Below are 45,495 nucleotides of genomic sequence, written 5' to 3' on the forward strand. Positions count from 1 at the left end.
GAGCCCGATAAAATATCGAGCTCATTATTATCAAAATTAATTATAAATTTGTCTAAACTTTTGGGTGCAGTCTATTTAGCGGCTTTTATTATTCGTCATCAAGATTTTCGTTAAAAGCGGAGGGTAGTAGTTGAGGTATAAATTTAATTAAAATAGGCAGCAATAAGCTACCGCCAGGAAGAAGGAATATAGTCAACGACGGAATGGTTTTGCAAATTTCCAGTAATTGTTTCTTGACTTTTTTCTTCTCTTTCTCGTCTAAATCCCTGCGAGTAGAGTAGGCTAATAGTACCATTAACTCCTTACTTTGTGCGATTTCCTTAGACAATCTGTTCTTATTACGACTAATCAGTGTGACCACACTTTGAGTCGTTTGGGCATAAAAATGTTTTACTGGATTTGAATAATTAAAATAAGGAATTTCCTTTTTATGTTTCGTAATAAAGGCATTCGTATTGCGGATACTTTCATCCGAAAAACCATCCAGGATCGAAACCGTTTTAGCCAGTGAATGCAAAAAATAAGCTTCATTATCTTCAATTTCTCCATCACTCCATAAAGCCATTCCTGCAAGATCTATCAAATAGTATTTTTCTAAGTCATTTGAAAAATAATCTAGTTCAAGTGTCTCTAAGCTTTGTACTGACACCTTAGAGAATTTACTGTAGCGAATAGAAGCTTCAAAAAGCTTGATTAATAAATCATCGTATTGAGATTTTTTTGTTTTAATTTTTAAAGCAAGTGTGACCACATTTACAATAGTTTCCTCGATCTTTTTTAAATACTTTTCCGGAATTTCACCATGAATTAAGTATTGGCGAAAGGCCAAGACATCAATAAACAGTAAGGCATTAGTTACTAGGTGAGAAAAATTTTTACTGATGATGCTATCATTTGTTTGAACACGCTCATCAATTATTTTTTCTAAAGTTAAAGCAGGAGAATTCTTTGGCAGTATTTTTTTAAATAGGTTAAAGCCTTGAGGATTCATTTGATTGTAAAAAGTAACGGCTTGTTTAATGAAATTATCAGGGCTGATATTTTCATTTGTTAAACAAAAAACTGCATGCAAAGTATTTAAAAGTGCGACTTTTGAAATCTCTTCTTTGAACCAACCCTTAGTTTCAATAGGTGCTACAGTTTCAAATGCAATGATATGGCCATATATAAAACCTGTTTCTCTAACTTTTTGATAAAATATATCGGTAGTTTTTGAAACCGTTTCTTTTGAAAACTTTTGTTCAATAAAAAATTTATCTATCCAACCTGATGCTGAAGGGTTAATCATTGCTTTAATTTGAAGGTACAAAGCTATACTTTTTTTCGTAATTTTAACTTCTGTTTTTTAGTTTAACACAGATATTACTTTTAATTAGTATTGGTTTTTTTAATTTTGAACAGTACGGATTTCTAACGAATAATTATTAAAAAATGAAGTCTCAGAGGCCCCTTTTTTTTAAATAAAAAACCCGGAATCCTACTTTTTAATTCAGGGTTTTTATTGTTTTTTAAGAATTAAATAAGTTTTCGGCGGCATCCCAATCAACTACATTCCAAAAAGAGTTTATATAATCAGCTCTTCGGTTTTGATTTTTAAGATAATACGCATGTTCCCAGACATCTAAAGCTAAAACGGGTTTTCCTTTAAGTCCCTTCCCTCGTAATCGCATCAAAGGATTGTCTTGGTTTGCCGTAGAACCTATTACTAATTTTCCGTCTTGCACCACTAACCAGGCCCAACCGGAACCAAATCTTTTCATAGATGCATCACTAAATTGTTTCTTGAATTCATCAAAAGAACCAAAAGTTGTGGTTATGGCTGCTGCCAATTTGCCTTTTGGAATACCACCACCATTAGGTTTCATTAAACTCCAAAACAAGCTGTGATTGTAATGTCCGCCTCCGTTATTCCGAATGGCTTCTGGGAATTTAGACATTTTTTCAAAGATACTTTCTAAAGATTTTGAATAATCAATTAAGTTTTTATCCAAAGTATCAATGGCTTTATTCAAATTTGTCACATAAGCTTGATGGTGTTTGCTGTAGTGAATTTCCATTGTAGCTTTATCAATATGAGGCTCTAATTCATTATAGCTATAACCTAATTTAGGAAGACTGTAGGTTCCAGGAGTATCTGTGAAAGCTGCTTCATAGGGTTGATTGTCAATTTGCAGTACTGGCTGGGCAGCAAATGCAGCATTGAATAATCCAGAGCCAATAATTGTACCTGTAGACAATAGGGCCGTTTTTTTTAAAAAATTTCTTCGTGTATTATTATTTTCCATAATTTATTTGTTAGTCTTAAATAGGGATTAAATATTTGTATAAAAATAATCATTAATAGACCGACTTGGGTTAATAAAGACTTAAAATTTGATTTGTTTTACCTACAATGATATTTTGAATATCTATTTTTTTTACGGAAATTATATAAATTTCATTTTGAATTGGCATATCCTGAAATTAACAAGTATTTAAAAATGAAGTAATTAGTTGCTTTTTTAACAAGTTGAATTTAAACAAAAAAACCATTCGTTTTGCGAATGGTTTTTTTAGTTTAAAATTAATTCTTAGTTGTGGCTAAAGCCAGAACTACAACATTGTTGATGCATAAAGCTATTGGACTCCTCATGCCATGGGAAATTAGCATTGTATGCGTTGTTTTCCCAATAAAAATTTTCTCTTTTTTTAGGTTCGTTACCTATTTCATTCATTGTTTCGGATTCGTACATTCGGCCATTTGCGATGGTATACAATAACGTATTGGAGTTTTGGATATTTTCTAATGGGTTTTTATCCAAAACTAAAATGTCAGCCAATTTTCCGGTTTCTAATGAACCAATGTCTTTTCCGGCTCCGATATAATTGGCTGCATTAATGGTGGCTGTTTTCAAACTTTCTAAATTGCTCATTCCACCTTGCTGTATACTCCATAATTCCCAGTGTGCTCCCATTCCTTGCAACTGTCCGTGTGCTCCCATATTGACTTTTACGCCATTGTCAGCAAGCGTTTTTACGGTTTTAGATGTCAAAATATGATCGTTTTCATACTCTTCATCAGGAGCCATCATGCGGTATCTTGAGCGGGAATCAATTACGGCCCTTGGGGTGAATTGGAGTAGTTTTTTGTTTTCCCAAACATTCGTTTTTTGATACCAATAATATTCGGCATTCAATCCGCCATAATTTACGATTAGGGTAGGAGTATATCCTACTTTACTTGTACCCCAAAGTTCGAGTACATCTTTATAAACTGGTGCCACCGGTATATTGTGTTCCACTCCGGTATGACCGTCAATCACCATGGTCATGTTAGTAAAGAAGGTCGAGCCGCCTTCTGGTACCACATTAATTTCTTCTTCTCTGGCCGCTTGCAATACCTGTTGACGTTGGTCACGTCTTGGTTGATTATAGCTTTTTACAGAAAGTGCTCCAAAAACTTTGGTCCGTTTTACTGCAAAACGAGCGTCATCAATAGTATTGACAATTGCTTTAAAGTCTCCTTCAGCACCGTACAAAATAAATCCGGTTGAATATATTCGGGGTCCTACAATGGCACCACTTTTTACCATTTCCGAAAGGGTAAAAATAGATTCCGTGTTAGAAGACGGATCATGCGATGTCGTTACTCCAAAGGCTAAATTTGCATAGAAAGGCCAATTTTGTTGGGTGGTTAATCCATAACGAAAAGCACCTACATGGGCATGAGCATCTACCATTCCGGGCATAATAGTTTTACCAGTCAGGTCATAAACCATAGCCGTTTCAGGAATACGAATGTCACTTGCATTACCAATGGCCTCAATCCGATTTTCATTGATTATTATACTACCGTTTTCAATCACTTTGTCGCCGTCCATAGTGATGATACGAGCATTCGTCAGGGCAATTCTGCCTTTTGGTTTATCAACTTTTGATTTTAAATCTATTTTAATACCTATATCAGATGGTTTTTCAACTTTTTCAGGTGAATCCGGTAAAAAAGTAAATCTGTTTTTTACGGCATTCGAAAAATAAGTATTGCCTAACATCCACATCACGTTTTTGCTATTGGGTGACCAATGTAAATTAATTCCAGCCTCTTTTGACAATTCTGACACAGGTACATTCGTAGTTTTTTCGTCCAAATCTACTTCTTGGCCGTTGATGTTTAATGGAGCCACATAAGCTTTGTGTAAATGGGTGAAAGCGATCCACTGATTGTCTGGACTTGGCACCAATCGGTTAGCATATTTGGATTTAATATGGGTGCGTTCTTCTTTTCCGTTAAGGTCAACACTTTTGAGTTCTTTGGTTAAATCCCCAAAAAAGACTCCCCCAGTTTGGAAGAAAATACGATTTCCTTCTTTAGTAAACACAGGATATTCTCCTTTTGAGGTAATAAATTTTGATTTGCCACCTGTAACATTCATGGTGTAAATCCCTGGTTTTTTTGAAAAAGCAAAACCTTGATCCATATTTCCGCCTTCCTTGACGTAGACAATTGTTTTTTGGTCAGGAGAGAGACTTGGTGTTCTGTAAATTCCTTTTTCAGAGGTTAATTTAACAGATTTTTTACTTTCTAAATTAATTTTTCTGATAGCGCCTAAATTTGTGTCGTTCCAACTAACATAAATTATCTCTTTACCATTAGCGGTAAAAGTAGGTTCTGCTTCAAAATCAGTATCTGTAGTCAATCGTTTTGGACTTCCATTAGGCAAGCTTTTAGTCCATAAATATCCTAAAGCTCTAAAGACTACTGTTTTTCCATCGGGAGCGGTTACAGCATCACGGATCATTTTTACTGTAAAGTCATTGTCAGTTATTGGAGTATCAGAATGTACCCGATCTGCAATGTCAATAGCGACATCGGCTGTGAAAGGAATCAGTGTTACCTGATTTGTTTTTGTATTTATTTTTTGAATTTTACCTCCGGTCCAAATTATAATATCCTCATTGTTGGGCATCCAATTGAAATTAGGATACACACCAAACAAAGCCCAAGCGGCTTGTTGATCTTTGTTAAGTTTATCATAAACGGGACCTTCTTCACCTGTTTCTAAATTATGAACATACAAAACCGTTGCGGTACGCACTCGTTTTACATACGCTAACAGTTTACCATCTCTTGAAATTTGTGGTCGAGCGGCGCCTCCCGGACCACCCGTAATTTTTTCTGTTTCTCCCGTTTCAAAATCATAGCGATTGATAGCATAGATTTCACTGTTAGGATCTTTATTGTATTTGAAATAACCACCGGGAGAAACGTCTTCACTGTAATACATGTATTTGCCATCAGGAGAAATTACAGGTTCGTTAACATCTTGCTGGTCGTTTTTTCGTTTGGTCAATTGTACGCCACTACCACCGCTAATGTGGTATTGCCACATTTCACCAGCGCCAAGAGAACGGCTTGATGTAAAGTGTTTTCTTGCTACCAGATAATTGCCGTTGGGCATCCAAGTCGCATTGTTCAGTAGTTGAAAATTTTCCTTAGTGATTTGTTTCACTTCACTTCCATCGGCTTTCATGAACCAAATATTATCGCCACCACCAGCATCGCTAGTGAACGAAATGTGTTTTCCGTCAGGGCTGAATCTGGGTTGTACTTCAAAAGGAATACCGGAACGAAGTATTTTTGCTGTTCCGCCTGTTATAGCCATCTGGTAAATATCTCCCAAGAGATCAAAAACGATAGTTTTCCCGTCTGGACTCACATCGAGGTTCATCCAAGTTCCTTCGGATGTGGTAAATTTATGGGCCTTGTAATTGAATTCTTTTCCAGGTTTTGCGACATCCCATTTCGGCTTTTCCTGTCCATAAATGGTGGAAATAAAAGAAAATGCGAGTAGAAATAAGCTTGTTTTTTTATTCATTAAAAAGAAATTAAATAGTGATAGAGGATAAATATAGGTAATAAAATGAAGTAGTTTGTATTTCTATTTATATCTTATTGCTATAAAAGCAAAAAACCACCCGCAGTTGCGAGTGGTTTTTGTATCAATTAAAGCAGTATTTTTTTTTGTAATTAAAAACAATATTCATTTTCAGCTACTAATTTAACCGTTATTGTTTCTCTTAATCCTACAACATTTGGCATATTTGTATATTTAGTAAAACGACGTAGTCCCATCAACATCATACGTTGTTCATCGCCTTCAGCAAAGGAAATAACACTTTCTTTTCCTTTTTGAGTAACAATATCTACGGCTTTATACAAGTATAATTTGGCCATTGCAATTTGCTCTTGTACTTTAGTTTCTCCTTCTTTTTTGGCTAACTTCTCCGTTCTAAGGATTGTGCTTTCAGCCATATAGATTTCGATTAAAATATCTGAAGCGGCCATCAATAACTGTTGGTGTGCATCTAAATCCGGACCGTATTTTTGAACAGCTCCACCGGCTACCATTAAGAATGCTTTTTTTAATTTGCCAATCATTTCTTTTTCTTCTGCAAACAATTCAGAATAATCAGGGGTTTCAAAAGAAGGAATTCCCATTAATTCTTCTTGTACTTTTGATGCAGGTCCAAGTAAATCAACGTGACCTTTCATCGCTTTTTTAATCAGCATCCCTACTGAAAGCATTCTGTTGATTTCGTTAGTTCCTTCGTAAATACGGGCAATTCTGGCATCTCTCCAAGCACTTTCCATCGGAGTGTCCTCAGAGAATCCCATTCCGCCAAAAATTTGAATTCCTTCATCAGCACAATTTTGTACATCTTCAGAAACGGCTACTTTAAGGATTGAACATTCAATAGCATATTCTTCAACGCCTTTCAATTCTGCTTCCTGATGTGAAACTCCTTCGGCTTCACGAGCTATAATTCTGTCTTCAATATCTTTTGCAGCGCGGTAGGAAGCGCTTTCTCCAGCGTAACAACTTGTAGCCATTTCTGCTAGTTTTGCACGGATAGCACCAAACTGAGAAATTGCAGTATTGAACTGGATTCTTTCATTAGCATATTTCACTGAACCTGAAATAACTCTGCGCTGTGCATCCAAACAAGCAGCTGCTAATTTGATGCGACCTACATTCAAAGCGTTCATGGCAATTTTGAAACCGTTTCCTCTTTCGGACAACATGTTTTCTACAGGAACTTTTGTTTCATTAAAGAAAACCTGACGCGTAGAGGAAGCACGTATTCCTAATTTATGCTCTTCTTCGCCCATTGATATTCCGTTATCAGCTGTGTTTTCTAGGATAAAACCAGTGATATTTTTATCATCACCAATACGGGCAAAAACGATAAACAATGAACAAAATCCAGCGTTTGAAATCCACATTTTTTGTCCTGTGATTTTGTAATGTGTACCATCTTCTGATAAAACAGCTTTTGTTTTTCCAGAATTAGCATCAGATCCTGCGCCTGGTTCTGTCAAACAATAGGCTCCAAACCATTCGCCAGAAGCTAATTTTGGAACGTATTTTTGTTTTTGTTCTTCTGTTCCGTACAAAGTTATTGGCATAGTCCCAATTCCGGTATGTGCTCCAAAAGCAGTTGAGAATGAACCTGTTGCTCCCGAAATATAATCACAAACCAACATTGTTGATACAAATCCCATTCCTAATCCACCATAAGCTTCAGGTACAGCAACTCCTAAAAGTCCTAAGTCCCCAGCTTTTTTCATGGTTTCTTGTGTATACGCATAATCCTTTTTCTCAAAACGATCTTTGTGTGCCCACAATTCTTTATCTACAAATTCTTTTACAGAGTCACGCATCATTAATTGCTCTTCTGAAAAATCTTCTGGTGTAAAGATATCTTCGCACTTTGTTTGTTTAACTAAAAACTGACCGCCACGGGTTACGTTTTTTTCAATTGTATCTGCCATTTCTTGTTATTTTAAATGATGAATTTTATTTATAAATTGAATTGTCAATATTGTCATTCCAAACAAGGAGGAATCTCAGTAGCTAATTCTGCATTAATAGTAAAGATTCCTTCTTTGTCGGAATGACAAACGGATGGAAATCTTTGACTACAAAAGTTCGTAAACCCCAGCAGTTCCTTGTCCAGTTCCCACACACATACTCACAATTCCGTATTTGTTGCCTCTTTTTTTCATTTCGTCGAAGAGTTGAACAGACAGTTTTGCTCCGGTACAGCCCAGTGGATGTCCCATTGCAATTGCTCCACCGTTGACGTTTACGATATCAGGATTCAATCCTAATTCACGAATTACGGCTAACGATTGTGATGCAAAAGCTTCGTTTAATTCAATTAAATCAACATCATTTAATGTTAATCCTGCTTGTTTCAATGCTTTTGGAATCGCTTTTACCGGGCCAATTCCCATTAATCTTGGTTCTACTCCTGCCGAAGCGAAGTTCACCAAACGAGCAATAGGAGTAAGGTTCAATTCCTTAACCATTTCTTCGCTCATGATTAGAACAAAAGCGGCTCCGTCACTCATTTGAGAAGAATTCCCGGCAGTTACACTTCCGCCTTCTTCAAAAACAGGACGTAAACCAGCCAAAGCTTCTACTGAAGTTCCAGCTCTCGGGCCTTCATCTTTATTTACGATATAGGATTTGGTTTCTTTTTTACCATTTTCATTGATAAATGTTTGTTCTACCGTAATAGGAACAATTTGTTTGTCAAATTTGCCTTCGGCTTGTGCTTTAAGAGCTTTCAAGTGTGAGTTGTAAGCAAACTCATCTTGGTCTGCACGAGACACATTGAATTGTTTGGCAACAGCTTCTGCAGTTAGCCCCATTCCCCAATAGTAATCTTCGTTCCCCGCTTTTGCAACAGCATAATCCGGAGTTGGTTTGTACCCTCCCATTGGAATAAAACTCATGCTCTCGGCACCACCGGCAATAATACAATCTGCCATTCCCGATTGAATTTTGGCTGTAGCCATACCAATTGTTTCTAATCCTGACGCGCAATAACGGTTTACGGTTACACCTGGTACATCTTCAATTTTCAATCCCATTAAGGAAATTAATCGTCCCACGTTTAGTCCTTGTTCTGCTTCTGGCATGGCATTTCCTACCATCACGTCATCGATACGTTTTTTGTCAAAATCAGGCAACTCATTCATCATAAACTGAATGGTTTCTGCTGCCAATTCATCAGGACGTTTAAATCTAAACACGCCTTTTGGGGCTTTCCCCACGGCTGTTCTGTATGCTTTTACTATATAGGCTGTTTTCATTTTTTTTTTTTAAGAGTTGAGAATATAGAGAATAAATAATAGACTTTAAATTTTGTTTTTAATCTATATTCTATTCTCCTTGTTCTATTTTCTAATTGCGTAACGGTTTTCCTTTGGTTAACATAAACTGGATTCTTTCTAATGTTTTTCTTTCTGTACAAAGAGATAAGAATGCTTCACGTTCCAGATCCAATAAATATTGTTCGGTTACTAAAGTTGGTTCTGATAAATCTCCACCAGCCATAACATAAGCTAGTTTGTTAGCGATTTTCTTGTCGTGTTCCGAGATGTATTTTCCGGCTTCCATTTGGTCTGTTCCTACTAAGAACATTCCCAAAGCTTGTTTTCCAAGAACTTTTACGTCGCTTCTGCGAATTGGTTGTGTGTAACCTGCTTCTGCCATTAATAAAGCGTGTTTCTTTGCTTCAGCAATCTGACGGTCTTTATTCACAACGATGATATCTTTTCCGTGTTGTAAAAGTCCGGTATCAAAAGCTTCGTAACCTGAAGTAGATACTTTTGCCATAGCGATCGTCAAGAAATATTCTTGCAATACGTTCAACTCCACATCATTTTTATGGAATAAATCTGCAGCACGCAATGCCATCTCTTTAGATCCGCCACCGCCAGGAATAACTCCAACGCCAAATTCTACTAATCCCATATACGTTTCGGCTGTAGCAACAACTTTATCAGCGTGTAAGCTCATTTCGCAACCACCGCCAAAAGTCATTCCGTGTGGCGCAACCACAACTGGAATTCCGGAGTAGCGCACGCGCATCATTGTGTCTTGGAACATTTTGATGGCCATATTCAGCTCGTCGTATTCTTGCTCGACGGCCATCATGAAAATCATTCCTATGTTAGCACCCACAGAGAAATTCGCTGCCTGATTTCCAATAACCAATCCTTGATATTCTTTTTCAGATAAGTCAATCGCTTTGTTGATCGCCTGTAAAACATCGCCACCAATCGTATTCATTTTAGACTGGAATTCTAAGTTCAAAATTCCATCTCCTAAATCTTGAATAATGGCGCCGCTATTGCTCCACACTTTTTTGCTTTCGCGTATGTTGTTCAGGATAATAAAGGCATCCTGACCAGGAACCTTAGTTGCAGATTTTGTTGGAATATCATAAAAATAAGTAGCACCTTCTTTTATTGAATAGAAACTTTTAGTTCCATTAGCAAGCATATCAGTTACCCAAGCAGCTGGTTCAAGGCCTTCCGCTTTCATCATTTCGATTCCTTTGGCAACACCAATGGCGTCCCAAATTTCGAAAGGACCATTTTCCCATCCAAAACCGGCTTTCATGGCATCGTCAATCTTGTATAATTCATCTGAAATTTCAGGAATTCTGTTGGAAACGTAAGCAAACATTCCCGCAAAACTTTTACGGTAAAATTCGCCTGCTTTATCTTTTCCTTTTACCAAAACTTTAAAACGGTCAATAGGTTTATCAATCGTTTTTGTCAGTTCTAAAGTGGCGAAAGACGCTCTTTTAGCCGGACGATATTCTAAAGTATCTAAATCCAATGATAAAATATCCTTGTCTACTTTTTTATAAAAACCTTGACCAGTTTTGCTTCCCAACCATTTGTTCTCCATCATTTTGTTGACAAAATCCGGCAATTTAAACAAATCGTGTTGCTCGTCATTCGGACAATTTTCGTAGATTCCGTTGGCAACGTGCACCAAAGTATCCAATCCAACTACGTCAACAGTTCTGAAAGTAGCTGATTTTGGTCTTCCAATAACTGGACCGGTCAATTTATCCACTTCTTCAATCGTCAATCCCATTTCTTTAACTAAATGAAACAAACTTTGAATCCCATAAATCCCGATTCGGTTTCCAATAAACGCTGGAGTATCTTTGGCCACGACCGAAGTTTTACCCAAGAATTTGGATCCATAATCCGTAAGAAAATCCAAAACTTCCGATGCTGTGTGCGGGCCAGGAATAATTTCGAATAATTTCAAATAACGCGCAGGGTTAAAAAAGTGTGTCCCGCAGAAATGCTTTTGGAAATCGTCGCTTCGTCCTTTACTCATAAAGTGAATTGGAATTCCAGATGTGTTTGAAGTTACTAGAGTTCCCGGTTTTCTGAATTTTTCAATTTGTTCAAAAACCATTTTCTTGATGTCTAACCGTTCTACAACAACTTCAATAATCCAATCCACAGTAGCGATTTTCGCCATGTCATCTGTGGTATTTCCAGTAGTAATTCTGCTGGCAAATTTTGGATTGTAAATAGGAGAGGGTTTCGATTTCAGGGAATTGGCCAAATGCTCATTTACCAATCGGTTTCTAACGATTTTGCTTTCTAAAGTCAGTCCTTTTTTAGCTTCCGCTTCGGTAAGTTCTCTTGGAACAATATCTAATAACAGAACTTCAACTCCAATGTTAGCAAAATGACAAGCAATTCCTGAACCCATAATTCCGGATCCAACCACTGCAACTTTTTTAATTGTGCGTTTCATATAAATAATATTTGATTTTCATTAGAAAATGACAGCGCTATTTTTATTGAAGGATTTCAATTTTGGCGGTGTCATTCGCTGTTTTTTCAGTTTGTTCCGCCAGTTCGCTGGCGCTCGTGTGCGTAAATATATTTTTCTCTTGAATTAATTCATTGATGGCTTCTGCAACTTCAATAAAGTGCTGCAGCTTCTCTTCCGAGATCGTTTTTTTTACCGTTTCATTAAATTTCAACACCGTATTTTTTGACAATTCTCTTTTTTCTTTACCAAAATCCGTGAGGTAAATCAATACTCCACGGCCATCCACTGGATTTTTCTTGCGAATAATCAAGCCTTTTTCCTCCATAGATTTAAGGGTTCTGGTCAGGCTGGTAGCTTCCATTCCCATTTTTGGACCTAATGAGGTCGATGGCGTCCCACCATCCTTATCAATACTCAATAAAGCGAACCCAGTAGCCATGCTCGCATCGTATTTCGAAGCTTCTTCATTATACATTCTGGCCACTGCTTGCCAGGTGGCACGTAAAATATAATCTATCGTTTTATCTTTCATAAGTAACTATATCGTTTTCAAATATAATAAAAAATACTATGCACGCATAATATATTAAAACATTTTTTTGTTAAAAAGCATTAAATATAAAAAATCTCCACTGAAATAGAGGAGATTATACTCTTTTTTTAAGAGTAATTAATTTTTTGGTCGTATCCCTGCGTAAAAACTCCGGGTCGGGCTGTACGTTGTATCCACGCTAAAAAGCGTGGGATGCCACTTCCATCCCTTACGCAAATCCTGCTGAGGAGAATGATTGGGGATTTTAATTTAATTGTTGGGATTATGGGTTTACGTAATAAGTAGTTTACTATCGTTAAATTTGATTTTTGAGTTTATTGTTCTCGACTAAAAACCAAAAAAACCACGAAAATTAATTCGTGGTTTTTTGTATACTAAATATTTTTTCTAACCCTTCCTAAACTCCCCATTATCCACATCTTTCAGGAACTTAATCACGCCCGGAAAATAGGTTTTTGGGTCATCGTATTGTGAAAGGTGACTTCCGTTAGGACAAAACAAGAAACGTCCGTTTTGGACTTCGTTAGCAATCCATTTCATGTGTTCGGGATCCATAGTATCGTATTTAGAACCAATACTCAAGGTTGGAACAGTAAGGGTTTTTAGTCTGGCTTTGACATCCCAATTTTTAAGGGAGGCATTTCCAGTGATGCCAAATTCACTGTGGCCTTGCATAAAAACATATACATTAGGATTAATGTGCTTGAAACATCTGTTGATGGATTCTGGCCATTTTTCGAGTGGCATTCTCAAAATATGTTCCGTGTAGTAATGTTTGAACAGTAATTCGCTGTATTTTGGATTATCAAAATCATTGTTTTTTTCGATATCCTGTAATTGCTTTAGGATTTTAGAATCCATTTGCGGTGCCAGAACGTCTTTTGCGTAAGCGTTATATTCCTGAGCACTCGCCATCATATTTGAGATAATTAATCCTTTCAGGTTTTTTTGGTATTTCAAAGCGTATTCCATTGCTAGGATTCCGCCCCAAGATTGTCCCATCAGGTAAAAATTAGAACTGTCCAAGCCTAATGCGATGCGCACTTGCTCGACTTCCTCCACAAAACGTTCATTGGTCCACAAACTGTTGTCGTTGGGTTGGTCGCTGTAATACGAGCCTAACTGATCGTAATAAATGTATTCAATGCTTTCGTTGGGAAAATAACCGTCAAAGGCCTCGTATAATTCATGGGTCAAACCTGGACCGCCGTGTAGCAACAACACCTTTATTTTAGGATTATTGCCCACTCGTTTGGTCCAGACTTTAAACGTGCCTTTTGGCGTATGAATCGGAATCATTTTGATGCCGCCTGTGAGTTGGTCGTCCCGTTTGGAGAAATCTAAATAATTTGCTTTTATGGAATCTTCCTTTGGTTTTTCCTGACAATTAGAAAAAAAGAACACACTGACAACGGAGTAAATCAAGACTTTTAGTTTCATAACGGCTAGTTGTAGATTTTATGGAATAAATCAATGTATTTTTCCATTACTATTTTTCGTTTTAGTTTCAGGGTTGGCGTAAGCTGTCCACCTTCCACAGACCATAAATCCGGCGTTAGCTCAAAACGTTTTATCTTCTCCCAATTTCCAAATTTTTCGTTCAGATTGTCAATTTCCAATTGGATTCTTTCGATTACTTTTTCGTTGGCAATTATTTCTTCATTGCTTTTTCCTATGTTGATTCCGTGGATAACGGCCCATTCTTTGATGAAATCAAAACTCGGCTGAATAAAGGCAGCCGGCATTTTTTGACCGTCACCAATAACCATAATTTGTTCAATGAAACGCGATTGTTTCATCGTATTTTCGATTAATTGTGGGGCAATATATTTACCACCTGAGGTTTTGAACATTTCTTTCTTACGATCCGTGATTTTTAAGAATCCGTCTTCGTCAAAAATTCCAATATCACCAGTGTGAAAATAGCCGTCAGTTATTACTTCATTGGTCAATTTCTCATCTTTGTAATAGCCCATCATTACGTTTGGTCCTTTACAAAGGATTTCTCCGTCTTCAGCAATTAACACTTCCACATTATCAATTACTTTACCCACCGTTCCCACTCTGAAACCACCATTTCTAATATCATTTACAGAGATTACCGGAGAGGTCTCGGTCAATCCGTAGCCTTCCATAACTGGGATTTCGGCAGCGGCAAAAATGCGGGCTAGTCTTGGTTGCAAAGCAGCGCTTCCGGAAACCATTAAATCGAGGTTTCCACCCAAACCTTCCTTCCATTTACTAAAAATCAGTTTGCGGGCAATTTTGAGTTGTAATTCATACCAAAAACCATTTTTGCCATACGGCTCATAGATTAAACCTAAGTCAATCGCCCAAAAAAATAGTTTCTTTTTGACACCGGTTAACTCCGTTCCTTTAGCGTATATTTTATCGTATACTTTCTCTAAAAGTCTCGGAACGGCAGTAATTACTGTTGGTCTTACTTCTTTTAGATTGTCACTAATTTTATCAATTGATTCGCCAAAATATACTGAAACTCCGTAATATTGGTATAAATACAAAATCATTCTTTCAAAAATATGGCAAATAGGAAGGAAGCTTAAAGCACGGCTTTTTCCGGCTTCAAACGGAATTCTCGAAGCACTGTCTAAAACATTCGATACAATGTTTTTATGCGAAAGCATGACTCCTTTTGGTCTTCCCGTTGTTCCGGAAGTATAGATTATTGTGGCTAAATCTTCAGTTTTTACGTTATTTTTGCGTTGTTCCACTTCGTTTTGGTTTCCGTTGTCTACGCCAAGAATCAGTAATTCATTCCAGTTGGTGCAACCTTCTATTTCGTTGAAGGAATATACTTCTTTGAGTGTAGGAACTTTATGTTTGATGAGGTTTACTTTTCGAAGCACTTCGGCATCCGATACGAAACAGTACATAGAACCGGAATGGTTCAGAATATATTCGTAATCTTCTTCTGAAATGGTAGGATAAATGGGAACGGTTTGTGCGCCGGTTTGCAACACACCAATATCCATAATATTCCATTCGGTTCTGTTATTAGAAGAGATGATAGCAATTTTATCGTCTTTTTGAACACCCATTCGGAGTAGTGCTCTCGAAACGGCATTGGCTTTAGCGATATATTCCTGTGTAGATGTTTTGATCCAAACTCCATTTTGCTTTGTTGTTAAAGCATCCGGAATGGAATTGTATTTTTCTTGCTGATAATAAGGGAAATCAAAAAGGCGGGTGATATTTGTCATTATAGAAAATATTGGATTTGATTGCAAATTAAAAAAAAAATAAGGATAAATTTTAAAAATTAGAAATTATATCGCAAAATTATGAAAGGATTGTTACTATTTAACGAAATCGTTTTCATGAAGTAAAATTTTAGTGTAGGATTATAATAAAAAAGCGTGTACGGCCGTGCGAGATTTTCCGGCTTCGTACCCTTTTCAAAGTGCCGTTAAACTTTAGTGCCTAGTCACTAATGTGAACTATAAAGTTTTTGTAACACAGTTATATAATCTATTCTGTAAAAAATCTTAAAGAAATTTTTAATGATCCGCATTATAAATATTATAATTTGTGTCTTAATTTAAGTATGTACTCGTTGCAAACGAGCACCAAAGAACATGGATAAACGAGCGCCAGTGAGGAAAAGCGTTCACTAGATCATTAGTATTTACAGAGAATCGTTGACGCAGTTTTGAAAACCGTATCAATTCCAATTAGCCACTAAAATAAATCTAATAAAACCAATTCTAATTCATTTTCTAATCCGGTCTTCGGTTTTTAGGGCTTTATTCTTAGCAGACATTTTTTGTTTTAAAAACAGCAAAAAGCCCTGAATTGCTCATAGTTTTTTGCATTGTTTGCTCTCTGTTGTGGGCACAGTTTGTAAAACTGCGCTAACGATTGTGGTATATTAGCGCGGTCAGGTACATTTTAATTTATAAAATTAACAAAAAATTGGAACGTATACTTTTTTTGAAAAAAAAAATTCTAAATTATTTTAAAACTTCTTTTAAGAAAGAATTCATGCGCTCCCAAGAACGTATAGCAGCTTTTTCGTTATACGCTGCTCCTTTTGAATTATCATTACCAGCTTCAATTTCAGTAAAGGCATGTACGGAATTTGCATAATAAATCATTTCCCATTCTGCTTTTGTATCTCTCATTTCTTGTTGAAAGGACGATACTTCCGTTGCTGGCACATAGGTGTCGTCAGCACCATGTAAAACCAGGATTTCAGCCGTGATTGGATTATTTACCCTTGCGGCATCATGTCCTAAACCTCCGTGAAAAGAAACTGCACCTTGAATTTTCATTCCCGCTCTTGCGGCTTCCAGTGCTCCTGTTCCGCCAAAACAATAGCCTATTACTACGATATTGGCAGGATTTGCGCCTGCTTTTACTAATTGGTCTAAAGCAAGTTGAATGCGTCTTTGATAATCAGCTACATTTTTTTTGTAAAAACCAGCTTGCTTTCCGGCTTCTTGTGTGGTTACGGGATAATTCCCTTGTCCATAAATATCTGCTACAAATGCATAATAGCCCATGCTTGAAAGTCTCTCAGCAGATTGTTTTGAATGTGTATCGATTCCTTTCCAAGCGGGAAGGATTAGAATTCCGGGTTTTGTTTTGCTTCCTTTTTTAGGTGCAATAGACAAGCCATTTAATTGTTGGTTTCCATCCGTGTATTTGACGGATTTTAATTGTGCAAATGTGTCATTGGAAAACAAAAAGAATCCTAAAAAGACAAAGAAAATATTTTTCATATTAGATATTTTTATTTTTACAAATGTCTCAATCAATTTATCCTAAAACTAAGACTTTGATTTTTTAATTGATGATGTAATTTTTAATTCTTATGGCGTACAGACAAGCGATTACTCGCCGGGATGATATGTTTTTTCGGCATTTTTCTGGACATCCTCTTTATAAAACAATACGTCTTTGAATTGTCCTTTTCGGTACATTTCAGCTTGATCGTAAAAATGTTTCGATTTTGAATCACCGCTATTTCCTCCCGCAAGTAACGATTTGGCTTTTATTTTTGGTCCAAATTCCACCGCACACACAAAACTATTTCCGTTAAATCCGTAGCGTTTTTTGGTATCTTTTTGATAATTGCTTTTAAAAGCAGGTAAACTTCCCCAAAGCGCTGGTCCATAACTAATAGGTAAACTTTCCAAAGCATCACTATAAACCAGATTTATGTCGCCTGATGTTCTCTGGAAACGATTGATTTCGCCCCAAGGAATTTGCCAAGTACCAAATTTTATTTTCAATTCGTTTATCACCATTTGCAATTGTGGAATCAGTTGATCTGGAAACGCATTTTTAGCAAAATCACGAGTATTTTCTACTTGGTCCTTTTGGCCCTGATCAATATATACTTTTTGAATAATGGGGTCTAATTTATAAGCCCATTCCACAGCTAAGGTGGTAGCCACAGAATTTTCCCGGGCGTAATAATCCCAGTTTTTCAATAAGGTTATCGGTTCTGACAGTTCTGTATAAAGCGGATCTTCGGGACTGATGTTTTTCTCAAAACTGGAAATTAAGGATGGAATTAACACTTCGAGGGCCGTTAGTTTCGTGTCGTAACCGTCAGCAATCACTTTGTCTAGTGTATATTTATTGCCTTTGTTCAATAATCGTACAGCATTTAATCCTCTGAAACTTTCTCCGTCTGGAGCCATATAAGGCAAGTAATTTTCTTCTTTTGGACTATAATCTCCTGCCACGGTATATGGTGTAGAATTACAGTTTTGTAACCAGCCGTTTATAGGATTATAAGAATGTACTGTTTCTGAAACTTCATGTAATCCTTTCCATTGTGTAGCCGGTGTCGTACCGTCCATTATTTTTGACCAATTTAGGTTTTTGTCCCGAATGGGAACAAAGTTCCCATGCCAGTAGGCAATGTTTCCTTCTTTATCGGCATAAACAGTATTGTTTGAGGTATTGGCTTTCAAATCCATTGCAGTTTTGTAGTCTTCAAAACTTTTTGATTTTGTTCGTATCCAACTTTGTTCCAGACTTTTCATCGAACGGTTATTGGATTTTAAGCTAATCCATTTCCCGTCTCTTTTGGCCATGATTGGACCGTGATTGGTATAATAAGTATTGAATGTTTTAGGAATCAATTTTCCATTTTCCAGATACTTGATGGTTATTTTTTTCTCGACAACTGGAACTAATTTGGTATCGTATTCGTAAAATAGTTTGTTGTTTTTGGTCACGATTTTCTCGGCATACATATCCGCAACATCAACACTTGAGGAGGTATGCATCCAGCCACAGTTTTCGTTAAATCCTTGGTAAATAAAAAATTGTCCCCAAGTAACGGCTCCATACGCATTCAGCCCTTCTTGACTGCTCATCTGTATTTCTGGCCTGAAATAAAAAGTGGTATGCGGATTAATGTATAAAATGGCATTCCCAGACGCTGTTTTTGAAGGTGCAATTGCAAATCCGTTAGAACCCGTTTGTACGTCTTTTTCTCGTTCTATATAGGCTACTTTATCGGTGTTTCCCGAATAAAAAGCTTTCAATTCTCCAGTAGAAAGATCAGCTGTGCTTATGGCTCCAATACTTCCGTCAGTCCAAAGCAATGGAAACCAAGGCTCAAAATGAGTTAATAAAGCGGGTTTTACTTCGGGGTGATTGTATAGATAAAAGTTGATCCCGTCCGCATAACTGTTTAATAATTTTTTCAACCAAGGCGCTGCTTTTTTATAATCGTTTTTAGCATCTTCGGTATCGATTAAAAGTTTAATTTCTAAATCATTGTACAAAACGGACTGTCCTTTGATTTCGGAAAGACGGCCCAGTTTTTCAATGTAATTCATTTCTACCCGTTTGAAATCGTCTTCACATTGTGCGTACAGCATTCCAAAAACGGCATCTGCATCCGTTTTGCCATACACATGCGCAATTCCCCAATTGTCTCTGATAATAGTGACTTGTTGCGACATTTTTTTTAGTCTTTCTAGTTCTTGGTTTGATATCTTTTGTGAAAACAGGGAACAACTAAAACAAAAAATTAAAACTGCAAGGGGTAAATGGTTCTTGAAATACGTCATTATTATTGAATTTTAAATTAGAGACTTACGTTTCGTTTAAATGCACACCCCAGTTCGATTATGGAATCTGTTTTGGCAATACCCGGAATAGTGTCTATTTTTTCATACAGAACTTTACGCATGTGCTCATGATTTTTGGCAATTATTTTTATATAAAGGGTAAAAGATCCGGTGATATAATAGCATTCCGTTATTTCTGGAATGTTTTTCAGTTCCTCAATAATCCGGTCAGAATCTTGGTCTTTATTCAAGGTAATTCCTGTGAATGATCCCCAATCATATCCAATTTTCTTTTCATTGATGACCGGTTTTATTCCGATAAGTATTCCTTGTTCTGTTAATCTGTTCATGCGCTGATGCACCATTGTATTTGATATTTTTAGATTGGCTGCAATAGCAGAATACGCCATTCTTCCGTCTTTCTCTAATTCTTTGATAATGTTGATATCAAACTCGTCTAGTATATCCATGTTGGTTTACTTATAAATGATGCTTTTTGTGTTTGTATAAAAGTACTTATTTTTATTTATATTGGAATAGTTCTATTATTTGAATTTTATATTTAAAAAATGACTTTTTTTAATGTAAATTAAGTAATTTATTTAAAATAATACTTTTAAAAAAGTCAAAATATTTATTTTTATTGTCAATTTAAAAAAAATCTGTAGTTTTGTACTTTGTAATATCAAAATAGGAATATCATGACACACACAGAACAAAACCTTTCTTCAAAATCGGAAGCGTTAATAGCTAAAGAAAATCAATACGGAGCACACAATTACCATCCTTTACCTGTGGTTTTAGAAAGAGGCGAAGGGGTTTATGTCTGGGATGTAGACGGAAAAAAATATTATGATTTTTTATCGGCCTATTCTGCCGTAAACCAAGGGCATTGTCATCCAAAAATTGTGGATGCAATGATAAAACAAGCACAAACATTGACCTTAACTTCACGTGCTTTTCATAATGATCAACTAGGACCTTTTGAGGAATATGTGACTAAGTATTTTGGTTTTGATAAAGTGTTGCCCATGAATACAGGTGCTGAAGCAGTGGAAACTGCTTTGAAATTGTGTAGAAAATGGGCCTATGAGGTAAAAGGAATTCCTGAAAATCAAGCACAAATCATTGTTTGTGAAAACAATTTTCACGGAAGAACAACAACAATCATTTCATTTTCGAATGATGAGAGTGCCCGTAAAAACTTTGGACCATTCACTGCTGGATTTATTAAAATTCCGTACGATGATGTTGACGCCCTAGAAAACGTATTAAAATCAACCCCAAATATTGCTGGATTTTTAGTGGAACCAATTCAAGGAGAAGCGGGAGTGTATGTTCCTGCCGAAGGATATTTAGCAAAAACAAAAGCGCTTTGTGAAGCACATAACGTTCTATTTATCGCGGATGAAGTGCAAACAGGAATTGCACGCACGGGAAGATTATTAGCAACTTGCGGAAATTGTGACTGTAAAAAAGGATGTGAAGGCAGACCGGAAGTAAAACCAGATATCCTTATTCTAGGAAAAGCTATTTCGGGCGGTGTGTACCCAGTTTCGGCAGTTTTAGCGAATGATCCCATTATGAATGTGATTAAACCAGGACAACACGGTTCCACTTTTGGAGGAAATCCTGTTGCAGCGGCTGTGGCTATTGCTGCACTGGAAGTAGTGAAAGAGGAAAATTTAGCACAAAATGCGGCGTACTTAGGCGAAGTTTTAAGAACAGGACTTAACGAAATTGCTTCCAGAAACCCATTAATTACGTTGGTCAGAGGAAAAGGATTACTGAACGCCATAGTTATCAACAGTGGTGAAGAATCTGATTTAGCCTGGAATATTTGTATGAAATTTAGAGATTATGGATTATTGGCAAAACCAACACACGGCAACAAAATTCGATTTGCACCACCATTAGTAATTTCAGAACCTCAAATACAGGAATGTTTGGGTATAATTGAGCGAGCTCTAAACGATTTCAAATAATTTTAAGTACAATGGGAAAATCTATAAAATTAATAAAGAACAGATCCGATATAGGTGCTGGTACACGAGGATCCGACTTAGGGATTGATGCTATCGAAATTGCGGCAATCAATCAAAACAGTGATTATTTTAATCAGTTTGAGTTTGAAGATGTCAAAACGCACAACGAATCCATATATGATAAAAACCGAAGTTCTTCGGCTAAACGAATTGAGCATGTAGTGGAGCAATGCACCAGAGTTTGTAATGCAGTACAGAAAAATTTAGCAGGAAATTATTTTCCAATTGTTTTATCAGGTGATCATTCTTCGGCATTAGGAACATTAAGTGGTATAAAAGCAGCTTTTCCGGAACAAAATATCGGGGTGTTTTGGATTGATGCCCATGCGGATTTGCATTCACCTTACACTTCGCCATCCGGTAATATTCATGGAATGCCACTATCTGCGGCTCTTGCGGATGATAATTTGAGTTGCCAGAATAACGAAGTGCCTCCGGAAACCCAACAGCACTGGGAAGACATGAAAAATATAGGTTGTAAGGGACCGAAAGTTTTGGCAGAAAACCTGGTATATTTTGGCGTTCGGGATACCGAAGAAGAGGAGGATAAGCAAATTGAAAAATTGCAAATCAAAAATTATAAAGTTGATGAAGTGCGGTATCGCGGTTTACGAAAGTGTGTCGCGGAAGCATTAACTAAACTATCGCATTGTGAAGTGCTATATGTTTCTTTTGATGTGGATTCTATGGATTGTGATATGATTTCTTACGGGACTGGAACACCGGTTTCCAAAGGTTTTGATCAGTATGAAGTAATAGCGATCATCAAACAAATTGTTCAAACCAAAAAAGTAGTTTGTATCGAATTTGTCGAGATTAACCCATTATTAGACACCAAAGGAAATAAAATGGCAGAAACTGCTTTTGAAGTTTTAGAAGCCATTACCTCAGAACTGGTTATTCCTGCAGAATAATTTTTTTTAGCGTGTATAAAAAAGCCCGAAATCAGTTTTAGATTTTTTGGCATCAACCAGCCGGGCAATGAATTGTGTTCGGCAGGAGAAAAAAGCGTTAGGCTATCCCCAACATGTTGCCAGGTACCACCGCATTTTTCTTCTTTATCCAGGAGAGAAACGTTTAATTTATTGCGTTTTAAATAATATCCGCAAGCCAATCCGCTTTGTCCGCCACCAATGATAATGACATTTTTAATTTCATTCATTCTGTTTTGAATCTGGATTAAATTCTATTTTAGTTTTTTAGATTACCACAGATTCACTGTTTTAAAACAAGTTTAAAACAAAAGAGAGTCTGTGATAAAATAGTTGAGTTCTCTAGTAGCGGAACATTTAAGAGGTTCCAGTTTTTGGGTCTAATTCGGGTTTTGTATAATATTTTTTTCTAAACCAAAAAGCGACGTTTACCAATGCAATTAGCGCCGGAACTTCGACCAGTGGGCCAATAACGCCGGCAAATGCTTGTCCGCTGTTGATTCCAAAAACGCCAATTGCAACTGCAATAGCCAATTCAAAATTGTTTCCGGTTGCCGTAAAAGCGATTGCGGTAGATTTAGAATAATCAGCACCAAAATACTTTCCGAGAAAAAAACTGATCACAAACATTAAGGTGAAATAAATAACTAAAGGAATAGCTATCCGAACTACATCCAGGGGGATTTGCACAATTAATGCGCCCTTCAGACTAAACATTAATATGATGGTAAATAACAAGGCCACTAAAGTAATAGGAGAAATAAAAGGTATATACTTGTTTTGAAACCAAGTTTCGCCTTTGAGTTTTATAAGACCATACCGGCTGATTATTCCCAAAGCAAATGGAATTCCTAAATAAATACCTACGCTTTCTGCAATTTGACCAATACCTATCGTCACATCAAAACCGGTATAGCCAAAATACGGTGGCAAAATGGTTATGAAAACATACGCATATACGCTGTAAAGCAATACCTGAAAAATACTATTCAAAGCGATTAATCCAGCGGCATATTCTCTATTACCGTCGGCCAGATCATTCCAAACCACTACCATCGCAATGCATCGGGCTAATCCGATCAAGATGACTCCAATCATGTATTCCGGATATCCATTTAGGAAAAGTAAGGCTAATGAAAACATGAGGATTGGGCCTACCACCCAATTCAGGAACAGGGAAGCACCCAATACTTTGGTGTTTTGGAATACGTCCCCCATTTTACTATAATTCACTTTGGCTAATGGCGGATACATCATTAAGATTAAACCAATGGCGAGTGGGATATTAGTTGTTCCGCTGGAAAAAGAGTTGATAAAATTTCCACTGGAAGGGATGAAATACCCTACAGCAACACCAAGTGCCATTGCAAGGAAGATCCAAAGGGTTAAAAATCGATCTAGGAAACCTAGTTTTTTTCTTTCTGCTGCGGGAAAACAAGTAGATGCTGACATATTTATAATTTTATTTGGGAGAAGACATAAAACATTTCGGTGGCAATCTGTAAACTTCGCTCCTGATATTTTTCGGCTTGTTGCGGAGTGTTGTCAAATGCTTTTGGATCTTCAAAAGTAATTGGGATACGTTTTTCAGCACCAGCGATAAAAGGACAGCCTCCATCTGCTTGAGAGCAAGTCATAATCGCTGCAAATTCATTTTTCGGATTAAAATCATCATCGTAGGTCTTGGAAAAACCAATAATAGGAGGCTCATTTTCTCCATATTTTATGCTGTAAATGGGATTATTTCCTGCTGTGATTGCTTTGATTTTGAATCCTGATTGTACTAAAGTTTGGGCAACCATAGGAAATAAAGCAGTTGCTTCGGTCCCACCAGAATAGCAAAATACATTTTTTACATTGAAATGTGCTGCGGCTGTTTGTGCCCAAACTTGTGCCAGATGACTTCTTCTGGAATTGTGTGTGCAAATCAAATTCAATCTGATCTCTTGTTGATGGGCTACTTTTGTCTGAATAAAGTCAATTAGCGGTTGCAAAATAATTTTGCGTTCAACTGAAATATCTTCAAAACCAAAGGCAGTTATTTGTGTTTCTATTTCTGGAAACAAGTTTGTTTTGATTAATGTCATATCTTAGTTTTAAAATTAACAACAGCCACCACCAGGGGTGCAAGTATTGGTTTGACTTGGAATTTCGGATAATTTTACTTTTTGTTTCTCGGAAGGAATTCCGCATTGATCCTCTGCCAAACAAGCCGTTTGCTTGTTGATTAAGGTAAATGCTGTTCCGTTGAAACGAATGTCGTATTTCCCAATAGTTTCTGATTGGAATTCGACTTCTACTTCATAATCTTCAATACCCAGTATTTTTTCTGAAAGCGCAATAATTTCTAAAAGTTTTTTTGGTTTTAGGCGGTGTTCAAAGTCATTGGCATCCCATAATTGAAAATTTACCACAGTTTCTTTTCTAACTTTTCCACCGCAGTCAATAAAATTTTTAGTGATCAAACCCACTTCAGTTACATGGAAATGTTCAGGAACAAAGGTTCCGTTTGGTAATACAAAAGCAACATTGTCTAATGTGATCAACTCTTTTTTAATTTCGGATAGTTTCATTATTTTTGTAATTTAAAAATTAACAGCATTGATTTTTCTTGTTTTCTAAATAAGTATTGATGTGCTGAAAAAAGCCTTTTATTTTATTAAAGCCTTCTTCGTTTAGGCAATAACAAATTGCATTTCCTTCAAAATTGCCTTTTATGAGTCCGGCATTTTTAAGTTCCTTCAGGTGCTGCGAAACCGTAGGCTGGGCTAGAGGCAGTTCGTTTACAATATCACCGCACACACAACTATCTACCTTGATGAGGTGTTGAATAATAGCAATACGTGCAGGATGGCCTATGGCTTTGGCTAAAGTTGCCAATTCGTTTTGCTCGTCTGTGAAATGGTCTGATTTAGTAATTCCCATCGTTATATATTTATATTGCAATATTACGATATAGATTTGAAATAAACAAATGATATTGATTTTTTTAAAGATAGTGTTGATTTTTAAAAGTTGCCTTTAAAAATTAAAGTTCAAATACTTCTTTTGGGATGGCGTGAAACCCCACTGATCGTACTTGATCTTGAATAACACTTACAGGAATCATCTTGGAGGTGTGTATTGTAAATTCTCTAGGGAAAAGATCAGTATTCAAAAGGACGTCTATTATTCCGTCTAACTTCAGCAGACTTGCTTTAATTTCTAATAAATCTAAATCTTTGATCGCATTGGTACCAAAAATTTTACCATGATTTCCTGGAATTACATTGTCAGTGAGTATGCTCATGATTTTGTGTTTTAAATTAGTTGTTTTTAGGTGTATAAGTATTTTAAGATTAGTTGTTTATACTTTTTAAAACGAATAAACAATCATTTTTAAGTTTTAAAATGCAATAGGTTTACTAAGAAAAAATACGAATGCACCGGAACGGTTTGAAAAAGGATATCGCTACTCTAGTGTTAAATAAATTTGCGTAAGATTACTCTTTATTCACCTGTCCGATTGTTATTTTATACTGAAATAAGCAGCATGAAAGATATATTGTCGCAATTATTAAAAAGAGTTTTGTCATAGATTTGAAGGTTTAAAACGATTTTTAAAGCTAAATGACGAATTAATTTGTGTTAATCTGTGAAATCGGTAGTAAAGAAATTTAGAGTTTTAATAAAATACGATATTAAATTGTAGCTATTATTTTTTAGTACATGACAAAAATATATTTTAATAAAAATCGATACAATAAATAATAATTAATCAGTAAAAACACTGAAATTTAGTATATTAAAGAATTATTACCAGATAATATTTCTAATGAGAAACATCGGTCTTGAGAGTAAAGATACAGCGTTAATTTCAGTTTTGCAAATTCATTTTAAAGTCAAACTCGATCTAGTTAGGGTCAGGGTCAAGCTTATTTGTTTATTTATAACCGCTTTTTGTCATGTAAGTAAGTCGAAAGTTTAAAAGTCGTAAAGTCAAAAGAATTAACTTTAAGTAAAACAGCTTTAAATCAGATTTTTACATGATTTTTACATGATTTTAAAATACGACATTATACCATGGTTATTACTTATTTAAAATTGATTCAGTAGAATATTTTGATTCCGTGTCTTGTCCATTAGCTCCTGAAGGTCGAGGAAGTTACCTCGAATTAATAAGTACCACTCTGGATAATAATTTAGCTTCAAGTTGGGTAGCTGCCACCGCTGACGGGCTCTTAACTCAATCCTATCACTACTATTTTGAAGATTCAGAGTATTACTCCCATCAGAGGCATTAAAGTATTAATATGTTAGGCGCTTTAGTTCAAGAGATCAAAGTAACTTTGGAAGCGGCAAGTATGGTTTTAAGTTCTTATTCTAGTGAGATGTATTTTATTACGGTCTATAATCAGGACGACATCACCCGAACAATCATAAAAAAATAAATTTAATAAATAATAGGAATCATTATTAAGAAAAGTTGCGAAAAAGGTCAGATTTTCACACGGCTTTTCTTATGTTTAAGAGAATAAAATGGAGCAGTAGTTTTTCTAAAGCTTTTTTTTAGTGCTGTTTTTCTTTTGAAAATAGTTGAAAATCAGAAAGTAATTTTAAGTGCAGCCATTTAATAAGAAGGAAACTGCGGCTTATTATTATTAAAAGGGATTGATTATTTGCTATTCAATGTTTAATTCAAAAAAAAAAGTGTATTAGTTTTATAATCAGCTAGTAGCGTTCAAGAAATAATCAGTTTCAGCAGTGTACCGTTTTATAGAATCTTGGGGTGTTTTGAGTTTAAAAAAAGTTTCGGTGTGATCATAAGAGTTTATAATTAAATTTATTTTACATTTGTTCATTAAATTTCGATAAATGATAAACAATGTAAAAAATATGTTCAGTATAAAAGATCTTGAAAATCTTTCAGGGATAAAAGCGCACACCATACGAATCTGGGAAAAAAGATACAATATTCTGCAACCCATGCGTACCGACACTAATATCAGATTGTATGATTTAGTGAGTTTGCAAAAACTGCTAAATATTACATTGTTGCACGATTATGGCTATAAAATTTCAAAAATAGCAACTTACCCTCAAGAAAAAATACCCTCTTTAGTACGTGAAATAATTTCGAACAAAACAGCAAAAAGTCATGCCATAAGTGAATTTAAAATGGCCATGATGAATTTTGATCAAGAGCTGTTTTTTAATACCTATAATTGGTTAATTGCAGAAAAATCATTTAAGGAAGTATTTCATCAAGTCTTTATACCACTGATGAATGAACTGGGATTATTATGGCAATCGGACACGATAACTCCAGCCCACGAGCATTTTATCAGCTACTTAATTAAACAAAAATTATTAGTTAACACCGAAAAACTTCAAGTTTTAAAGCAAACAAAAGTAGATAAAGTTTTTGTCCTGTCACTTCCTATGAATGAAATTCATGAATTAGGTCTGATGTACCTGAATTATGAGATTTTATTGCATGGCTACAAAACTATTTATTTAGGAGAAAGTATGCCTATTGAAAATCTGAAAGACTTGAAAAAACATTTTGATTCCATTATTTTTGTTTCCTACCTTACAGTACAACCAGAAAGATGTCAACTCGATGGATACATTCAAAAAATGTCCAATGAGTTGGTGGATGATACGACTGAATTATGGTATATTGGTCGTATGATTGAGTTTATAAAAAGAGAGGAACTTTCAGATCGAATTACTCTTTTTAGTTCAATTACTGAATTGGTAGATTGGATCTAGTTGTTTTTGTTTAAACATTTCGTATATTTGCTAAACAAATGAAGGATATGAAAAAAATTACAATTATAGGTTCTGGATTCTCGGCTCTAGCTGCTGCTTGTTATCTGGCAAAAAGTGGTCACGATGTGACGGTGTATGAGAAAAATGAAACAATTGGAGGGAGAGCACGACAATTAAAAAAAGAAGGTTTCACCTTTGATATGGGCCCAAGTTGGTATTGGATGCCAGACGTATTCGATCGCTTCTTTGCTGATTTTGGAAAGAAAACCACTGATTATTACGAATTAATAAAATTAGCACCAGCCTATCGCGTGTACTATGGAGTTGATGATTTTATTACCATAGCAGATAATTTAAAGGATATTACAATCGCTTTTGAAGCCATCGAAAAAGGAAGCGGCAGCCTGTTAAACGAATTTATGGCTGAGGCCAAAAGTAATTACGACATCGCCATCAAAGATCTAGTGTATCGCCCCGGGATTTCTCCACTAGAATTAATAACGGCAGAAACCGCCATGAAAGTGGGTCAGTTTTTTAGTACTATCAGTAAAGATGTTCGCAAGAAATTCAAAAACGAAAGATTGATTCAAATTCTGGAATTTCCGGTTTTATTTCTTGGTGCTAAGCCATCTGATACCCCGTCATTTTACAGTTTCATGAATTATGCTGATTTTGGTCTGGGAACTTGGCATCCTAAAACAGGAATGTTTGATGTAGTTCGGGGTATAGAAAGTTTAGCAAGAGAGTTGGGAGTGAAATTTCAAATGAATTCCAACATCGAAAAAATCATCGTAGTGCATAAAACAGCCAATTCAATTCAGGTAAATGGAGAAATCATTACCTCTGATGTAATTCTAAGCGGAGCCGATTACCATCACACGGAAACATTGTTGGATATGGAGCACCGTACTTATTCTGAAAAATATTGGGACAGTCGCGTTTTTGCACCATCATCATTATTGTTTTATGTTGGTTTCAATAAAAAAATAAAAAACATTTCACATCATGCCTTATTCTTTGATGTTGATTTTTATCAGCATGCCAAAGACATTTATGATGAACCACAGTGGCCAAAAGAACCCTTATTTTATGCTAATTTTCCATCAGTGACAGATGAAACTGCAGCTCCGGAAGGAATGGAATCAGGGTTTTTTCTAATACCTTTAGCTCCCGGAATCAACGATACTGAAGCACTCCGAGAAGAATACTTTGAAAAAATAATGGATCGTTTCGAAACTTTAACACAACAAAAAGTACGCAATACTATACTATTTAAACAATCCTTTTGTAAAAATGATTTTGTATCAGAATACAATTCATACAAAGGAAATGCCTATGGAATGGCAAATACATTATTGCAAACTGCCTTTTTGAGACCTAAGTTAAAGAGCAAGAAAGTGAAAAATTTATATTTTACCGGTCAATTGACCGTGCCCGGACCAGGTGTTCCACCAGCATTGATTTCCGGAAAATTAGTGTCTGAGTTAATTAACAAACAATTTTTAGCACAACAATTATGAAACAATTATTTGATGATGTATCTTTTAAATGTAGCAAATTAGTCACTAAAAACTACAGTACCTCTTTCTCTATGGCGGTTTATATGCTCTCGCCCAGTATTAGGGATGCCATTTATAGTATTTATGGTTTTGTCCGTTTTGCGGATGAAATTGTAGACACTTTTCATGGTTTTGACAAAGAAAATCTGATCACTGAGTTTGAAGATGAGTACTACAAAGCCATTGACAGAGGGATTAGTTTAAATCCTATATTAAATTCTTTTCAGCAAACGGTAAACAAATACAACATCTCTGATGATCTCATTCAGGCATTTTTAAAAAGCATGAAATTAGATTTAATCAAATCGGATTATCACAGTAAAGCAGAGTATGATGATTACATTTATGGATCGGCTGATGTGGTAGGTCTTATGTGTCTCAAGGTTTTTGTTGCCGGAGATCACAAACGATATGAGCAACTGAAAAACGAAGCCATGCGACTGGGATCTGCGTTCCAGAAAGTGAATTTTCTTCGGGATTTAAAAGACGATAATCTTGTCCTGAACCGGAATTATTTCCCAGGAGTCGATTTAAATTCCTTCGATGAAAATGCTAAAGCGGCTATCATTAATGAAATTGAAGCAGATTTTAAAGTAGCCTATGAAGGAATTGTAAAACTTCCTATTGAAGCTAAGTTTGGCGTATACACCGCTTTTGTGTACTACAAAAAACTATTAAAAAAGCTAGAAAACACTCCGTGTCATGAAATTGGAAGTGCAAGAATCCGAGTTTCTAACTACACCAAAGCCGGATTACTGGCAAAATCTTTTGTCTCTTATAAATTGAAGTTAGTTTAAGTTACAGCTTGTTTTTAAATATTTTTTAATTAAACATAGAATAAAATGATATTTTTTTTGATATTTATAGGTACTTTTTTAATAATGGAATGTGTCACCTGGTGTACCCACAAATTCGTTATGCACGGCTCAATGTGGTACTTTCATGCCGATCATCACCAACCAAAATACACTAATGTTTTTGAACGAAACGATATTTTTTTTATCATTTTTGCCATCCCAAGCATCCTGCTTTTCTATTATGGTGTCGAAGGAGGACTGAATTATAAATTTTTTCTCGGACTGGGAATTATGTTTTACGGCCTTTGCTATTTCATGATCCATGACGTCCTAATTCACCAACGATTCAAATGGTTCAAAAACACGAACAACAAGTATTTAATAGGATTGCGAAAAGCCCATAAAGTACATCACAAACACTTAGGCAAAGAGCATGGAGAATGTTTTGGCATGCTGTTCGTTCCTTTAAAATACTACAAAATATAAATTTAATTTGGGCGTGACCCCGCTTTCACTAGTGTTACAGCGGGGTCAGGCTATCCGTTCCCGCTTTTTTATACCAGGCAAAAAAGCCAGGTATAAAAAGAGCTCCACTACTATCCCTCACGCGAACACAGTGTTCTATGAAGGCATTTATCTTTAAAACACAACCATGAAAATATACAAACAAGAAACCGTACAGCACGTGAATGCAACTGTTCAAGAATGTTGGACTTTTTTTTCCAATCCAAAAAATCTTCAAAAAATCACACCAGAAGGAATGGGTTTCCAAATCACAGATTTCGATAATAAATCTATGTATCCCGGGCAAATCATTCAATATAAAGTAACGCCACTTTTTGGGATTACCTTGTCGTGGATGACGGTAATTACACAAGTAAAGGAAAATGATTATTTTATTGATGAGCAGCGTTTTGGTCCCTATAGTTTCTGGCACCACAAACATTTCTTTGAGACCACACCAAATGGAACAAAAATGACCGATGTGGTCCATTACGGTTTGCCACTTGGTATATTGGGACGAATCATGAACACCTTAGTCGTGAAAAATAAATTGAAATCCATTTTTGCGTATCGTGTTGCAAAAGTGGATCAAATGTTTAATTCAAAGTAATGAGCAAGCAAGAAATTTCTGTTTTTTGGTTTAGACGCGATTTGCGTCTGGAAGATAACGTTGGATTATTTCATGCTTTGAAGTCTGAATATCCGGTTATTCCGTTGTTTATTTTTGATGATTCCATCTTAGATACTTTACCTAAAAACGACGCTCGAGTCGGTTTTATTCACGAATCACTTTCTAAAATAAATAGACAATTACAGGAAATTGAAAGTTCACTTTTGGTTAAAAAAGGAAAAACTATCGCTGTTTGGCAATCTTTATTAAAAGAATTTGATGTCAAAGAAGTCTTCTTCAACAAAGATTACGAACCGTACGCGATACAACGTGACTCTGCAATTTGTGAATTTTTAGAAACTAATAAAACCATTTCTTATTCTTTTAAAGACCAAGTCATTTTTGAAGAAAAAGAAGTTACTAAAGCAGATGGATTGCCCTACACGGTGTATACACCGTTTAAAAATAAATGGCTGGAGAAATACAAGTCAATGACTCCAGTTCAAGAATATGATACTGCTGCTTATTTTGCTAATTTCTATAAAAACAGTTTTGCTTTTCCCACTTTGGAACAAATAGGTTTCGTAGAAAGTCTTATCAAAGTAAAACCACATAACCTTAAATTCATTGCAAATTACCAAGATATAAGAGATTTCCCAGCCTTAGATAAAACTTCTTATCTTTCGCCACATCTGCGTTTTGGAACCGTAAGTATCCGGAAATTAGTCAATTGGACATTTAATAAAAATGATATCTTTTTAAGTGAACTAATTTGGAGAGAATTTTTCATGCAAATCTTATTTAGTTTTCCAAAAGTCGGTACGCAAAACTTCAAATCAGCCTATAATGGGATTCAATGGAGAAATAATGAAGAAGATTTCAAACGTTGGTGTACCGGAACAACGGGCTATCCAATGGTTGATGCCGGAATGCGGCAACTCAATGAAACCGGGTATATGCACAACAGGGTTCGCATGGTTGTCGCGAGTTTTCTCTGCAAGCATTTATTGATTCAATGGCAATGGGGTGAAGCCTATTTTGCCGAAAAATTATTGGATTATGAGATGTCTGCCAATGTTGGCAATTGGCAATGGGCTGCGGGAACAGGTTGTGATGCCGCGCCATATTTCCGAGTTTTCAATCCGGAGATCCAGCTAAAAAAATTCGATGAAAAAGGAACCTATATCCGCAAATGGATTAAAGAATTCGATTTAGGATACAAACAGCCAATGGTAGAACATGCGATGGCTAGAGACAGAGCTATTGCGACGTACAAAGCCGGAATTTTGAAGTGATTTATTTTAGCATATAAATGATGTAGGTTTTATACAGGGAAAAAAATGTATAGAATTTATATGTTATAAATTATTTTATTAATTTGTTCAGCATGCCATTAAATATAAACCCGTGAAACGGCAAAACAGAATACCAATATAAATTTCCCCAAATCCCTTTTGGGAGGAAAGTAGCCGATTGGTACAGCGTATTTCCTATTATTTTGAATTCCAGCCACGCTTCACCAGGTAGCTTCATTTCGGCAAATAAGATTAGTTTTCCTTCTTGTTTATTGGCATATAGTACGCGCCAAAAATCCAAAGCATCACCAGAATGAATCTCGTGTCTGTTGGTTCTTCCTCTTCTACTACCTACACCTCCGTATAATTTATCAATAAAACCTCGTAAACTCCAAAGCCAATCGCCATAATACCAACCGGAATCTCCACCAATGGACCAGATTTTATTTATAGTGTATTCTCGGTCTATGATTTCCATTTTGCGTCGGTCTATAAAGCAATCTTTTTTTGGAACCTTCAAATATTCTGACATGTTACTGTTGAAACGGCCGCTAATGAGAGAATCTTTCCAGCTCGAAGCTACTTTGTCTTCATCTACTTTTATCAAAGCACGGGAAAGTGCCTGTTTGTAGGTCATTGGAGTAACATGCAATAACTCATTGATTTTATTATCACTGCAAACAACTTCTACTTTCATGCTGCTGACCAGTGCTGAAGCCAGTCGATAAGATGTTGAGGTTACAAAATACAACCAATAGGAAGATAATTTTGGCGTCATTATAGGAACAGTAAAGATCCATCGTTTTAGCTTTTTGGCTTCTGCAAAACCCAAAAGCATCTCTTTATACGTTAAAATATCAGGTCCGCCAATATCAAAACTTTGATTATAAGTAACGGGGTTTAATAATGATTTGGATAAAAATTCAAGAACATCCGGAATTGCAATGGGCTGGCATTTAGTATTCAGCCATTTTGGGGTAATCATTACAGGCAGTTTATTGATTAAATCCCGAATTATTTCGAAGGAAGCACTTCCAGAACCTACAATAATTCCTGCTCTTAGAGTAGTAGTGGGAAAAGTGCCGGTATTCAAAATTTCTTCTACTTTTTTTCGCGACGATAAATGTTTGGATAATGATTTATCGTTGATAATTCCACTCAAATAAATTACTTGTTTGGCTTTGGTTTTATTCAAGCGATGCACAAAATTTAGAGCCGATTCACTTTCCAATTCATCAAAATTAGCAGCTGAACCTGACATGGAATGAATCAGATAATACGCCGCATCAATAGTTTCTGGAATAACTGTCAATGTTTCTTGATTTAGGAAATCTACCTCAATTATGGTAACATTTTTTTGATATTCGACCGGGCAATTAAATCTGTTTTTATCTCTTACACAACAGATTATATCGTGCCCTTGTCCTGATAATAGGGGTAAGAGTCGTTTCCCGATGTAACCTGTTGCGCCTGTTAAGAGAATTTTCATAAGTTTTTATATTTTGCCATCATATCGTAAAGATACTACCTTACCGCTTTAATTGATCCCATTTTAATCTTTTCAGGTTTAATTCCTCGAAGCTCTACTTCTATTTTTTTTGCCACAGATTCACAGATTAAAAAGATTTTTTAAAATCTGTGACAGTTATTTAGTTAATACCTCTGGGGCTATGCACCGAGGTAGTTTATTTTGGGTTTTTGCACTTTTTTAGCCACTTTTAATATGTTTAATTAGTTGTAAAAATTAAATTTAACTCAGTTTAGTAGAAATCAAACTAATAAATTCTCTTCTGGTTTTATTTTTTTCGAACGCACCTGTAAAAGAGGAAGTGGTGGTAACTGAGTTTTGTTTTTGAATCCCTCTCATCTGCATACACATGTGTTGCGCTTCAATTACTACCGCTACTCCAAGCGGATTCAGAGCTTCCTGAATGCAATTTTTTATCTGATCTGTCAATCGTTCCTGCACTTGCATCCTTCTGGCGAAAGCATCCACCACTCTTGGTATTTTACTCAAACCAACAATTTTACCATTAGGGATATAAGCAACATGCGCTTTTCCAAAAAACGGCAACATGTGGTGTTCACACATCGAATATACTTCAATATCTTTTACCACAATCATTTGATGGTGGTCTTCACTAAATAATGCCGATTTTAATATTTCTAATGGATCTAAGCCGTAACCGTGCGTCAAATATTGCATGGCTTTGGCTACACGTTCTGGAGTTTTTTCAAGTCCTTCTCTGGTCACATCCTCTCCTAAATTACTAATAATAGTTTTATAATTTTCAGCTAACGCCTCGGTAGTTTCCGAATCATATTGCTCAACTTTCTCGTAACTTCTCATTTCTTTTATCATGGTATGCTGATTTTCAATTTTGATTTTGGCTAATTATTTTTTTTGGATTCTTGTTTAAACAAACCATTTATAGATTTAAAAAAAACAATCATTCTTTATATATAAGCTTAATTTCTTAATGGTTAATTTTTCTTTTTTGTGTGGTTAACAATAACTTGTTTAGATTTTAAAAGTCACTATTCCGTAATCCATTTCGAATACCTGACCTGAAATTGATTTTGCATTTTCAGATATCAGGAAGTCTGCCATGTGTGCTACTTCTTGAGGTTTCAAATAGCCTTTCATCGGGTGGCGTTCTATCATATTCTCTTTCATACGGTCATTTCTCAAAATTCCTGCGGCTAGTGTCGTTTCCGTAATTGTGGGAGCAATGGCATTGATGCGCACTACTGAAGCTAGTTCTGCTCCTAATGATTTCACTAATCCTTCCACACCCGCTTTTGCAGTAGCAATGCTCGCATGAAACGGCATTCCTAATTTTGCAGCAACCGTACTGAACAAAATAATGGATGGATTGGTTCCTTTTTTCAAAACAGGCAAATATTTTTGGATCGCTTTTACGGCACCAATAACATTAATTTCAAAATCTGTTCTGAAATCGTCAATACTAAGACTTCCTATGGGTTTCAAGTTGATAGAACCCGGACAATAAATTAATGTATCTATCACTTCAATTTCCGGAAGTGTATCTTGTAACACATTTACTGAAAAATGTTTCAGATTGGGATGTGTGATCTCTGGTGCATTTCGGCTGATGTTATACACCATGTTTGTCTCTAATTGCTGCAACAAAATGGCATTTCCAATTCCTTTGCTTCCGCCAATGATTACGATATTTTTCATGTTATTTGGTCAGTTATTTAAATTCTATTTTGATTTTGTCGTTTATTGGATCCAATTTATCGTTTGGAAATCTTATTGTTATTAATCTGTCTTTGCATGGTACATTTAAAGCGGCCTTCGCGAAAATCTCTTAATTTTTCATGTTTTGTTTTACGACCTTGCACTCTTTCGCGCCACATTCTAAAACTGGATGGTTTCATCTCGGTGCGCATCAGGTCAATTACTTCTTGTTCTTTTAATCTAAATTGCAATAAAATTGCATCAAAAGTCGTGCGGTCTTCCCAAGCCATTTCTATGATTCGGTCTTTGTCTAAATCGGTAAGTTCTTTTTTTATATTCACAATATGTTATTTAAAAGTGGTATTGATTTCTTTGTGCTTATCGCTGAAAAATTATTCGATATCGCCAATATCAGCCATGGTATGCAGTTTTAATATCCGGGAAATTTCCTCTTTTACTAATGGATTTTTCTTCATTTTCCATAATAAATCGCTAGCATATTTTCTTGTTCGTTCCATGTTTACAATTTGTTTTGGATAGTGAATGCCCACTTCAAACTCATTAAATTTTTGATCTAAATAGGTCATTTTATTTGGTTCGTGCACAAATGCCCTAGGTAAGTTTCGCAATTCTGGAACCCATTTTTTTATAAACTCACCATCAGGATCGTGCTCATAGCTATTTTTTATGGGATTATAAATACGCAACATATTGATTCCGGTCTCGCCAGCCTGCATTTGCAATTGAGGAAAATGAATTCCGGGTTCAAAATCAAGGAACATTTGCGATAAATGTTGTGTAGCGTTCTGCCAAGGTTGCCATAAATTATGAGTAAAAAAGGAAACTAACATCGCACGCATTCTAAAGTTCAAATACCCTGTTTCGTTCAAACAACGCATGGAAGCATCGACTAATGGAAATCCGGTGTATCCCGTTTTCCAAGCTTTAATATAATTTTCATTCACTTTCTTTTGCAACGAATGGAATCCTTTATTCTCACTTTCAAACTCCATGACTTCTTCCATTTCAAATTTTTGAATGAAATGTGCCTGCCAAGTCAGTCTGGATACAAACGAATCAATTTGTTTTTTGTCGCTGCAGTTGAGTCTGAATGTCGCTGCTTTTTGTAAAACCTGTCTGGAAGATAGATTTCCCCAAGCAATGTAAGGGGATAATCTGCTGCAACTTTTTCGAGCTAGTAATGGTTTTGAAATATGAGAACTGTAATTGTGATACCGTTCCTCAAAAAATGTTTGTAAATACTTTCCAGCCATACTGCTACCTCCTTTTTGGAAAATAGTATCGGGAATGGTTTCCAGATTGGTTTTTTCTAGTGCTTTTTCAAGCTCATTAATTGCTGCCATATTAAGGAAATTCTCTGCTTTCGAATCGAAAATAAATAATGATTCATTCATATATTCTTCCCATTTAGAAACCCAGTTTGCTCTGTTTCTCAATGCCCTGAAAATGCCATTATTAATATTTTCTACCCAATTGATCTGATTATTTTTACAAAATCGTTTGAAGGTTTTATCTCTTTCGTAAGTAATTTTTAACCCTGTTTCCTGATGCGAAAAAACAGTATCAATTTTGTATGTTTCCTCAAGGATATTAAATACCTGAAGCACTTCTGAGGAGACTGCTAAAACCTGCGTGTTCGATTGCTCCAGCTGCTTATTGATATCAACAAGGGACTGCTTGATGAAATTCCAGTGTCTAGAACTGTAATGCGAATCATTTTCTAAAGATTTCTCGAACACATAAAGCAACAAAGTAGGCGTATCTGTTTTTGTGGCATTAAAAATTGCTTCGTTATCCTGCAAACGAAGATCTCTTTTGAACCAAACTACATTGATATTTTTTTTATTTGTATTCATTTATTTTTTATAATAATTGTTGTTGCAGCCATAATTTTTGAAATTTTGATTGTCCGTCGTAATTCGTGGCTTGTAATTTAATATTAAATTTTCGATCTCTGGGATCGTTGCCTACTCCTGAAACATACATCCAGTTTCCATAATTGTTGTGAACATCGTAATCAATAAGCATTGCTTCAAAGTATGCCGCTCCTATACGCCAGTCCAATAACAGATCTTTTGCAAAATACGACGCTACATTTTGTCTGCCGCGATTGCTCATCCAACCTGTTTGTTGTAATTCAAGCATATTTGCATTTATAAAAGGTTCTTCAGTTGCACCATTTATCCATTTATTGATGGCATATTTGTTTCTTTTCCAATCGTATTTTTTGTTTAAAATTCCGCCAATCTTAAAAATTGAATTTCCATTTTTTAACGAAATATATTTAAAATAATCTCTCCAAATTAGTTCAAAAACCAACCAATATGTTGAGTCATTCTTCTCGATTTGTTGTTCATATTTCAAAATTTCCCAATAAATAGTTTTTGCAGAAATTGATCCATTAGACAACCAAGGTGAAAATTTCGAACTAAAATCAGTTCCAATTAATCCGTTTCGAGTTACTTTATAAACGCTCAGTTTTTTGGTTTTCCAAAAATAATTTTGCAAACGTTTCATTGCTTCATCTTCACCACCACCAAAAGGAAATGCCGTTCTGGAATCTATTTCAAAATCAGTAAAACCTAAATTTTTTATCGTAGGAATAACAGTTTGGTCTATGGTGTAATTATCAATTGACAACGGTTGAACTGAAAACTCAGGTCTGACTTTTGTCGTTTTTTCACATTTATTTCGGAATTGTGTAAAAACATTTGGAACCGCTTCAATTGCAAACGGTATTTCTTCCGGATGAAATAAGAACTGATTATAACTACTTTTAAACGCTACTGAATTTGGAACCTGAGTTTTTATGTTATCGGAAACTATCATTTCCTCAGAAGTCCATTCTTCTTGAAAATAGATCGAACTAATTTCGTTTTGAATGACAATCGCTGGAATACAGTCTTCTGGCTTTTGGTGATAAACCAATAAAGAAACATTCAAATTTTTTAGATTTTGTTTTAAAGCCGCTACCGATTCCAATAGAAATTTAGCACGGAATTTTTCTGTTTTTTTGAAACCATATTCTTTTTCTTCAAAATGTCGTGGGTCAAAGCAATAAATTGCAATTACATTGTCATTTTCTTCCATCGCAGTAGATAGAGACTCATTATCATGAACTCTAAGATCATTCCTAAACCAAACTAACCCTTTTTGTTTCTTTTGCATTTTTCACTACAATATTTAACTTCGTTCCAAACTTTTTCCCATTTTTTCCGCCAGCTGAATGGCCGGTTGCAGACCATACACATTTTTGAAGGCAGATTTTCTTTTTTCACTACTTGTATTTTTCAAATTCATTGACAACTATTTTCGCTTTCAAATCAAACATTAAATTGTACAATCCAAAAAAAGTTCTGTTCATGTAAATAAAATGTTTAGAACCTCTATTCCCGTTCATTTTTCGAAGATTAGTGTCTTTTGAAAAGCGTTCCCCCAATTGTGCGATACTTTCAAAAAAACTTTCATCCGAGAAATCGAATATTTTCTCTTGAAAAGGTTTGGTAAACAACGATAATAAATCATGAAACAATTCTGTGAAATAGGCTATTTCTGCATCAGAATCATCAGCACGTAAAATTTCTAATTCAAATAATTTTGAATTGAATATTTTAGTATCGTTAATTACATCTTTACTTACCAGCTCAAAATAGGGGGTGTAAAATTCTGTTGGAATTTGTTTCATACAACCAAAATCTAATGCTACTAATTGGTTTGCATCGTTGACTAAGAAATTTCCAGGATGTGGATCAGCGTGTACTTTTCTTAAAATATGAATTTGGTACATATAAAAGTTCCATAAAGCCTGACCAACATTGTCTGCTACTTCCTGATTGGTATTTGTTTTTGTAAATTCAGAGAGATGTTTGCCATTCATCCAGTCCATTGTGATGATTTTGTCTGTTGAAAAGTCAGGGTAATATTCCGGAAAAACCAGATTTTCTATTTTTTTGCAGGCGTCAACTACTTCTTGACTTTGTTTTAATTCCAATATATAATTAGTTTCCTCAATCAATTTGTCCTCAACTTCCTTAAAATATTTATCAGAATCTTTTCCTTGAAGGTTAAACATTCTGATGGCAATAGGTTTCACCATCGATAAGTCAGAGGAGATGCTGTTAGCCACTCCGGGATATTGAATTTTTACAGCTAGTTTTTTACCGTCTTTCATGGCAACATGCACTTGCCCAATACTTGCTGCATTTTTAGATGTAGCATTGAATTCATCAAATATTTCATGAGGTGTTTTCCCAAAATTTGTTTTGAAGGTTTTCAGTACTAGCGGAGCTGAAAGTGGTGGAACAGAAAATTGGGATAGTGAAAATTTTTCTACATAAGCCTGAGGCAAAAAACTTTTATCCATACTCAACATTTGTGCTACTTTGAGCGCACTTCCTTTAAGGCTTTTGAGTCCGTCGTAAATATCCTCGGCATTGTCCTCGTTTAATTTTTCACGGGTCAAATCAGAATTCACTATTTTTTCACCGTAATATTTTAGGTAATTTACGCCAACTTTAGCACCGGTTTGTACCAGCTTAGTTGCTCTTTCAATTTTTGATGTTGGAATATAATCTATAGTTTTCATTACTTGTTGTATATTTTTTCTTTGAAAATGAATTTTCCAAAGTCGATTAAGCTGTCTATCGGTGCGATATTCATTAATTCAAAAGTTACTTTAACAGATTTTTCAATGTAAATGTCTGTTTTCTCAAAAGCAGCTGAGGCATCATCCAACCAAAACTTTAGCGTTAACAAAAGTTGAATCCAGGATGCTTCCTGAAAGGATTTCTCTTGAAAGTTTTGCAGTTTTTCCTGTTGTGTTCTAAATTCATCTGAGATTATTTCAGATAAATAATTTCTGAAACTGTTTCTGAGCCCAGAGAGTTGCATTAGTTTTTTCAACTGATTGTTGTGCTCTTTCAATACAAGAACAACATAACTCCTGTTAGCAGTCAAGATCTCGAAAAAAGTAAAGTAAAAACTTAACATTTTACTTTTCATGTCATACATTTCGTATTCCTTATTTTTGTTCAGTAAGTCAGTAGTTTTTTCTACAAACATTTTAAAAATTTCTTTCTCAATACTTTCAATTGTACCAAAAAAAGCATAGAATTCAGTTTCTGTAAAATCATTTATTTTTGTAAAATGATATACTGATTTTGGTTTCTCGCTGTGTTCAAGAACATAATTCATGTAGAGCGAAACTATTTTGTCTTTTGTTACGGTTGTTTTTTTAGTTGCCATTTTTTACGATGTTTCAAATTAGAGTATAAAGGTAGTGAATGTTTAAACATATATCAATAAAGTTAAACAAAATTTAATATAATTTTAGTATCAATATAAATCAGTAGCTTTACAGTATTATGAAAAAGAATGTTTTAATAAGCGGAGGTTCGGGATTTATCGGAAAAAATTTAACTGCTTTGTTGGTCGCAAAAGGGTATACAGTTTCCATTCTGAGTAGAAGTGAAAAGCGTAATACAGAAGCTGTGTTTTATTATAAGTGGGATGTAGCAAATCACACTATTGATGAAGCGGCAGTTTTGAACGCCGATTATATTGTACATTTAGCTGGCGAGAATATTGGGGAGAGGCGCTGGACGGCCAAACAAAAAGCGGCCATTATTGATAGCAGGGAGCAATCTGTTCAGTTGCTTTATACGGTTCTAAAAAAGCATGATAAAAAAGTAGAAGCGTTTATTTCCGCTTCGGCAGTAGGCATTTATGGTGCTGTCAATGGCGAAGAAATTTGTTCAGAAACCATGGCTCCTGCGAATGATTTTCTAGGATATACCTGCCAGAAATGGGAAGATTCCATAGATTTTATAGAAAATTTAAATATACGTACCGTAAAAATTCGCACCGGATTAGTGTTAGGAAAAAATGATGGTTTTTTAATGAAACTCACTCCTTTATTCAAGTATCGGTTAGGTTCTGCATTGGGATCTGGAGAGCAGTACATGCCTTGGATTCATATCGATGATTTGTGTGCGATCTACTTTCAGGCAATTGTCAATCCCAATATGGCTGGGCCGTATAATGCAGCGATTACTGATAATACTACAAACACCGTTTTTTCTAAAACCTTGGCATGTGTTTTTGGATATTCAATATGGTTGCCAAATGTACCTGCTTTTGTATTGAAATTAGCGATGGGGAAAATGGCGGTAATTGTACTAACGGGACGAAGGGTTTCTTCGGATAAAATAACTCAAACTGGGTTTAAATTTAAATTTAAAAATTTAGAAGGAGCTTTGAGAAATTGTTTAACAAAATAGATTTAATATAAGACACAAATGATTTTTGTGTTCACATTTTTGGATATTTTGCTGCGAACAATGAACGGAATTTTAATCTTGAAATCATCCGTATTTAGGGGAAATGTGGCATATAGCTGAATTCCCTGATCTACTTTTTTTAAGGTTCCGTTAAAAAGGAGCCTTTTAGTTCTTCCACGAATGGTTATCTTTCCATTTATTTGATATTCTCCTACAGTAGTATTTATGTTTTTTAAATCGAATTTCGCAATTTTTCCCTTAAAAATGGCTGTTGGAAAACGGTTGCTCTCCATATAATTATTGTTAAAATGTTCTTGCATCATTTTTTTTTTGAACTTAAAATCTTTGATGCTAATCCAACAAATGATCTGACCTGTCTTAGTGATTAAAATACAGGTTGTTTTCTCGTTGATTGCGTTCACTTCTTCAAATAATGGGATTGAAGCCTCAAAAGTAATGATTCCGGAATAGGATACCATTTTTTCTTGAGCAGTGGTTGCTATTACAGTAAAGAGCAGCATTATTTGTATAATTTTTTTCATAATGATTTATGAATTAAATTACTTAAAGTTACAAAATAAGCAGTAAATATAAAATTATTGTTTGCTTGAAATAACAACTGGATAAGTTAATTTATCTGTTCTTTTTTAATAAGAAATTAGAGGTTTATTGTCCAAAAGAACAGCTGGTCTTTTGGATAATAAGTGTTTGCAACATTATAATTCTACTCGAACATTATATTTTTTTATATTTTCTAGTGCTTTTTCTGAACGGTAATCAAACGCTTCTTTATGGAGATTTTTTTCTTCTTTTAACGCTATTAGTTTGATGCAATTATAAAAACGGCGTACTTCATTGAGATTCGTGAGGATCAATCTGGGAACAAGGGTACTGTTGCCTTCCTTATCTTTGGCAACCATTGTGAAATAGGAGGAATTACAATGTTTAATTTTTCCGGTTTGAATGTTTTCGGCTTCTACCCGAATGCCAATAATCATAGAGCTTTTCCCTACATAATTCACGTTGGCTTTCATGGTTACCAATTCACCCACTTCAATAGGTTTAAGAAAGTTAACCGTATCTACCGATGCCGTTACGCAGTAATTTCCTGAAAATTTTGAAGCACAGGCAAAAGCAATTTGATCCATTAGGGATAAGATATACCCACCATGAATCTTGCCACTGAAATTAGTGTTTGAGGGTAACATCAATTCTGAAATACTAATGTCAGATGATGCTACTGTTTTAAAAATGCTGTTCATTTATTTGATTTTAAAGGGAGAATTAACTTTCTTGACATTAGTAATAAAATAGTGTGAATCGCCCCACCATGGGTAAGTTCTGTATCGTTCCATATAAGTTACTTGGACGTATTGTCCTTCAAATTTCTTTAAATCCGTTATTACTTTTTCCTCACTGTCCATTACCGAAAAAGAAAAAATTTGCGCACCGGAAATGCCTTGACTAATTTCGCCCTCCCAAGTTTTGAATACAACGCCCTTGCGACTCACTTTTATTAATTCGCCGGAGCGAACTCCTTCACTGTACGTAGCATTGTATATAAAAGTGAAATAACCCGCAACAGTTACTACAAGCAATACAGAAAGGATTAGTATAAATTTTTTCATTAGGATTTAGTTTAAAGTTAATTTTCGTTTTTTTCGGCTCGGTTTATAATGCTTTCGGGAAGTGATTTTTTCGCTTTAGCTCCCATTTTTTTTAATTTTTCGACACTCACAATTAGATTTCCTTTTCCTTCTACAAGTTTATTCATCGCACCGCTGTATTCTATTTTGCTCTCGTCTATTTTTTTTCCAATTTTGATTAGGTCTGCCACAAAACCTTCAAATTTATCATACAATGCGCCAGCTTGACGTGCAATTTCGAGTGCGTTTTCCTGTTGTTTTTGATTGGTCCACATGCTGTCAATTGTTCGCAGGGTAGCCAGAAGAGTTGCTGGAGTAACAATGACAATGTTTTTCTCGAACGCTTTGTTGTATAAAGACGTATCCTCATTGAGTGCCATGGCAAAAGCAGGTTCAATAGGAATAAATAACAACACAAAATCAGGACTTTCTATTTGGTACAAATCATGGTAGTTCTTATTGCCAAGTTGCTCTACGTGGCGTTTGATGGAACTGACATGCTCTTTTAGATAGGCAATTTTCAGTAGATCATCTTCTTCATTGATATATTTTTCATACGCCGTCAAAGAAACTTTAGAGTCAACTATCATTTTTTTACCCTCCGGCAGATTGATCACAACATCAGGAAAAACACGATTTCCATCTTCGGTTGTAAAGGCTTGTTGCACCTCATATTCACGGCCTTTCTCCAAACCTGATTTTTCAAGAACGCGTTCTAATACTAATTCGCCCCAATTTCCCTGCATCTTACTGTCTCCTTTCAAAGCCTTAGTTAGATTAATAGTTTCCCTGCTCATCTGGATATTCATTTCGCGTAAGCCCAGAATTTGTTGGCGTAATGCCGCATGATAATCAATACTTTCTTTGTGGGTGTCTTCAACTTTTTTTTCAAACAATTGAATTTTATCCTGTAATGGTGTCAGGATATTTTTCATGTTTTCCTTGTTCTGTTCCGTGAATTTATTGGACTTTTCTTCTAATATTTTATTGGCAAGATTCTCAAATTCCTTGGTGAATTTTTCTTGTAGTTTTTCCACTTCTTCTTTTTGTTCTTTGTTGCGTTCCCAAAGATTCTCAAAATCAACTTCTTTTTTTGAAAGCTGAATGGCTAAACTGTCTTTTTCGTTCCTGATGCTTTCTTTTTGGGAATGGGTGTTTTCCAGTTGCTTTTCAAAAGTTATTTTGTCTACAATTAGTTGTTCTTTCAGTTGATTGAATTGGGTGGAAAATGCAATCAGTTTTTCTTCTAAACTAATTTTTTCCGATTGAAATCGAGCAGAGAAAATGAGCTTGCCAATGAAAACACCAATCGCGAGCGCAACAATAAAAATCAATAAAAACGGAAACATATCTGACATAGAATTTCTTTTTGAAACGTTGTAAAAATAAACAAAAGTTTCCTGATTTTCTTTCGGAAATCAAAATACTAATGCAAGTTTTTTTATAGAAAGTTATTAATTTTGATGACTCAAACAGGCGGAGTTTTAAAAACATATTAGATAAAAAAGCCAGATTTCATTTTTGGACATGCCCCAAAAAGTTAGACACTATTTGGGGCATTTTTTATGGAAAAAAAAGTAAAATATGATTATGCAT

General features: G+C 35.4%; 40 protein-coding genes and 1 pseudogene. 10 read left to right on the forward strand and 31 right to left on the reverse strand.

What is annotated here, in order from left to right:
* Positions 1-88: 88 nt before the first annotated feature.
* The 12 genes from EKM05_RS13240 to EKM05_RS13295 all read right to left on the reverse strand — a co-directional run bounded on the left by EKM05_RS13240 (position 89) and on the right by EKM05_RS13295 (position 19,723).
* A complete protein-coding gene (locus EKM05_RS13240) occupies positions 89-1,288 on the reverse strand; it encodes an LETM1-related biofilm-associated protein (protein WP_126556019.1) in 1,200 nt (399 codons plus the stop codon).
* Between the two features lie 220 nt (positions 1,289-1,508).
* Positions 1,509-2,168 carry a superoxide dismutase gene (locus EKM05_RS13245; RefSeq protein WP_231507424.1) on the reverse strand — a complete coding sequence of 220 codons (660 nt, stop codon included), beginning with the start codon at positions 2,166-2,168 and terminating at the stop codon, positions 1,509-1,511.
* A 402-nt stretch (positions 2,169-2,570) separates the two neighbouring features.
* Positions 2,571-5,855, reverse strand: a complete 3,285-nt coding sequence (locus EKM05_RS13250) for an amidohydrolase family protein (protein ID WP_126556025.1) — start codon at positions 5,853-5,855, stop codon at positions 2,571-2,573.
* 152 nt (positions 5,856-6,007) lie between these two features.
* Complete coding sequence (locus tag EKM05_RS13255) at positions 6,008-7,813, reverse strand: acyl-CoA dehydrogenase family protein (protein ID WP_126556028.1); 1,806 nt, start codon at positions 7,811-7,813, stop codon at positions 6,008-6,010.
* 147 nt (positions 7,814-7,960) lie between these two features.
* Entirely contained in the window at positions 7,961-9,142 is a 1,182-nt protein-coding gene (locus EKM05_RS13260) for an acetyl-CoA C-acyltransferase (RefSeq protein WP_126460675.1), read from the reverse strand.
* 91 nt (positions 9,143-9,233) lie between these two features.
* Positions 9,234-11,624, reverse strand: a complete 2,391-nt coding sequence (locus tag EKM05_RS13265) for a 3-hydroxyacyl-CoA dehydrogenase/enoyl-CoA hydratase family protein (RefSeq protein ID WP_126556031.1) — start codon at positions 11,622-11,624, stop codon at positions 9,234-9,236.
* Between the two features lie 43 nt (positions 11,625-11,667).
* Positions 11,668-12,177, reverse strand: coding sequence for a MarR family winged helix-turn-helix transcriptional regulator (locus EKM05_RS13270; RefSeq protein WP_233590911.1), 510 nt, complete (start codon positions 12,175-12,177; stop codon positions 11,668-11,670).
* A gap of 408 nt (positions 12,178-12,585) precedes the next feature.
* Positions 12,586-13,638, reverse strand: a complete 1,053-nt coding sequence (locus EKM05_RS13275; RefSeq protein WP_126556033.1) for a proline iminopeptidase-family hydrolase — start codon at positions 13,636-13,638, stop codon at positions 12,586-12,588.
* A gap of 5 nt (positions 13,639-13,643) precedes the next feature.
* Positions 13,644-15,419, reverse strand: coding sequence for a long-chain fatty acid--CoA ligase (locus tag EKM05_RS13280; RefSeq protein WP_126460681.1), 1,776 nt, complete (start codon positions 15,417-15,419; stop codon positions 13,644-13,646).
* 750 nt (positions 15,420-16,169) lie between these two features.
* Complete coding sequence (locus tag EKM05_RS13285; protein ID WP_126556035.1) at positions 16,170-16,940, reverse strand: dienelactone hydrolase family protein; 771 nt, start codon at positions 16,938-16,940, stop codon at positions 16,170-16,172.
* Between the two features lie 111 nt (positions 16,941-17,051).
* Positions 17,052-19,145, reverse strand: a complete 2,094-nt coding sequence (locus tag EKM05_RS13290) for a penicillin acylase family protein (RefSeq protein WP_233590912.1) — start codon at positions 19,143-19,145, stop codon at positions 17,052-17,054.
* Between the two features lie 125 nt (positions 19,146-19,270).
* Positions 19,271-19,723 (reverse strand): Lrp/AsnC family transcriptional regulator, encoded by a 453-nt coding sequence (locus EKM05_RS13295; RefSeq protein WP_126454003.1) that lies wholly within the window; start codon positions 19,721-19,723, stop codon positions 19,271-19,273.
* Between the two features lie 231 nt (positions 19,724-19,954).
* Here EKM05_RS13295 and rocD point away from each other — a divergent pair, with 231 nt between their 5' ends.
* Together rocD and EKM05_RS13305 are read left to right on the forward strand one after the other, a co-directional pair.
* Positions 19,955-21,238, forward strand: a complete 1,284-nt coding sequence (gene rocD / locus EKM05_RS13300) for an ornithine--oxo-acid transaminase (RefSeq protein ID WP_126556038.1) — start codon at positions 19,955-19,957, stop codon at positions 21,236-21,238.
* 11 nt (positions 21,239-21,249) lie between these two features.
* Entirely contained in the window at positions 21,250-22,212 is a 963-nt protein-coding gene (locus EKM05_RS13305) for an arginase (protein WP_126556039.1), read from the forward strand.
* A gap of 125 nt (positions 22,213-22,337) precedes the next feature.
* On the opposite strand, the pseudogene EKM05_RS14875 reads toward EKM05_RS13305, so the two are convergent.
* The 6 genes and pseudogenes from EKM05_RS14875 to EKM05_RS13335 form a co-directional block, all read right to left on the reverse strand.
* A pseudogene (locus EKM05_RS14875) lies at positions 22,338-22,460 on the reverse strand (FAD-dependent oxidoreductase); the annotation flags it as partial.
* 127 nt (positions 22,461-22,587) lie between these two features.
* Positions 22,588-23,682, reverse strand: a complete 1,095-nt coding sequence (gene arsB, locus EKM05_RS13315; RefSeq protein WP_126556041.1) for an ACR3 family arsenite efflux transporter — start codon at positions 23,680-23,682, stop codon at positions 22,588-22,590.
* Between the two features lie 2 nt (positions 23,683-23,684).
* The gene (locus EKM05_RS13320; RefSeq protein WP_126556044.1) at positions 23,685-24,317 is read right to left on the reverse strand and encodes a low molecular weight phosphatase family protein; all 633 of its coding nucleotides are present in this window, start codon (positions 24,315-24,317) and stop codon (positions 23,685-23,687) included.
* 15 nt (positions 24,318-24,332) lie between these two features.
* Positions 24,333-24,803 (reverse strand): DUF6428 family protein, encoded by a 471-nt coding sequence (locus EKM05_RS13325; protein ID WP_126556047.1) that lies wholly within the window; start codon positions 24,801-24,803, stop codon positions 24,333-24,335.
* Positions 24,804-24,822: 19 nt separating this feature from the next.
* Entirely contained in the window at positions 24,823-25,155 is a 333-nt protein-coding gene (locus EKM05_RS13330) for a helix-turn-helix transcriptional regulator (protein ID WP_126460708.1), read from the reverse strand.
* A gap of 103 nt (positions 25,156-25,258) precedes the next feature.
* Complete coding sequence (locus EKM05_RS13335) at positions 25,259-25,519, reverse strand: heavy-metal-associated domain-containing protein (protein ID WP_126460711.1); 261 nt, start codon at positions 25,517-25,519, stop codon at positions 25,259-25,261.
* A gap of 1,003 nt (positions 25,520-26,522) precedes the next feature.
* On the opposite strand from EKM05_RS13335, the gene EKM05_RS14445 reads away from it, so the two are divergent.
* The 7 genes from EKM05_RS14445 to EKM05_RS13365 all read left to right on the forward strand — a co-directional run bounded on the left by EKM05_RS14445 (position 26,523) and on the right by EKM05_RS13365 (position 32,749).
* Positions 26,523-26,660 carry a hypothetical protein gene (locus EKM05_RS14445; protein ID WP_158614851.1) on the forward strand — a complete coding sequence of 46 codons (138 nt, stop codon included), beginning with the start codon at positions 26,523-26,525 and terminating at the stop codon, positions 26,658-26,660.
* Between the two features lie 424 nt (positions 26,661-27,084).
* Positions 27,085-27,984 (forward strand): MerR family transcriptional regulator, encoded by a 900-nt coding sequence (locus tag EKM05_RS13340; protein WP_199745243.1) that lies wholly within the window; start codon positions 27,085-27,087, stop codon positions 27,982-27,984.
* A gap of 38 nt (positions 27,985-28,022) precedes the next feature.
* Complete coding sequence (locus EKM05_RS13345; protein WP_370275774.1) at positions 28,023-29,504, forward strand: phytoene desaturase family protein; 1,482 nt, start codon at positions 28,023-28,025, stop codon at positions 29,502-29,504.
* Complete coding sequence (locus tag EKM05_RS13350) at positions 29,501-30,340, forward strand: phytoene/squalene synthase family protein (RefSeq protein ID WP_126556053.1); 840 nt, start codon at positions 29,501-29,503, stop codon at positions 30,338-30,340. Before EKM05_RS13345 ends, EKM05_RS13350 begins: the two co-directional genes overlap by 4 nt.
* A gap of 45 nt (positions 30,341-30,385) precedes the next feature.
* Complete coding sequence (locus EKM05_RS13355) at positions 30,386-30,826, forward strand: sterol desaturase family protein (RefSeq protein WP_126556056.1); 441 nt, start codon at positions 30,386-30,388, stop codon at positions 30,824-30,826.
* A 166-nt stretch (positions 30,827-30,992) separates the two neighbouring features.
* Positions 30,993-31,454: an SRPBCC family protein gene (locus tag EKM05_RS13360; RefSeq protein WP_126460723.1), complete on the forward strand. Its 462-nt coding sequence runs from the start codon at positions 30,993-30,995 to the stop codon at positions 31,452-31,454.
* On the forward strand, positions 31,454-32,749 hold the full coding sequence (locus EKM05_RS13365) for a deoxyribodipyrimidine photo-lyase (RefSeq protein WP_126556059.1): 1,296 nt from the start codon (positions 31,454-31,456) through the stop codon (positions 32,747-32,749). Before EKM05_RS13360 ends, EKM05_RS13365 begins: the two co-directional genes overlap by 1 nt.
* 70 nt (positions 32,750-32,819) lie before the next feature.
* Here the strand turns inward: EKM05_RS13365 and EKM05_RS13370 are convergent, their stop codons facing one another.
* The 9 genes from EKM05_RS13370 to EKM05_RS13410 form a co-directional block, all read right to left on the reverse strand.
* Positions 32,820-34,238 carry an SDR family oxidoreductase gene (locus EKM05_RS13370; protein WP_126556062.1) on the reverse strand — a complete coding sequence of 473 codons (1,419 nt, stop codon included), beginning with the start codon at positions 34,236-34,238 and terminating at the stop codon, positions 32,820-32,822.
* 261 nt (positions 34,239-34,499) lie between these two features.
* Positions 34,500-35,111, reverse strand: a complete 612-nt coding sequence (folE, locus tag EKM05_RS13375; protein ID WP_233590913.1) for a GTP cyclohydrolase I FolE — start codon at positions 35,109-35,111, stop codon at positions 34,500-34,502.
* Between the two features lie 159 nt (positions 35,112-35,270).
* Positions 35,271-35,954, reverse strand: coding sequence for an SDR family NAD(P)-dependent oxidoreductase (locus EKM05_RS13380; protein WP_126556065.1), 684 nt, complete (start codon positions 35,952-35,954; stop codon positions 35,271-35,273).
* Positions 35,955-36,010: 56 nt separating this feature from the next.
* Positions 36,011-36,295, reverse strand: coding sequence for a TIGR03643 family protein (locus EKM05_RS13385; protein ID WP_255416236.1), 285 nt, complete (start codon positions 36,293-36,295; stop codon positions 36,011-36,013).
* Between the two features lie 51 nt (positions 36,296-36,346).
* Entirely contained in the window at positions 36,347-37,831 is a 1,485-nt protein-coding gene (locus EKM05_RS13390) for a cryptochrome/deoxyribodipyrimidine photo-lyase family protein (protein WP_126556068.1), read from the reverse strand.
* A 7-nt stretch (positions 37,832-37,838) separates the two neighbouring features.
* Positions 37,839-39,143: a DASH family cryptochrome gene (locus EKM05_RS13395; RefSeq protein WP_126556071.1), complete on the reverse strand. Its 1,305-nt coding sequence runs from the start codon at positions 39,141-39,143 to the stop codon at positions 37,839-37,841.
* The gene (locus tag EKM05_RS13400) at positions 39,119-39,253 is read right to left on the reverse strand and encodes a DUF2256 domain-containing protein (protein ID WP_126455555.1); all 135 of its coding nucleotides are present in this window, start codon (positions 39,251-39,253) and stop codon (positions 39,119-39,121) included. Before EKM05_RS13400 ends, EKM05_RS13395 begins: the two co-directional genes overlap by 25 nt.
* Positions 39,253-40,560, reverse strand: coding sequence for an AarF/ABC1/UbiB kinase family protein (locus tag EKM05_RS13405; RefSeq protein ID WP_126556075.1), 1,308 nt, complete (start codon positions 40,558-40,560; stop codon positions 39,253-39,255). Before EKM05_RS13405 ends, EKM05_RS13400 begins: the two co-directional genes overlap by 1 nt.
* Positions 40,560-41,219 carry a TetR family transcriptional regulator C-terminal domain-containing protein gene (locus EKM05_RS13410; RefSeq protein ID WP_126556078.1) on the reverse strand — a complete coding sequence of 220 codons (660 nt, stop codon included), beginning with the start codon at positions 41,217-41,219 and terminating at the stop codon, positions 40,560-40,562. The genes EKM05_RS13405 and EKM05_RS13410 overlap by 1 nt, the downstream gene beginning before the upstream one ends.
* Positions 41,220-41,338: 119 nt before the next feature.
* Here EKM05_RS13410 and EKM05_RS13415 point away from each other — a divergent pair, with 119 nt between their 5' ends.
* Positions 41,339-42,253, forward strand: a complete 915-nt coding sequence (locus EKM05_RS13415; RefSeq protein WP_126556081.1) for a TIGR01777 family oxidoreductase — start codon at positions 41,339-41,341, stop codon at positions 42,251-42,253.
* A gap of 2 nt (positions 42,254-42,255) precedes the next feature.
* Here EKM05_RS13415 and EKM05_RS13420 read toward each other — a convergent pair whose 3' ends face one another.
* The 4 genes from EKM05_RS13420 to rmuC all read right to left on the reverse strand — a co-directional run bounded on the left by EKM05_RS13420 (position 42,256) and on the right by rmuC (position 45,257).
* Positions 42,256-42,795 (reverse strand): YceI family protein, encoded by a 540-nt coding sequence (locus EKM05_RS13420; RefSeq protein WP_126556084.1) that lies wholly within the window; start codon positions 42,793-42,795, stop codon positions 42,256-42,258.
* A 174-nt stretch (positions 42,796-42,969) separates the two neighbouring features.
* Positions 42,970-43,515: an acyl-CoA thioesterase gene (locus EKM05_RS13425; protein WP_126455565.1), complete on the reverse strand. Its 546-nt coding sequence runs from the start codon at positions 43,513-43,515 to the stop codon at positions 42,970-42,972.
* Entirely contained in the window at positions 43,516-43,881 is a 366-nt protein-coding gene (locus EKM05_RS13430) for a 6-phosphogluconate dehydrogenase (RefSeq protein WP_126556087.1), read from the reverse strand.
* Positions 43,882-43,898: 17 nt separating this feature from the next.
* Positions 43,899-45,257: a DNA recombination protein RmuC gene (rmuC, locus tag EKM05_RS13435; protein WP_126556090.1), complete on the reverse strand. Its 1,359-nt coding sequence runs from the start codon at positions 45,255-45,257 to the stop codon at positions 43,899-43,901.
* Positions 45,258-45,495: the final 238 nt, after the last annotated feature.

It is taken from the genome of Flavobacterium sp. GSP27 (assembly GCF_003970395.1).
In the GTDB taxonomy this organism is placed as follows: domain Bacteria; phylum Bacteroidota; class Bacteroidia; order Flavobacteriales; family Flavobacteriaceae; genus Flavobacterium.

Excerpts from the sequence above, each read along its gene's own strand:
- EKM05_RS13320 (WP_126556044.1), bottom strand. The coding sequence starts at position 24,317 with ATGACATTAATCAAAACAAACTTGTTTCCAGAAATAGAAACACAAATA.
- EKM05_RS13240 (WP_126556019.1), bottom strand. The coding sequence starts at position 1,288 with ATGATTAACCCTTCAGCATCAGGTTGGATAGATAAATTTTTTATTGAA.
- EKM05_RS13280 (WP_126460681.1), bottom strand. The coding sequence starts at position 15,419 with ATGACAAATATCACCCGCCTTTTTGATTTCCCTTATTATCAGCAAGAA.
- EKM05_RS13340 (WP_199745243.1), top strand. The coding sequence starts at position 27,085 with ATGATAAACAATGTAAAAAATATGTTCAGTATAAAAGATCTTGAAAAT.
- EKM05_RS13380 (WP_126556065.1), bottom strand. The coding sequence starts at position 35,954 with ATGAAAAATATCGTAATCATTGGCGGAAGCAAAGGAATTGGAAATGCC.
- EKM05_RS13290 (WP_233590912.1), bottom strand. The coding sequence starts at position 19,145 with ATGTCGCAACAAGTCACTATTATCAGAGACAATTGGGGAATTGCGCAT.
- EKM05_RS13260 (WP_126460675.1), bottom strand. The coding sequence starts at position 9,142 with ATGAAAACAGCCTATATAGTAAAAGCATACAGAACAGCCGTGGGGAAA.
- EKM05_RS13270 (WP_233590911.1), bottom strand. The coding sequence starts at position 12,177 with ATGAAAGATAAAACGATAGATTATATTTTACGTGCCACCTGGCAAGCA.
- EKM05_RS13250 (WP_126556025.1), bottom strand. The coding sequence starts at position 5,855 with ATGAATAAAAAAACAAGCTTATTTCTACTCGCATTTTCTTTTATTTCC.
- rocD (WP_126556038.1), top strand. The coding sequence starts at position 19,955 with ATGACACACACAGAACAAAACCTTTCTTCAAAATCGGAAGCGTTAATA.
- EKM05_RS13430 (WP_126556087.1), bottom strand. The coding sequence starts at position 43,881 with ATGAAAAAATTTATACTAATCCTTTCTGTATTGCTTGTAGTAACTGTT.
- EKM05_RS13305 (WP_126556039.1), top strand. The coding sequence starts at position 21,250 with ATGGGAAAATCTATAAAATTAATAAAGAACAGATCCGATATAGGTGCT.
- EKM05_RS13395 (WP_126556071.1), bottom strand. The coding sequence starts at position 39,143 with ATGCAAAAGAAACAAAAAGGGTTAGTTTGGTTTAGGAATGATCTTAGA.
- EKM05_RS13390 (WP_126556068.1), bottom strand. The coding sequence starts at position 37,831 with ATGAATACAAATAAAAAAAATATCAATGTAGTTTGGTTCAAAAGAGAT.
- EKM05_RS13325 (WP_126556047.1), bottom strand. The coding sequence starts at position 24,803 with ATGAAACTATCCGAAATTAAAAAAGAGTTGATCACATTAGACAATGTT.
- EKM05_RS13425 (WP_126455565.1), bottom strand. The coding sequence starts at position 43,515 with ATGAACAGCATTTTTAAAACAGTAGCATCATCTGACATTAGTATTTCA.
- EKM05_RS13410 (WP_126556078.1), bottom strand. The coding sequence starts at position 41,219 with ATGGCAACTAAAAAAACAACCGTAACAAAAGACAAAATAGTTTCGCTC.
- EKM05_RS13405 (WP_126556075.1), bottom strand. The coding sequence starts at position 40,560 with ATGAAAACTATAGATTATATTCCAACATCAAAAATTGAAAGAGCAACT.
- EKM05_RS13370 (WP_126556062.1), bottom strand. The coding sequence starts at position 34,238 with ATGAAAATTCTCTTAACAGGCGCAACAGGTTACATCGGGAAACGACTC.
- EKM05_RS13420 (WP_126556084.1), bottom strand. The coding sequence starts at position 42,795 with ATGAAAAAAATTATACAAATAATGCTGCTCTTTACTGTAATAGCAACC.
- folE (WP_233590913.1), bottom strand. The coding sequence starts at position 35,111 with ATGATAAAAGAAATGAGAAGTTACGAGAAAGTTGAGCAATATGATTCG.
- EKM05_RS13265 (WP_126556031.1), bottom strand. The coding sequence starts at position 11,624 with ATGAAACGCACAATTAAAAAAGTTGCAGTGGTTGGATCCGGAATTATG.
- EKM05_RS13355 (WP_126556056.1), top strand. The coding sequence starts at position 30,386 with ATGATATTTTTTTTGATATTTATAGGTACTTTTTTAATAATGGAATGT.
- arsB (WP_126556041.1), bottom strand. The coding sequence starts at position 23,682 with ATGTCAGCATCTACTTGTTTTCCCGCAGCAGAAAGAAAAAAACTAGGT.
- EKM05_RS13360 (WP_126460723.1), top strand. The coding sequence starts at position 30,993 with ATGAAAATATACAAACAAGAAACCGTACAGCACGTGAATGCAACTGTT.
- EKM05_RS13285 (WP_126556035.1), bottom strand. The coding sequence starts at position 16,940 with ATGAAAAATATTTTCTTTGTCTTTTTAGGATTCTTTTTGTTTTCCAAT.
- EKM05_RS13330 (WP_126460708.1), bottom strand. The coding sequence starts at position 25,155 with ATGGGAATTACTAAATCAGACCATTTCACAGACGAGCAAAACGAATTG.
- EKM05_RS13295 (WP_126454003.1), bottom strand. The coding sequence starts at position 19,723 with ATGGATATACTAGACGAGTTTGATATCAACATTATCAAAGAATTAGAG.
- EKM05_RS13350 (WP_126556053.1), top strand. The coding sequence starts at position 29,501 with ATGAAACAATTATTTGATGATGTATCTTTTAAATGTAGCAAATTAGTC.
- EKM05_RS13275 (WP_126556033.1), bottom strand. The coding sequence starts at position 13,638 with ATGAAACTAAAAGTCTTGATTTACTCCGTTGTCAGTGTGTTCTTTTTT.
- EKM05_RS13255 (WP_126556028.1), bottom strand. The coding sequence starts at position 7,813 with ATGGCAGATACAATTGAAAAAAACGTAACCCGTGGCGGTCAGTTTTTA.
- rmuC (WP_126556090.1), bottom strand. The coding sequence starts at position 45,257 with ATGTCAGATATGTTTCCGTTTTTATTGATTTTTATTGTTGCGCTCGCG.
- EKM05_RS13415 (WP_126556081.1), top strand. The coding sequence starts at position 41,339 with ATGAAAAAGAATGTTTTAATAAGCGGAGGTTCGGGATTTATCGGAAAA.
- EKM05_RS13365 (WP_126556059.1), top strand. The coding sequence starts at position 31,454 with ATGAGCAAGCAAGAAATTTCTGTTTTTTGGTTTAGACGCGATTTGCGT.
- EKM05_RS13335 (WP_126460711.1), bottom strand. The coding sequence starts at position 25,519 with ATGAGCATACTCACTGACAATGTAATTCCAGGAAATCATGGTAAAATT.
- EKM05_RS14445 (WP_158614851.1), top strand. The coding sequence starts at position 26,523 with ATGTTAGGCGCTTTAGTTCAAGAGATCAAAGTAACTTTGGAAGCGGCA.
- EKM05_RS13345 (WP_370275774.1), top strand. The coding sequence starts at position 28,023 with ATGAAGGATATGAAAAAAATTACAATTATAGGTTCTGGATTCTCGGCT.